49 protein-coding genes (1 of these 49 running past the window's edge) are annotated in these 57,671 nt (G+C 42.7%); 24 read left to right on the top strand and 25 right to left on the bottom strand.

Annotated features, from left to right (window positions below; genetic code table 11):
- The 7 genes from EAH55_RS16345 to EAH55_RS16315 all read left to right on the top strand — a co-directional run.
- On the top strand, positions 1–285 hold the final stretch of the coding sequence (locus tag EAH55_RS16345; protein WP_121810580.1) for a YncE family protein. Its footprint begins 717 nt before the window's first position; 285 of the gene's 1,002 nt are visible here — the last part of the coding sequence; its start codon lies beyond the left edge, outside the window; the stop codon is at positions 283–285.
- A gap of 7 nt (positions 286–292) precedes the next feature.
- Positions 293–1,324, top strand: coding sequence for a metallophosphoesterase (locus EAH55_RS16340; protein WP_121810579.1), 1,032 nt, complete (start codon positions 293–295; stop codon positions 1,322–1,324).
- A 271-nt stretch (positions 1,325–1,595) separates the two neighbouring features.
- Positions 1,596–4,424: a TonB-dependent receptor gene (locus EAH55_RS16335; RefSeq protein ID WP_121810578.1), complete on the top strand. Its 2,829-nt coding sequence runs from the start codon at positions 1,596–1,598 to the stop codon at positions 4,422–4,424.
- 11 nt (positions 4,425–4,435) lie between these two features.
- Positions 4,436–5,863 carry a hypothetical protein gene (locus EAH55_RS16330; protein ID WP_121810577.1) on the top strand — a complete coding sequence of 476 codons (1,428 nt, stop codon included), beginning with the start codon at positions 4,436–4,438 and terminating at the stop codon, positions 5,861–5,863.
- Between the two features lie 67 nt (positions 5,864–5,930).
- Positions 5,931–6,485, top strand: coding sequence for a histidine phosphatase family protein (locus EAH55_RS16325; RefSeq protein ID WP_162996905.1), 555 nt, complete (start codon positions 5,931–5,933; stop codon positions 6,483–6,485).
- A gap of 108 nt (positions 6,486–6,593) precedes the next feature.
- Positions 6,594–7,406 (top strand): sterol desaturase family protein, encoded by an 813-nt coding sequence (locus EAH55_RS16320; protein ID WP_121810575.1) that lies wholly within the window; start codon positions 6,594–6,596, stop codon positions 7,404–7,406.
- Positions 7,348–8,028: an outer membrane beta-barrel protein gene (locus tag EAH55_RS16315; protein ID WP_121810574.1), complete on the top strand. Its 681-nt coding sequence runs from the start codon at positions 7,348–7,350 to the stop codon at positions 8,026–8,028. Before EAH55_RS16320 ends, EAH55_RS16315 begins: the two co-directional genes overlap by 59 nt.
- A gap of 20 nt (positions 8,029–8,048) precedes the next feature.
- On the opposite strand, the gene EAH55_RS16310 is transcribed toward EAH55_RS16315, so the two are convergent.
- Both EAH55_RS16310 and EAH55_RS16305 read right to left on the bottom strand, forming a co-directional pair.
- Complete coding sequence (locus tag EAH55_RS16310) at positions 8,049–10,601, bottom strand: DUF5686 and carboxypeptidase-like regulatory domain-containing protein (protein ID WP_162996903.1); 2,553 nt, start codon at positions 10,599–10,601, stop codon at positions 8,049–8,051.
- Between the two features lie 234 nt (positions 10,602–10,835).
- Positions 10,836–11,264, bottom strand: a complete 429-nt coding sequence (locus EAH55_RS16305) for a PepSY-like domain-containing protein (RefSeq protein WP_121810572.1) — start codon at positions 11,262–11,264, stop codon at positions 10,836–10,838.
- A gap of 181 nt (positions 11,265–11,445) precedes the next feature.
- Here EAH55_RS16305 and EAH55_RS16300 point away from each other — a divergent pair, with 181 nt between their 5' ends.
- Entirely contained in the window at positions 11,446–12,363 is a 918-nt protein-coding gene (locus tag EAH55_RS16300; protein WP_121810571.1) for a PD40 domain-containing protein, read from the top strand.
- Between the two features lie 6 nt (positions 12,364–12,369).
- On the opposite strand, the gene EAH55_RS16295 is transcribed toward EAH55_RS16300, so the two are convergent.
- From EAH55_RS16295 to EAH55_RS31170, 10 genes are all read right to left on the bottom strand, one after another.
- Positions 12,370–12,747 carry a DMT family transporter gene (locus tag EAH55_RS16295; protein ID WP_208644864.1) on the bottom strand — a complete coding sequence of 126 codons (378 nt, stop codon included), beginning with the start codon at positions 12,745–12,747 and terminating at the stop codon, positions 12,370–12,372.
- A gap of 7 nt (positions 12,748–12,754) precedes the next feature.
- A complete protein-coding gene (locus tag EAH55_RS16290) occupies positions 12,755–13,738 on the bottom strand; it encodes a sterol desaturase family protein (RefSeq protein ID WP_121810570.1) in 984 nt (327 codons plus the stop codon).
- Positions 13,739–13,740: 2 nt separating this feature from the next.
- Positions 13,741–15,180, bottom strand: coding sequence for an N-acetylneuraminate synthase family protein (locus EAH55_RS16285; RefSeq protein ID WP_121810569.1), 1,440 nt, complete (start codon positions 15,178–15,180; stop codon positions 13,741–13,743).
- A gap of 15 nt (positions 15,181–15,195) precedes the next feature.
- Positions 15,196–15,999, bottom strand: a complete 804-nt coding sequence (locus EAH55_RS16280; RefSeq protein WP_121810568.1) for an SDR family oxidoreductase — start codon at positions 15,997–15,999, stop codon at positions 15,196–15,198.
- Between the two features lie 3 nt (positions 16,000–16,002).
- Positions 16,003–17,343, bottom strand: a complete 1,341-nt coding sequence (locus EAH55_RS16275) for an aminotransferase class III-fold pyridoxal phosphate-dependent enzyme (RefSeq protein WP_121810567.1) — start codon at positions 17,341–17,343, stop codon at positions 16,003–16,005.
- A gap of 11 nt (positions 17,344–17,354) precedes the next feature.
- Positions 17,355–18,293, bottom strand: a complete 939-nt coding sequence (locus EAH55_RS16270) for a transketolase family protein (protein ID WP_121810566.1) — start codon at positions 18,291–18,293, stop codon at positions 17,355–17,357.
- Position 18,294: 1 nt separating this feature from the next.
- Entirely contained in the window at positions 18,295–19,161 is an 867-nt protein-coding gene (locus EAH55_RS16265; RefSeq protein WP_121810565.1) for a transketolase, read from the bottom strand.
- 8 nt (positions 19,162–19,169) lie between these two features.
- Entirely contained in the window at positions 19,170–19,997 is an 828-nt protein-coding gene (locus EAH55_RS16260) for a glycosyltransferase family protein (RefSeq protein WP_244228224.1), read from the bottom strand.
- A gap of 10 nt (positions 19,998–20,007) precedes the next feature.
- Positions 20,008–21,072: a UDP-N-acetyl glucosamine 2-epimerase gene (locus EAH55_RS16255; RefSeq protein ID WP_121810564.1), complete on the bottom strand. Its 1,065-nt coding sequence runs from the start codon at positions 21,070–21,072 to the stop codon at positions 20,008–20,010.
- 643 nt (positions 21,073–21,715) lie between these two features.
- The gene (locus EAH55_RS31170; RefSeq protein ID WP_208644863.1) at positions 21,716–21,865 is read right to left on the bottom strand and encodes a hypothetical protein; all 150 of its coding nucleotides are present in this window, start codon (positions 21,863–21,865) and stop codon (positions 21,716–21,718) included.
- 516 nt (positions 21,866–22,381) lie between these two features.
- Between EAH55_RS31170 and EAH55_RS16245 the strand changes: the two genes are divergently transcribed.
- The 7 genes from EAH55_RS16245 (at position 22,382) to EAH55_RS16215 (ending at position 38,258) form a co-directional block, all read left to right on the top strand.
- Complete coding sequence (locus tag EAH55_RS16245; protein ID WP_121810563.1) at positions 22,382–24,955, top strand: BamA/TamA family outer membrane protein; 2,574 nt, start codon at positions 22,382–22,384, stop codon at positions 24,953–24,955.
- Between the two features lie 279 nt (positions 24,956–25,234).
- Positions 25,235–28,609 carry a SusC/RagA family TonB-linked outer membrane protein gene (locus EAH55_RS16240; RefSeq protein ID WP_121810562.1) on the top strand — a complete coding sequence of 1,125 codons (3,375 nt, stop codon included), beginning with the start codon at positions 25,235–25,237 and terminating at the stop codon, positions 28,607–28,609.
- Between the two features lie 26 nt (positions 28,610–28,635).
- Complete coding sequence (locus tag EAH55_RS16235) at positions 28,636–30,270, top strand: SusD/RagB family nutrient-binding outer membrane lipoprotein (RefSeq protein ID WP_121810561.1); 1,635 nt, start codon at positions 28,636–28,638, stop codon at positions 30,268–30,270.
- A gap of 69 nt (positions 30,271–30,339) precedes the next feature.
- On the top strand, positions 30,340–31,158 hold the full coding sequence (locus EAH55_RS16230; protein WP_121810560.1) for a tyrosine-protein phosphatase: 819 nt from the start codon (positions 30,340–30,342) through the stop codon (positions 31,156–31,158).
- Between the two features lie 425 nt (positions 31,159–31,583).
- A complete protein-coding gene (locus EAH55_RS16225) occupies positions 31,584–36,896 on the top strand; it encodes an Ig-like domain-containing protein (protein ID WP_121810559.1) in 5,313 nt (1,770 codons plus the stop codon).
- 73 nt (positions 36,897–36,969) lie between these two features.
- Positions 36,970–37,668, top strand: a complete 699-nt coding sequence (locus EAH55_RS16220) for a head GIN domain-containing protein (protein ID WP_121810558.1) — start codon at positions 36,970–36,972, stop codon at positions 37,666–37,668.
- 113 nt (positions 37,669–37,781) lie between these two features.
- Positions 37,782–38,258 (top strand): hypothetical protein, encoded by a 477-nt coding sequence (locus EAH55_RS16215; protein WP_121810557.1) that lies wholly within the window; start codon positions 37,782–37,784, stop codon positions 38,256–38,258.
- 50 nt (positions 38,259–38,308) lie between these two features.
- Here the strand turns inward: EAH55_RS16215 and EAH55_RS16210 are convergent, their stop codons facing one another.
- Together EAH55_RS16210 and EAH55_RS16205 are read right to left on the bottom strand one after the other, a co-directional pair.
- Positions 38,309–39,805: a flavin monoamine oxidase family protein gene (locus EAH55_RS16210; RefSeq protein ID WP_121810556.1), complete on the bottom strand. Its 1,497-nt coding sequence runs from the start codon at positions 39,803–39,805 to the stop codon at positions 38,309–38,311.
- 192 nt (positions 39,806–39,997) lie between these two features.
- Positions 39,998–40,504, bottom strand: a complete 507-nt coding sequence (locus EAH55_RS16205) for a hypothetical protein (protein WP_121810555.1) — start codon at positions 40,502–40,504, stop codon at positions 39,998–40,000.
- A gap of 258 nt (positions 40,505–40,762) precedes the next feature.
- On the opposite strand from EAH55_RS16205, the gene EAH55_RS16200 reads away from it, so the two are divergent.
- A complete protein-coding gene (locus EAH55_RS16200; RefSeq protein WP_121810554.1) occupies positions 40,763–41,164 on the top strand; it encodes a hypothetical protein in 402 nt (133 codons plus the stop codon).
- Positions 41,165–41,180: 16 nt separating this feature from the next.
- On the opposite strand, the gene EAH55_RS16195 is transcribed toward EAH55_RS16200, so the two are convergent.
- Positions 41,181–41,846, bottom strand: coding sequence for a response regulator transcription factor (locus EAH55_RS16195; RefSeq protein WP_121810553.1), 666 nt, complete (start codon positions 41,844–41,846; stop codon positions 41,181–41,183).
- Between the two features lie 357 nt (positions 41,847–42,203).
- A complete protein-coding gene (locus tag EAH55_RS16190; RefSeq protein ID WP_114938348.1) occupies positions 42,204–42,614 on the bottom strand; it encodes a nuclear transport factor 2 family protein in 411 nt (136 codons plus the stop codon).
- Between the two features lie 141 nt (positions 42,615–42,755).
- Between EAH55_RS16190 and EAH55_RS16185 the strand changes: the two genes are divergently transcribed.
- Positions 42,756–43,184 carry a DUF1801 domain-containing protein gene (locus EAH55_RS16185; RefSeq protein ID WP_121810552.1) on the top strand — a complete coding sequence of 143 codons (429 nt, stop codon included), beginning with the start codon at positions 42,756–42,758 and terminating at the stop codon, positions 43,182–43,184.
- Between the two features lie 10 nt (positions 43,185–43,194).
- The gene (locus EAH55_RS16180; RefSeq protein ID WP_121810551.1) at positions 43,195–43,899 is read left to right on the top strand and encodes an ankyrin repeat domain-containing protein; all 705 of its coding nucleotides are present in this window, start codon (positions 43,195–43,197) and stop codon (positions 43,897–43,899) included.
- An 18-nt stretch (positions 43,900–43,917) separates the two neighbouring features.
- Here the strand turns inward: EAH55_RS16180 and EAH55_RS16175 are convergent, their stop codons facing one another.
- On the bottom strand, positions 43,918–44,883 hold the full coding sequence (locus tag EAH55_RS16175) for an AraC family transcriptional regulator (protein ID WP_121810550.1): 966 nt from the start codon (positions 44,881–44,883) through the stop codon (positions 43,918–43,920).
- 97 nt (positions 44,884–44,980) lie between these two features.
- Here EAH55_RS16175 and EAH55_RS16170 point away from each other — a divergent pair, with 97 nt between their 5' ends.
- The 4 genes from EAH55_RS16170 to argS all read left to right on the top strand — a co-directional run bounded on the left by EAH55_RS16170 (position 44,981) and on the right by argS (position 50,523).
- Positions 44,981–47,068 (top strand): TonB-dependent receptor plug domain-containing protein, encoded by a 2,088-nt coding sequence (locus EAH55_RS16170; RefSeq protein WP_121810549.1) that lies wholly within the window; start codon positions 44,981–44,983, stop codon positions 47,066–47,068.
- 28 nt (positions 47,069–47,096) lie between these two features.
- On the top strand, positions 47,097–47,711 hold the full coding sequence (locus tag EAH55_RS16165) for an HmuY family protein (protein ID WP_121810548.1): 615 nt from the start codon (positions 47,097–47,099) through the stop codon (positions 47,709–47,711).
- Positions 47,712–47,784: 73 nt separating this feature from the next.
- Entirely contained in the window at positions 47,785–48,276 is a 492-nt protein-coding gene (locus tag EAH55_RS16160; protein WP_121810920.1) for a cupin domain-containing protein, read from the top strand.
- Positions 48,277–48,594: 318 nt separating this feature from the next.
- The gene (gene argS, locus EAH55_RS16155) at positions 48,595–50,523 is read left to right on the top strand and encodes an arginine--tRNA ligase (protein ID WP_121810547.1); all 1,929 of its coding nucleotides are present in this window, start codon (positions 48,595–48,597) and stop codon (positions 50,521–50,523) included.
- A 117-nt stretch (positions 50,524–50,640) separates the two neighbouring features.
- Here the strand turns inward: argS and EAH55_RS16150 are convergent, their stop codons facing one another.
- From EAH55_RS16150 to EAH55_RS16125, 6 genes are all read right to left on the bottom strand, one after another.
- Positions 50,641–50,931, bottom strand: a complete 291-nt coding sequence (locus EAH55_RS16150) for a YXWGXW repeat-containing protein (protein ID WP_112571956.1) — start codon at positions 50,929–50,931, stop codon at positions 50,641–50,643.
- A gap of 69 nt (positions 50,932–51,000) precedes the next feature.
- Positions 51,001–51,891, bottom strand: coding sequence for a 3-hydroxybutyryl-CoA dehydrogenase (locus EAH55_RS16145; protein ID WP_121810546.1), 891 nt, complete (start codon positions 51,889–51,891; stop codon positions 51,001–51,003).
- 48 nt (positions 51,892–51,939) lie between these two features.
- Positions 51,940–52,557 carry a dethiobiotin synthase gene (bioD, locus tag EAH55_RS16140; protein ID WP_112571952.1) on the bottom strand — a complete coding sequence of 206 codons (618 nt, stop codon included), beginning with the start codon at positions 52,555–52,557 and terminating at the stop codon, positions 51,940–51,942.
- Positions 52,550–53,683 (bottom strand): aminotransferase class I/II-fold pyridoxal phosphate-dependent enzyme, encoded by a 1,134-nt coding sequence (locus tag EAH55_RS16135; RefSeq protein WP_121810545.1) that lies wholly within the window; start codon positions 53,681–53,683, stop codon positions 52,550–52,552. Before EAH55_RS16135 ends, bioD begins: the two co-directional genes overlap by 8 nt.
- 65 nt (positions 53,684–53,748) lie before the next feature.
- A complete protein-coding gene (locus tag EAH55_RS16130; RefSeq protein ID WP_146750042.1) occupies positions 53,749–54,108 on the bottom strand; it encodes a hypothetical protein in 360 nt (119 codons plus the stop codon).
- 74 nt (positions 54,109–54,182) lie between these two features.
- A complete protein-coding gene (locus EAH55_RS16125; protein WP_121810544.1) occupies positions 54,183–54,959 on the bottom strand; it encodes an XRE family transcriptional regulator in 777 nt (258 codons plus the stop codon).
- An 86-nt stretch (positions 54,960–55,045) separates the two neighbouring features.
- Here EAH55_RS16125 and EAH55_RS16120 point away from each other — a divergent pair, with 86 nt between their 5' ends.
- Positions 55,046–55,402, top strand: coding sequence for a GIY-YIG nuclease family protein (locus tag EAH55_RS16120; protein WP_112571944.1), 357 nt, complete (start codon positions 55,046–55,048; stop codon positions 55,400–55,402).
- Here the strand turns inward: EAH55_RS16120 and msrB are convergent.
- Together msrB and EAH55_RS16110 are read right to left on the bottom strand one after the other, a co-directional pair.
- The gene (gene msrB, locus EAH55_RS16115) at positions 55,389–55,868 is read right to left on the bottom strand and encodes a peptide-methionine (R)-S-oxide reductase MsrB (protein WP_121810543.1); all 480 of its coding nucleotides are present in this window, start codon (positions 55,866–55,868) and stop codon (positions 55,389–55,391) included. The genes EAH55_RS16120 and msrB overlap by 14 nt on opposite strands.
- A 117-nt stretch (positions 55,869–55,985) precedes the next feature.
- A complete protein-coding gene (locus tag EAH55_RS16110; RefSeq protein WP_121810542.1) occupies positions 55,986–56,555 on the bottom strand; it encodes a fasciclin domain-containing protein in 570 nt (189 codons plus the stop codon).
- Positions 56,556–56,646: 91 nt separating this feature from the next.
- Here EAH55_RS16110 and EAH55_RS16105 point away from each other — a divergent pair, with 91 nt between their 5' ends.
- On the top strand, positions 56,647–57,648 hold the full coding sequence (locus EAH55_RS16105; protein ID WP_121810541.1) for a phosphotransferase enzyme family protein: 1,002 nt from the start codon (positions 56,647–56,649) through the stop codon (positions 57,646–57,648).
- The last annotated feature ends 23 nt before the right edge of the window (positions 57,649–57,671 follow it).

The following is a 57,671-nucleotide window of genomic DNA, read 5'->3' as shown; positions in this document are numbered from 1 at the left end:
GTGATCCAGACACTGCCGATTGGCGCTGGGGTTGATGCCGTTGTGTATGATCCGGTTCAAAAAATACTGGTAGCCTCAAACGGCGACGGAACCGCCAGTATCTTTAAACAAAATGCCCCTGATACTTACAGCGCTGTGCAAACTTTAACCACACAATATCGCGCTAAAACCATGGCTATTGATCTGGCTACACATAAACTTTATTTCCCGGTTGCCGATTATGAACAGGGAACCAAAACCATGAAGCCCGGTACATTTAAGCTACTTGTTTACCGTCAGCAATAATATTGGGATGAAAAGAAGAGATTTTGTAAAAAATACTGCACTATCGGCAATAGGAGCTTCGCTTATTGCGCCTTTGGGTGCCCTTGCAGCAGACAGGGTAACTCATTTAACAAGTGAGGAACTTACATTACTGCCTGCAATTAAAGATGATTACTCCCTGCATTTTATGGCACTGGGCGATTGGGGCCGTAATGGCGAATACGATCAGCTGGAAGTGGGTAAACAGATGGGCCTTTGGGGAGCGACGCATCCAAATGATTTTGTAGTTTCTGTTGGGGATAATTTTTATCCCAAAGGTGTTATCAGCGAATTTGACCCCTTATGGCATTATTCGTTCGAGAATATTTATACCGCGCATTCACTGCAATGCGATTGGTACCCGGTTTTTGGAAATCACGATTATCATTCGGATGTTGACGCCCAGATCAGGTACAGCAAAATAAGCCGTCGCTGGAATATGCCAGCGCGATATTACTCCAAAGAGATCAGTCTGAACAAAGCTAAAAACAAAGAGGACGAGGCCGTTAAAAAAGAACCGAAAGAGAATAGGCAACAGGCAAAAGCAAAGGCGTTGCTGGTGTTTATTGATACCGATCCTTTTTTACATGAAGCGCAGGCCCAGTATGTTGAAAAACAAATGCAATGGCTTAATGAAACACTGGCGAATGCGTCTGAAGATGTGAAATGGAAAATCGTGATTGGTCATCATCCTTGTTATTCTGTAGGGCCCCGTATCGACAACTACGATACGTTGACCATGAGAAAATCATTAACCAAAACTTTTGAAGAGCATAAAGTTGACGTTTACCTTTCGGGGCATGAGCATTCTTTGCAACACCTGAAACCTGAAGGTTTTACCCATCAGTTTATTTCAGGCGCAGGTTCTGAACTCACAAAAGTTACAGCAGGTATTCCCTATAGCCGTTTCCAGGCATCAGAGCATGGCTTTATGTATTTTGCTATAGATGAGAAACGGTTAAACGTAAGGGCGATAAATTACCAGGGAGAAGTGCTTTACCAAACCGAGCTTACTAAATAGAAACTGAATTTACACAAGGCGCTTCCTTGTGTAATCCGGTTTATTCCAATTTAGGTTTACAGCTTATCAAACGGTAAGCTGTAAACCTGATAACCAATAATAATTGATCGTGATTGCCAATCCTTAATATAAGATGGGTTTTTGAAGCACTTTAATCGCTGCATTATTAAGTGTATGTTAAGTTTCGGTTATGTATTATTCTTAGGCTTCTTTATTCAATTTTTCTCCAGTTTTCAGCGGGTTTCTTTGCGGAAAATTAAACCCGTTGTTCATGAAACACCCTTACTTTCTTAACAGGTTATTGCTATTATTCTCAATATGCCTGCTATTTTCCTTTACAACTATGGCCCAAACCATAAGGGGAAAGGTAACCGATGCTAAAACCGGCGAACCCCTTACCGGAGCAACCGTGCATTTAACCCAGGATGGGGTTAGCAAGTTTGTTGCGGTTAACCTTAATGGTGCCTATAGTTTCAAAAATTTAAAAAACGGCCCATACAAAGTACAGGCAAACTATGTTGGTTATACGTCATCTAAAATTAGTGAAGGTAATATTACATCAGCCAGCGATGTAGTTACGGTAAACATACTGCTGCAAGACGCCAGTATGCAAATGACCGAGATCCAGATTAAAGGCGAGGCCAACAAAGAATCTGATCATGCAGTACGTAACATTGAAAAAAACGCGCCAATGGTTATCAACGTACTTTCGGCAAACACTATTAAGTTATTGCCGGATGTTACCGTAGCCAATGCCTTACAACGTGTCAGCGGTGTAACAATCCAGCGTTCGGCAAGCGGCGAAGGTCGTTACGCCATTATCAGGGGTATGGATCAGCGTTACAACTCAACACTGGTAAATGGTATTAAAATACCAAGTCCGGATGGCCAGTACCGTTTTGTGCCGATGGATATATTCCCTTCAGAAATGCTGGAAAGGCTTGAAGTGATCAAAGCACTTACCCCAAGTATGGAAGGTGACGCTATTGGCGGTGTAATGAACCTGGTAATGAAAAGTGCCCCAAGTCAGTTTACTTTCAGTGCTAACGTATCTGGCGGTTTTTCCACACTGTTTTCATCAAGCAGACCGTTTGTTGGTTTTAGCGCATCTCCTAACAGCAAATCTCCGGCAGCTATTAATGGCAACAGCTATGCTGCTACGTATGCCGATTTTAGCAATAAGGCGCTTACAAGCGACAAAAATATGTCAACCCCATTTAGCTCAACAGCAGGTATTACCATCGGCGACAGGTTTTTGGATAAAAAATTAGGTGTTATCGTATCTGCAAGTTATCAGAACATTTACCGCGGCTCTAATTCAAAGCAGCTTACGCCAAACGCCCAACCATCGGCTATTCCGCTGCCAAACTCGCCTCAGTTTTCTGATGCTTATGATCGCACCTATTCTACCCAGACAGAACGTGTAGGTATCCACAACAAAATAGATTACGCTTTTAACGACAAAAACAAAATCTCGTTATACAACCTTTACATCCATCAAAGCGAATTTGAATCACGCTTTACTTCTGATACGCTGGGTTTGGGCTTAAACTCTACTGGTTTAAGTAAACAGATCACTATCTCAAACAGGAGCATGTTAACCAAGCAAAATATCTATAACTCAACCCTACATGGTGAGCATTGGCTTGGCAACGAGTGGCGCTTAAACTGGGATGGAGTATATTCACAAGCTACCAGGCACCAGCCTGACAGAACCGAATTTTTTTATGATGCTAATAAAACCCTAAATAATTCAGGCGCTGTTACTGCCGAGGTTGATAACAATACCCAGTTAGACCATCATTGGGAAAATAACCGGGATAAAGACCTTTCAGGATATGCTAACCTGATCTATACTCCAAAAATTGCCGGTAAAGATGTTGAATTTTCGGCAGGTGGTTTGTATCGTCATAAAGTAAGAGATGCTGATTATATCACTTATTCATTAACCGGTGGTAAATCAACCTTGTTCAATAATAACTTCGATGCCATTCCTTTTGCATTCAATTCGGCTGCTGATGGTATCGGTGCCAACAACCCCGATTTGCAAAACAACTACCACGTAAGAGAAAATGATAACGCAGAGTATTTACAGGTTAAGTTTGATCTGTTTCCGAAACTCCAGGTATTAGGTGGTGTTCGTATCGAAAATACCGATTTAACTTATGCTACCCAATCGCCTGAAACGGTTACACAAAGGAGTGGTAACATTAAATACACTGATGTTTTGCCAAGCATCCATTTAAAATATCAGTTAACAGATAATCAAAATATCCGCGCGTCATACTTCGCGGCAATCAGCCGTCCGGGCTTTGGCGAGCAGGTGCCATATAAAGTTACCGGTGAGTATTTTGACCAGGTTGGTAACCCTTATTTAAAACACATCACTGCAGATAACTACGACGTACGTTATGAGTTTTTCCCGGGTGGTGCTGATCAGTTATTGTTGGGCTCTTTCTACAAAAAGATCTACAATCCTATTGAGTATTTCGTTGTGCGTGATGGCGGCCCAAGCTCGCAGGTTATTAAACCTCAAAATGATCCGGGTAACGCAACCAACTATGGTTTTGAAGCTTTGGCTACTAAATTCTTTGGCGTGATAGGCTTTTCAATTAACTATACCTATACCCATTCAAGGATCACTACAAACAAACTGCTTTATTCAAATGATCCAACCCTGGGTTTAAAACAAACCAATGTGGATGAAACCCGTCCGCTGCAAGGTCAGGCAGACCACGTGGGCAATGCATCTGTACTGTACAAAAGCGCTAAGTTAGGTTTGGATATACAGCTGGCCTTTGTTTACACAGGCGAGCGTCTTGCACAGGTATCACCGTACTACAACCTTGATTTTTATCAGCATGCCTATAATCAGTTAGATTTTTCTTTTGAGAAAACTATCGCCAAAAGGCTGTCTTTCTATGGTAAGGTTAATAATATCACCAACGCTGCCAGCAAAATCTATTTAAAATACCCGCACGGCAGTCTTGATGCAAAACAACAAGAGTTTTTAGGCAAACAGGATATTGCAGGTCAAACGCTTGTACAAAGCGACTATTACAAAACACTATTCCTTGGTGGTTTCAGGTATAAATTATAATAAACGCAACGATGAAAAAATATATAATCCCAGTTATTTGTATCCTGATGGCAGCGGCCTTTTCCGGTTGCCAGAAATGGAAAGGTGAGCACATGGACATTTACAGCTATACACCGCCGGCTGCAAACCCGGTAAGTGATAAGGCTCCGCTTTCATGCAGCTCAAGTGGTTCAACAGTAATCCCCGTAAAAGGTACCATGCTTAGCGGCAAAACATACACCGTTGAAGACGGTTGCGATCTGGTGATCAACCCAACTGACACTTTGTTAATGCAGCCTGGTGTCAGGCTAAACATGGGTGTAGGAAGCAGCCTTATAGCACTTGGAACTTTAGTAAGTAACGGTTCAAAAGATCAGCCAAACTGGATCACCGTACCGGGCATTGTGAAAAACGACGCACCGGGTGGCCTTACAGCTGCTGCCGACCCTGCATATGCGGGCAAGTGGAAAGGTATTATTGGCGGCCCTACCTGTAATTTGTTGGTATTAAGGTGGACGCATGTGGAGTATGCCGGTTTAACAGAAGGAAAAGCTACATCAACCATTGCAGGATCAGGTACCGGCAACCAATACAGTATCTTGTTTGCCAATTATAACGGCAACTTTATCATGGAAGATTCCTGGTTGTATGGTGGGGTAGATGATCCGATCCGTATCTCGGCTGGTAAAATAGCCATCTTCAGAAATACCTTTGAGAAAAATGGCGTTAGCGGTGGCGACTGTTTAAATGCTAAAGGTGGTACTGTTGGCACCATGGCTTACAATATGTTTATGGGCACTGCTACCAACGGACAAAAAGCATCAAACAAAGGTCAGGCTACCGGTGCTCCTCAAACCAATATCGTAATGTACAATAACACATTCGTTAGTGGTGGTTATCGCCAGGTACAAAGCGGTCGTGGTGGTTGTATCAACTTTGAAGAAGGTGCAGCGGGTATGTATTATAACAACGTAGCTATTAACTGTAAGTTTGGCTATCGCGTAGTAGGCAGCCCTGTTGCTGATGTTGCGCACCTTTCATACGGAAACAACTACCAGTGGGCCGATTCTTTAAGTGTTGCCAACCAGTTTTATCCAACAGGATATATCACACAACCGCAAAGCACAGATATTCCATCAATTACTACATCAGCAAAATACCTGCCTTCAAATTATACTTTAGGTTCTATTTACGATGGTAGTGATGTGGTACAAAAAAATAATCCGATGTTCCTGAACTTTCCGCTTCCAACGGTTGGTCACCCATTGTACCAATACAGTGCTATCGGGAATTTTAACTTCCATTTGCTGGCCAGTTCGCCGCTTATTGGTAAAGGCAATACAACTATTAAACCGTTGATTACAGTGCCGCTTGATAAGATCTATGGCTTATCAGACGCAACCTTACCTGGTACCGATCTTGGTGCATACCAGTTAAATGGCTCAGGAAATCAACACTAATAACAATATTTATTCTTCAGGAATAGCCGGAAATAATCCGGCTATTCTTTTTTTATACGCTCAAAAAATGAAAAAACTTATTTGTGTACTTTGTTTATCTATTATATCGCCCTTAACCATATTGTCGGTTAAAGCTCAGTCGGCCGATTTGAAAATAGTATTTATCCGCCACGCCGAAAAGCCGGTTAAAGGGGATAACCTGAACTGCCAGGGCATAAACAGGTCGTTAAAACTGCCTGCTGTAATAACATCCAAATTTGGTGTGCCTGATAAAATATTTGTGCCTGGTTTAGGGCTGGGAGAGGCTACCAAGCATTCCCGGATGTTTCAGACTATTGTTCCGCTTGCCGCTAAATATAACTTAACGGTAAACAGCTCACGTACCGAGAAGGACTCATTAGGTTTGGCTGCTGATTTGAAAAGCCGTACAGGTGTAATACTGGTTGTGTGGGAGCACGGCGGTATAGCGCCAATTGTGCGTTCACTGGGAATAAAACAAGACAACTTAAAATGGCCGGACGATGATTATGACAGTATCTGGATTGTGACCTTTAAAAATGGGGTGGCGACACTTGCACGCGATAAAGAAAACATAGATCCCGGAAAAGATTGTAATTTTTAGTTTGCACGTCGGCCCCTGCTGTAAAGCTGAGGCCGATTTTTGTTTATGCGGCTTTGCTCATAATTGCTACAGAATGTTCCTGTAATATTGGAGATACAAAGGCTTAGCATGGAGTTTAACAAGTCGTTTTTCCTTACCCATCCATCATCGGTACAGATACTGATTTTTGGAGCGTTAATAACCTCTTTGTGGCTTGCTGAAGGTTTGATACTGGCAATACCTGTAGGCAAAAAATGGCGGCACACTTTTACAAATATGTTGTTTATTGTAACGGCACTGCCGGTTCAGCTTTTTATGACAATGTTTGTATTACTTGAAGCGGCCTGGATAAGCCAGAATCATTTAGGCTTGTTGCAACAACTTCCCCGGCACCAAAGTATATTGGTAAAATACGTTGTCGGGTTTATTATGCTTGATTTTTGTGAATACCTGTACCATGTGATCATGCATAAAGTTGGGGTGCTATGGAAATTTCATCTTGTGCATCATACTGATCAAAAACTTGATGTATCAACAACGGTAAGGGAACACCCCGGTGAAACATTTGTAAGAATGTGCTTTTTAATGTTGTGGATAGCTATAACCGGTGCATCTTTTGAATTGCTGTTGTTAAGGCAAACCATTCAAACGGTTTCAAATATCACCTCGCATACACAGTTCCGGTTATCAGATGGCGTTGATAAATGGGTGGGATTGATCTTTATCACACCTAATATACATCATGTTCACCATCACTATCAATTGCCTTATACCGATTGTAATTATGGTGATGTACTGTCTATATGGGATAGGTTATTTGGAACTTACGGAAAGCTAAAGCCGGATGATACCGTGTTTGGGATAGATACCCATCCCGATACGAATGTTTGTAAGAGTTTTATTAAGGTTTTACAGATTCCATTTGTTTCAAAACGTGCCTGACAGAATGTGTATTTGTAAAACATATTTTTCATTATTGGGCGTGTTGCTCGTAATGACACTACATGTTAATGCCCAAACCGAAAAATTTACATCGAGGCTTTATTTTCCCGGAGGGGTAGGTATAAATATACCTTCCGGAGACGAGCAGGTAAGCATGAAACGGGGGAGTGTTTTAAATACCGCCGTTGAGTACCGTCCTGCTTATATCAATGCTGTTTTTTTTCGGTTTAACTACGATGCCCTAAATAACAAATATAAAAGTAAAGCGGGCGAAGTCCCTACCAATGTAACCGAAGGTAAACTGTCTGCCGGTTTTTTACTTCTGGGTGTCGGTTACCGACGAAAATTAAACAGGTTGGGAATATATACGCTCTTGCAAGCCGGATATAACAGTTCAGGGTACAATAACACCTCTGTTAATTCAAATGGTATAACGGTAGGCAGCATAAGCACTAAACATCCCGCGGTAAAAATAGCAGCCGGATTGGAATATTATATCGTACCACATTTTGCCCTTGTACTGGAACCCGCCTATTATCATTTGTATAAAGCCAGATCGCAATATATTTTAAATCCGGATTATGTAAGTTATAGCATCGGGTTTACTACCACGTTGTTTTAAACAATTATGTACGGCATTACTTAAAAATCCGGGGCGAAACTAAACTTAACACCATATTCCGCGGCACCCGGGTGATCAAGATAGTTAAACCTCTTGATCCCATCTATCCGCAAAAACTTAAAGATATTACCTATACCTACTCCGGCTTCTATATAAGGTTTAGTGCCTAAAGCATAAGTACCATTTGCTCCGTTGCCACCTACCGGGAAACGGAATAAGTTTGGTGAATAAAGCGGGTTGTTTTCGTTACGCAAGCCACCAAATAATACCTTAGCCGACAGGAATTCTCGCCATTTCAGGTGTTTTATCAATGGGATTTTGTTCAGTAAAAAACCGCTGAAACTATGGGTTAAGTTGATGCCGGCGTAATGATCGCTTATAAACTCCAGGTAGGTTTGTTGGTTATAGGCATCCTCGTCATAAGCAAGTGACTGGTTAGCCGGGGCGATGTTCAGTAGCGGGAAAGGTACTTTACCTACTAAATAATTTCCGAGTACAGTAATATCAGTATAACCAAGCTGAGATAAGTAGAAGCGTCTGAAAATGCTTGCTTTAACGCTGGTGAAATCATACGCGCCGTTGAACAGGCCTTTAAAGCCATGATTGATCTGTAAATTCAGGATGGGGTATTTACTGTAGACAGTGCGGCGGTATACCGTTCCCTGTAAGATCTGCTCATGCGGGGCATACCTGAACGCGAGGTTCAGCTCGCTGGTAGTCAGGTCGTGCACTAAAGTGTTAGCCTCATTATTGTATTCGAATAGCAGGGAAGCGGCAGGGCGCTGGTTCCAGTTTCTGAATGCGAGATCGAACGAAAAATGGTTTTCAAAATCCTTTACATATTCAATTTTAGCGATCTTGCTGTAAAGCCAGTATATTGTTTTTCCTGTCGAAAACGATGCAAGCGCGGCCTGTTGGTTGATGGTTGAAAGGTCTCTTCCCGGCACATCAACATCGTTCAAATAGCTTGCTTTAAGGTAATCGTTAGGGTAGCGGTAAAACGGCGTTTTATTGAATGAATAAAATGTAGCAATATTGTATTTAAATGCCTTATCACGTGATCCGTAAGCACCAAAGCCTTCAAAATATATCGATTTGCTTAATTCGGGGTTGGTGCGCCCACCAAGCTGAAACCTGGATCCTTCCTGGCTGTCACGTGAGTAAATTGTTCCAATAGGGCCAATCAACACTGGTCCGGCCTTAGCATAGCCGCCTGTAAAAGTAGCTGCAAACCAGGTAGCCCTTTTAAACTGCGGCATTTTCTCCAATTTGGAGATACGCGGATACATCTTTGACTGATGATCGGACAGTGTATCCGGTCGGTTATGAGCCCAGTATGAGGTGTCGGGTTTGTCTGCGTCAGGCGCTATCTGCAATTCTTTGCCTTCATAAAATGTGGCAGGAAGTGGTTTGTCTGTAACGTAATTGGAAAAAACTACCGTTCGCTCGCCCATAAACCCAAGCCCTTTGTTTTTTAAGATACCGAAGTCGGCCTTGACATCACTTTTGCTTAAAAAATACCGGCCATTAGGGTTTTGCTCAAAATCAAGCGTGATCTTGAGCGTTCGCATGAAATTGATGTTGATTTGTTTGTTTACATCAAGCTCGCAGCCGCGTACCGCATAATTGCCCGTCATACTTACAAGCAGTTTACCTTCAAAAAGCAAGTCGCCTTTGGTACGTGGTGTAAAGCTTAGTTCAATCAGTTTTTCTTTGCCTGTTTGTATGGTATCGGTAATAAAGAACTTATAATAATTGGGCGAATGATCGGCAATCGGGCTCAGGAACTGGTTGGTGATGATAAAAACGTTGTTATCATAAATATCAATGTTATTGCCGTAAAGGCGGTTCATATAAATATCCAGGCCTGCTGTATCAATGAATTTGAGAATGTTGGCTTCCTTTTGCGCTTTGAGCACACTGATGGATTTAGCGGGATCCTTACGATAGTAATTTTGGTATTGCTTTTCGCTGAGATAGGCGGGGAGTAATACTTGGGTTTGCCCGTTATTTTTTACCGTATCAAGCATAAACTGATACATTTTAAAATAACGGCTGTTCATCAATTTGGAAGGAACGTCGATAAATGACAGATTGATGCGCTCGTACTGATCATATTGCAGATAATCGGCACTTTCCATCCGGTTTTGCTTTTTATGGTCAATAACCTGTTGGATAAGTTCAACCGCCGGGTTCCCTTTGTTGCGATAACGCTGTTTTTTTCCCGAAACTACGGTTACTTCTTTTAACTGGGTTTGGCTGCCGTGCAACCTGATATGAAGTACATTAACCTGCCCTGTTTTAATTACTTTGGTAATGGTTTGATAACCGATATAGGAAAAACTAACATGTGTGAAAGCTCCGGGAGCGTTTACCTCAAATTTTCCGTCAGGGTCTGCAATGGTGCCGTATTTGCCACCTACAAGCTTAACGTTAATTCCCGGAAGCGGTTGCCCCGAGGCATCATCTACTACCTGACCTTTAACACTTGTAACTACCTGAGATGATGATTTCTTAAGACTGTCTGCCTGTTGCGCCCTGCCATATAACGGACACAATATAACTACAAGCAATAACCATGAAGTATAAGGGAATAGACATCTTGTTGAACCTGACACTCGGGAAGAAATATCAAAAGAAGATAACAAATTGTGGTAGATTAAAAATACTAAAAGGGTTCAGTTTTAAGCGTATTCCGGGGTGTGAGCCAGGAATACGCTTTCAATTTTCCTAAACGTACAAATTATATTTGAATTGTTGCAGAAGATGATATTATTTTAAGATTAACAGGATTGTGACTTCCTTATTCAATTTACCTTCAAAAACTTACCGTTTTCGTCAAATAACAGGTCTTTTCCTTTTATTTCTGCCTCAAACATCTTTTTGCCTGCCGCATTGGTTACGCGTCCTGCTTCCTTAATTTTTGTGCCTTTATAATTGGTTTTAACGTATTCAAAAACAGTAGGAGGAAGCTGGCTAACCGGTATGGCATCCACCTCTTCTACAAACTCGCCCGATGGTGTAAAGGTCACTGAAGTATCCTCGCCCGATTTGCCGCCCCAGTTGGCTTCAAAATTTCCTTTCTCTTTTTCCCAGGTTACTTTGCTTGCATTTGGGTATTTTTTGGCGAGGCTTTGCTTTACAGCCGAAGGTACTTCTAAACTGCCGGCTGCTTTTACCATAGCACCGGTACCAAGCAGGGCAGCGGTGATGGTCAATAAAATGATCTTTTTCATAAGTGCTTTTATTTTATTTACACTAATGTAAGGCTGCAATCTGGAGGAATATGGGACACGTAAGCCGGTTTGATTTTAATTGAAATAAACTTGAACGGGTTTGAACTGGGGTTTGCATTTACCATCGCTAATTTTGTTTTGCAGATAATAAATCCAATAGAATAAGCTTAACCATTTAACCATGAGAATTTTAATTTTCCTGCTTGTATCGTGCTGCTTTTATAGTAGTGTAACCGCTCAAAGCAATTTTTTTAATAGCAAGGATGCTTACCTGGGCCAACAGCGCCCTAATGATACGCCGCGGATTTTTGCGCAGCAGATGTTAGTGCCCGATAGCGGTATAGCTATGGGCAGGTCGGCTTTCTCGGCCGATGGCAAGGAGTTTTATTATGGAAACTCCATGCACTGGTTTAACTCAAAAGGTAACAAGATCTGTTATTTTAAGTATGACGGAAAAAAATGGCAAGGCTCCATTGTGCTTAATTATGACTACAGTACGCCAACTTTTTCTGTTGATGGTAAAAGTATGTACTTTGCCGGTAAGGGCGATGGCAAACATTCCTTTGTCTGGATATCACATCGAGACAAAAACAATTGGACAAGCTCTGTAGTGTTTCTGAAAAAAGATTACGGTTTATATAATTTTATGCCAACCAACAGCGGAACTTTTTATGTTGGCAGCAACGCTAACGCCGGAAGTGTAAGAGACTATAGTACTTACGATTTTTGCACGCTTACCATCTCCAAAACCGACACCGTTATTAAAAGCCTCGGCCCAGCTATTAATACAACAGCTTTTGATGGCGATTTTTATGTGGCGCCGGATGAATCGTACATGATCATCAGTTATAAGGAGAAGCCGGATTATGAATGTGAGCTCGGGATCACTTTTCGCAAACCTGATCATAGCTGGACGCCGCCGCTAAACCTTGGTCCGCTAATTAATGATGGCGATGCACACCGCTGGGGTGAATATGTTACCCCGGATGGGAAATACCTGATTTATACCAAAGGCACCAGCGAAAAGGATTGTCACCTTTACTGGGTGAGATTTGATATGCTGAAAGCTAAATTAAAAAAAGAGGCTTTGGGTAAGTAGCCTGGCTTACTTTATCTCCGGGCCATAAAATTTCAAGCCCAAAACGCCTGTCATGATCAGCAGCATGAAAAATATTTCCATGTAGGAGAGGCGCTGGTTTAAAAGCGAAACCTCTACTAATTTGATCAGGATGAGGGTTACAGCTGTCCATACAGCGTAGGCTACGGCAGTTGGAACCAGTTTTATAGCCAGCGAAAAGAAATAGATGTTACCGATACCAAAAACGATATAACCTACAAATGGCAACCAAACGGGTAAACCATGTTGCAAACTTAAAACAGAATTAAGACGGAGTGCCTTCAAATCGCTGAATTTCATGAATTTTAGCGAGAATGTCCAGGCCGCTTCAAACGCGGCGGCAATTAAGATATATAGCCAGGCCAATATGTTGTTAGTTTTGTTGTAGTATGTTTTCTTGTTCGGTTACTAAGGTAACGGGTTGCTGCTCAATATCCAATTTAGGCGACTCGTTTATTTTAGCCGGGATAATCGTTTTTAACCTCTCCGGGGCAATTGTTACCAGCCAATTCATAAACCGGGGCCTAAGGTGGTAATACCAGTTGAACCAACGGTATTTGAGCAGGTTTTTTTCGTCAAAGCGTTTTACGCTGAAGGCATGCTGTAAAAAGTAATCTTTGGGGTAATCGTAATAAAGTCCCCAGTTTTCGGGTTTATCGCCAGGCGCGTGACCAGGGTCATATACGGTACCAAACAGGTAATCCCAAAATGAAAACTTGGTAGAGAAGTTGGCATGAAAAACTTCCTGGTAATTGGCGTGATGCCATAAATGCAATTGGGGCGAGTTAATGATATACTTAAGCTTGCCCATGTTTACCTTGATATTGCCGTGTATAAACATACCAAACATGGCATCTAACATAGCTTTTATAGGTATAACTATTGGGTTTGCACCTAACAAAATGATAGGTGCAAACTCAATAGTTTGATTGATGACGATCTCCATAATGTGCGAACGCGAACCGGCCAAAAAGTCAACCTCCTTACCGGAATGGTGCGCCTCATGAATACGCCAGAAAAATTTATTTGAATGCTGAAAGCGGTGAAATAAGTAAATGTAGAGATCATGCGTAAACAGGAAAAACAATACTTGTAATGCTACAGGCCAGTTACTTATTAAATGCAGATGCGACAGATCAAAATGTGCCTCTAAAGGTTTAATGATATAATCGAAAATGAGGATCTTTAAAAAGTAGCTTTGTATCAGTGTGTACCACACTAAATCAATCCAAAACCCTTCCCTGAAAAACTTCAAGCCTTTTCTGTAAGGCGAAATCCGTTCCCAGGCAATGATGAATCCTATCCAGCAAAAAAGGATAATGGATGTAATTATGGTAGTTAGTTTTTCCGGAGACATTATTATTTAACGCTTGGTTTCTCTTTGTATTCGTCGCTGATGTTTACCCTTAAACGCTTCATTGGCGCAAGTTCTGATTCGTAAACACGTTTTTCACCGTCACCTGCTGCTGTTTCTACATCCCTGATATCACGTACCAGGCGTTGTAACCCTTGTGGCTCAACAGAAGCGGCGTGGTCAGATCCCCACATGGCGCGGTCAAGCGTAAAGTGACGCTCAACAAAGGTTGCACCCATAGCCACTGCACCCACCGTAGTTGCTAGGCCTGTTTCGTGACCCGAATAACCGATAGGGATGCCCGGATATTTGTTTTCCAGGGTCTGGATCATTTTAAGGTTAAGCTCTTGCGGAGGGCATGGATAAGCCGAAGTTGAATGAGCGATAAACAAAGGATAATTTTCGTCAAAAGCATTGATATAATCCATAGTTGTTTCGATCTCTTTCATGGTTGACATGCCGGTTGAAAGCATTAGCGGTTTACCGGTTTCCAGAATGCGCTGGATTAAAGCGAAATCGGTTAATGATGCCGATGCCAGTTTGTACAGTATAGTATCAAACTGCTCCATGAAATCAACAGATGGCGCGTCCCAGGCAGATACAAACCAATCGATACCTACTTTTTTGCAGTATTGGTCGATGGTTGCATATTCGGCTATACCAAATTCGGTTTTGCGTTTGTAGTCGATGTAAGTGATACGGCCCCATGGGGTATCGCGCATAATTTCCCACTGATCGCGCGGTACGCAAATTTCCGGTGTACGTTTTTGAAATTTAACGGCGTCGGCTTTAGCCGCTACAGCTTCATCAATTAACTTTTTACAAATTTCAAGTGAGCCGTTGTGGTTAATGCCAATTTCGGCAATGATATAGCTTGGCTGGCCTTTACCAATTACGCGGCCATTTTGCAAAGTGATAGTCCCATTTCTTGTACCTGAAAGATATTTATCACTCTTAGCTTCGATAATCATCTCGGCAAATTCACGGAAACAGCCATCGCCGCCGTTTAATGAGCTTACAAAATCAACCTGCGCTTTAACATGTGGTAAAGCATCGGCAGGAGATGCAGTAAGGCCGGCCAGTTTCATCACCTCCAGGTCGTTATAATCATCGCCTATAAAAGCAACTTCGTTAGGTTGCAGATCTAAGCGGCTGCAAATTTCTTTAAAGGTAGCTGCTTTATCTTTTATACCTAAATGCAGTTCGGTGATGTGTAGTTTTTCGGCTCTTTTAATTAATGAAGGCGAGTTTTCGCCGGTGATAATGCCTGTTTCTACACCAGCAAATTTGCGAAGGCGTTCAACCCCCATACCATCGCGCATGCTGAATTTCTTTAAAAGCTCGCCGTCATGATTGTAGTATACTCCGGCATCTGTTAAAACCCCATCGTTGTCGGTAAGCAATAATTTAATGCCTGCCGCCTTTTGTTTCAAAATCTCGTTCATAATAGTTGGTTTAAATTAAATAGCTGTCCACCCTCCGTCTACAACCAGATTAGCGCCGGTCATATAAGCCGATGCCTCGCTGGCCAGGAATATAAGTGCGCCCTGATAGTCTGACGCTTTGGCCATGCGGCCCAATAAAGTTTTTGCTGAATAGTTCCCTATAAAATCTTCGGTTTGCCCGGCTTCAACGCCGCCAGGAGAGAGGGTATTTACCCTAACGCCGGTATGTCCCCAATAGGCTGCCAAAAAACGTGTGAAATTGATGATAGCACCTTTAGTAACCGGGTAGGCTGCCGACTTGTAAAAAGTCTGCTGCCCGCGCGCATCGCGGTAAATATTTTGATCAGGGCCAACCATACCATAGGTTGATGCTATGTTGATGATACTGCCGCTGTGTTGTAAAGCCATGTGCGTGCCAAATACCTGCGAGCATAAAAACACCCCGGTAATATTTACATTAAGCGATTGTTGAAAAGCCTCCAATGGATAGTTTTCAAACGCTGATAGCTCCTTGGCCATGGCCGGGTTTTCGAACTTATCGTTAATGGCAGCGTTATTCACCAGTACATCAACCGAATCATATTTATCAAGTGCCGCGTTGAGCGCGTCAATCAGCGATTTCTTGCTGGTTACATCAACGCCCAGGCCCAGGTGATTATCGCCCAGTTGTGCGGCAAATGCCCGGGTTTCTTCGGCGTTTATGTCGGCCGCTATTACGTTTGCACCTGCCGACACAAGGGCCTCGCAGTGTTTACGCCCGATAAGCCCCAGCGCACCGGTTACCACGGCAGTTTTGCCTTTTAATGAAAACAGGTCCATGATTTAGGCTATGCTTTTAGGTTTGATGTTGTAATTGCTCACCTTACGGAAAACGGCCTCTAACACTTCACCTTTTAGTTGATCTTTGATATTACCGCTTTCAATGGCCGCTTTAAGCAATGGCAATACATCGCGGTAAGCAGCAAGGATGTAGTCGATATCCTCAGTGGTGTGGCTATAGCACATGTTGTGGAAACCTGCCCAAAGTATACCGCGTTTTATCATTTCCTGTTGCATGAAGGTTTTTACTTCAAGTCCGTTACCGGCATCAGGAGTAAAGGTTACCATGCTACGGCAGTTAAAGCCAATACAGCGGGTGTATTTATCAACGCCTAACTCAATGGCGAGGCTGTTGTAGCCATCTTTCAATAAAGCACCGTGCTCATCAAGGTATTGCGGTACCTTTTTATCGCGAAGCTCATTGATAGTAGCGATACAAGCAGCTAATGATAAAGCTTCGCCGCCAAATGTTGTATAGCTGAATACTTCGGAGTTGAAAAGCTCCATTACATCGGCACGGCCTGTTAATAATGCTATCGGCATACCGTTGGCACATGCTTTTGAAAATACGGCCAGATCCGCTTTAACATTAAAGTACTCCTGTGCGCCGCCAACTGCCACGCGGAAACCTGTCCACATCTCATCAAAAATGAGCAGGGTGCCGTTTGCTTTACATACCTCGGCAAGTTCCTGAAGGTAACCAGGTTTTGGTGCTTCAAAGATGAAAGGCTCCAATATCAGGGCAGCAACAGTTTCGTCCAGGGCTGCCTTTACCGATTCGATATCGTTGTATTCAAAAGTGTAGGTAAGGTCCTGGATAGCTTCAGGAACGCCAGAGTTACGGCTGGTAATACCAATGTACCAATCGTGCCAGCCATGGTAACCACAGCAAAATACCTTATCGCGGCCGGTGAATGCACGGGCTACACGAATAGCGGCAGAACAAACATCAGCGCCTGTTTTAGAAATCTTTACTGCTTCGGCATTGGGCACAACCTGTTGTACCAGTTCCGAAAGCTCAACTTCTAAAGGGTGCATCAATGAAAAGGTAATACCATCATTCAGTTGCTGACGGATAGCCTCGTCAACGGCAGGGTAAGCGTAACCCAATGAAATAGGGCCGATTGCTGAATTTAAGTCGATGAATTCATTGCCATCAACATCCCATACGTGCGATCCCTTACCTTTTACAAGGTATTTTGGCGCTACACCTTTGGTAAATTGCCCCGGGCCTTTAGCCAGGGTTTGGGTAACCGGTTTCTGAACTTTTAAAGCGCGTTCATATAATTTATCCGATTCGGTGATGTTCGGATAATTGTTGTTTAGCTCAATTTTATTAGCCATGATCAATATTTTTATTCTGAAAATTCAGGTGTTAAAATTTGTGGTTGGTTGTGGGCAGTTTGGTAGCCCAGTATTTTTTCGGCAATCTGTTTGCCTGTAAAACCTTCATGCTCTAATACAGAAGGAAGCAGTGCCGGCCTGAACCATTTTTCGTTCAATGCCATAGGCAATACATTGGCCGTTGTGCGGTGTTTTAATAAAACCTCGGCCACAATGGTGTAAAGACCGCCTGTTAAAAAATGGTCCTCAAGTGTAACTACCAGCTTGCTTTGTGCCGATGCCTTCAGTATAGCCTGCTCATCAACAGGTTTCAGGCTGCGCATGTTGATCAAGCCAACAGAAAGGCCTTCGCTTTTCAGCATTTCAACAGCTATCAGCGCCTGCTCAAACAGCAGACCATAGGTTAAGATGGTTACGTCACTGCCTTCTGATATTACCTCGGCTTTACCTGGAGTAAAAGGCTCGTGTACATAGCTGGTTTTGCGCGTGTTGATGCGGGTGTACGCCGGGCTTTTGCTTTCCCAGATCTGGGGCAGCATTTTTACCAGGTCATCTTCATCGGCCGGGGCAAATACGGTTATATTAGGGATACCACGCATGATAGAGATATCCTCAATAGCCTGGTGTGTTGGCCCGTTACCATCAGATAAAAAACCTGGGATGAATGAGCTTAACTTAACCGGCAAATTGGCTATGCCTACATCGGTACGTACAAACTCAAACGCGCGCATAGTTAAAAAGGCAGCAAGCGCGTGCACAATAGGGGTACGGCCACGTAGCGCCAGACCGGCTGCCGCGCCAATCATAGTTTGCTCGGTAATACCTGTATCAATAAAACGTTTGCCTAATATGCCGGGCAGGTTGCGTACCAGCGCACGGTTTTCGGCGGTCATTACAATCACCTGCTCATTGGCAAGGGCTGTTTGGGTTAAAAGTTCTTCGTAACTCATCTTATCGCACCACTAAAGTTTCTGATGTTAATGTTGTATTGTGCTGGCCATGCAGCTCTAATAAAAGCTGTTCAATCTCGTCTGCATTGAAATTGCAGAACCACCTGTCGGCACGTTCCTGGATACTTGGCAAACCTTTGCCGCGCACAGTATCAGCAATAATTACATTGAATTTTCCGGCCTGGAAAGGGAAGGCGCCGAAAGCTTCATCAAGCTCGGCAAAACTGTGCCCGTTTATTCTTTTAACTGCTGCGCCAAAAGCCTCAAATTTATCGGCAAGCGGTTCCAGCGGAATCAGATCTTCCGTGCGCATATTGGCCTGGAAGTGATTACGGTCAACCACAAACAGCAGGTTGTCCAGTTTATAAGCGTTGGCCACCAGCATGGCTTCCCAGCAGGTGCCTTCGTTCAGCTCGCCATCGCCCAAAATACAAATCACTTTGTTTGTACTGCCGCTGATCTTTAAATCCATGGCAACACCAATAGCTACTGAAGGCAAATGGCCTAATGAACCTGAATGAAATTCGATACCCGGAATTTTGGTGTTTGGATGCCAGTAAATATGATCGTTAAGTAAAAGGTGATTTTTTAAACGCTCTTTCTCTAACAAGCCCAACTCAGCAAAGGTGCCGTACAAGGCAGGCACGTCATGACCTTTGGAAAGGAAAAGGTAATCACGCTCCGGATTGTTAAGGTTATCCTTGCTAATATTTAAAAAACGACTGTATAAATAAACGATCAGGTCTACCGCTGATAATGATGCGCCTGTAAAACACCCGCCGTCGGTAGACATGCGGATGATATGCTCCCGCACTTTAAGAGCGGTGTCTGTTAATTCCTGGTAATTGTTGTTCTCCACTGTTATCATTCGCTTTGTTATAATGCCTGTAGGTTTTTTGTGGGCGCCTGTTTGGTTTGGGCAGATGTGATGGTTTTCAACTCATCTACATGGTGCCTGTACCAGTTTACCCCCGCGTATTGCGCGTTTATATTGTAGATCTCCGGCTTCTGATTAAGCAGGTTAAGGATATCATCGCATGAGAATTGATTATTATCGGCATACAACTCCCTGAATACGCGTTCTATAAAATAATAGTCCTCTGCATAATCAATAGTGAACCGGTGCGACATGGAATAATCCAAGCCCGTAGGCCAGCTTACGTTGCCTATCCTGAATAATTGTGGGTTTTCCCATATATAAGGAGTGGTATGCTCCAGTTCCAGTTCACGGTTTGCGTTTTCCCATGCTTTGGTGAGGCAACCTATGGTCATAATCTCTACATCGTTGCCATCCGGATAGGTGGCCGGGTGCAGGTTGCTTACAAAATCAAAATCGTTCTGGTTGGCAAAAAAATAATCCAGCACATGATCAATGATAAGAGGATCAATCAGCGGGCAATCAGAAGGGATCTTTAATACGATATCGGCATTATGCAGTTTTGCGGCCTGGTAATGCCTGTCGAGCAGGTTATTCAGGCTGCCCCTGTAATAAGGAACACCAATGTTGATGGCTTCACTGATGATAATATCATCGTCCGGTGTTTCGGATGTGGCTATGATAATTTCGGCTTCATGACGGATCATTTTAAGCCGTTCAATCATCCTGGCAAGCAGGCTTTTGCCCAATATTGGCAGCATTACTTTACCCGGCAGCCGGCTTGATGCCATTCGGGCCTGTACAACTATAAGTATCTTGTTTTTCACGGTAAAATGATTACCAGTTAGCTATTAGTTCTTCAGTTAACTGAGGCTCCGGCTGGCTAACCTGGTATTTATCCATAGCCAGTTGCGGATCAAAGCTTTCTTTATTGCCGTTGTGTTTTAAATAGCCACGGCAAATAGCAGCGATATTTCTTGCCGATACACCATCGTTCTGTATCGGTGTAAGGCGTTTAAGTTCATTAATATCAAAAAGTGAATGAACCTTTTTGCCTAAAGCAATGCCGGTATAAACCACGGTTGAGTATTGGGTAATAAGCTCGCAGCAGTTAGCTATCATGTGGTTGGTATTGCCTTTACTATATACCAATGTACCGGCCGGGGTGTTGGCGTAGATTTCCTTTTCGGCGCGGGCGACATTCTCATTCGGGTGAAGCTTAAACAGCAAGGGACGGCCATTAGCAATTTTTACCGCTTTTTTTATGAATGCTATCCGGTTTTCAATGCGGAAGGTTTCGCGCATATCTGTAGTGGCTACCATCACATAATTATGATGCGGGAAATCATTATTAATATGCTGAACCAGGTTGTCATAGTTTGGCATACCGGTAACCACAATTTTGCGTTCTTCGGTGCCTTTACCCATAAAGTATTGTTTGTAGCCTGTTGATGCAGCGCAGTAAACATCACATATGTTTGATGATCCGTTTAATGAGGTATTGCCGCAAAGTGTAGGCGGAAGCTTTAGGGCTTTAACAACACTACTCCAGGGGGTATAACGATCAATCATACCTTCCTGCACCCAAATGGTTTTAATGTTACGCATGCGTGGGGGCATAATCAAATCGGTACAAAATACAACAAGGTCGTATTGGTTTTTCTTTGCGCCAAAGTCAATCTGCAGACTGTTTTGTTGAAGATAATCTTCAGAGATAAGCCTGAATTTGTTAGAAAGTACCGTGCCGCTAAGTAGCGTAGTTTTATTTATAATATTATTTAAGGTAGTGTTATCAGTAAACAACTGGCTAAACCAGCAATCAAATTCAGGCAGCTGATTGGCTATCTGGTGCATTTGCGTGGTTTGGTTAATTGAACCGGTAATGAATAATATTTTCTTCATCCTTTTATTTCAATTAGCAATAGATCCCTGAAATTTTGTTTGTGAAAGGCATTAAGGTATAACCCGATTTTGTAAAGATTCTGTAGTTATTAGGCGCGAAAATTGATCGGGCGGCAAGCGCAGTAATATTGTCAGGTTGAATAATTATCATATCAAGTATCAAAATATCGCAGCGGCGCACACTTTACAAATTCCTTATCCGGAATTTAAATAAGTGGTCGCAACCACGCCCATGTCCGGCTAAAACTTACAATTTGATAAATGTAGGAGGGCAATTTTTAAATAATGAGAACCCAAAGTTATCAAATCGTTAAGCCGTGACATGCAGTAAATTATTTATTAACAAACGTTACGCGCTGTTAATTACTTTAAACAGAGCGTTATAGCGCAGGAGGGAAATAATAAAATATCAGAAATGCAGTAAGGTTAACTGAAATACAAGTTACAATCAAGTTTACACTATTGCAAAATTTTTCTTACAAAGTGTTTTTCGACTGTTGGAAAAGCTAATTTTACAGGTTTTGCCAATAAAAAAATCGGTGCGGAAAAATAAAAGGTTTTATGCAGGCATGGTCTCTGTTTAAGGAAATGATAAGCGTGATCTTACCATCTTTTTTAATAACAATTTGATTATAAAGATTGGTTAAACCATTATCTTAAATATGATGAGCATAGCGGTAATAAATAACACAATCATCCCGCCAAGAAAAAGATAATCGGCTACGGCTTCTGTACGCCCTCCCTGTTTAATGTTCCCCCTGATGGAAAGGAATGAAAGGATGCAGCTCAGCATGAAGAAAACAAGTGCTACGGTTACCGTTTCATCAATTTAGGTACGTTCGGATAGTTTCAGGAATTTTAATGAAGTAAGTACTACAAAACATAAGCCCAGCAAATTTGATGCAGCGTTAAGGATATGGGGCGATTTATCGTTGCGGATCATAGTGTATAAGGAGTGCCGGGCATAAAACTAATAAAATCTAAATCAAGCAGAATCTTAATTGTCAGAAAATGTTTGATCTTCAATATCAGTAGTTAAAGGCGTAACTTATTGGCCGGTGTGCAAAATACTCAGGGATTGATTATTTTTATCGAAATATTGAGACATCAATAACAAGTAGCCGAAAGCTGTTATTTAAGAAGGGTTGTTGTTTTATTTACGTTCGTGCCTTTTTAAATAACGATATATCGCCACTTATACTGTTTCGCTGTTTGTTAATATGTTGCTATATAGATAGTTGCGTGTTTGGTGCGTATTTTGTAAACAGCTTATAATATTTAAGTCCCTACATCTTAAACACATTACCTCATGACAAAAAAGATACTTACTTTTTTATTCCTTACAGGCTCGGCGGTGTACGCAAATGCACAGGCTATCGCGCCATCGGCCTGGCAAAAATTTCCTGATAGCACTGTTGTTAGTGTTCATGCTTCATACGATGATGTAAGCGGTATTCATCGCTGGCTTTTTGGTGAAAACTATCGTAAAGATTGGGCAATGAAGGTGAAACTGCCTATCATCAAATTATCGCAGGTGAACGGCGGGTTAAGCCCGATAAAGCAGGGCGGAGGTATGGAATCCAAATCATTAAGGCTGGAAGATAAAACCGGCCGTGAGTGGGTATTGCGTAGCGTTGAAAAAACACCTGATAAGCTGTTGCCCGAAAATTTACAGGGAACATTTGCTGTTGATTGGGTTGGTGATGAGTTTAGCGGCCAGCATCCGTACTCTGCATTAATAGTACCGCCCCTTGCCGAAGCGGCGCGCGTACCCCATGCTAACCCCATTATAGGTGTTGTGGCCGAAGATCCCGCGCTTGGACAATATAGTAAGTTATTTGTTGGAACGGTATGCTTGATAGAGGAGCGGGAGCCCACCGGTTCATCTGACAATACGCTTAAAATGGAAGGGCAGTTACTTAAAAGCTATGATAACAGGCTTGATGGCGAAACGTTTTTGCGTGCCAGGATGCTTGACCTGTTAATGGGCGACTGGGACAGGCACGAAGACCAATGGCGCTGGGCCGATACTAAAAATGGGAAAGGCAAAACATATACTGCCGTACCCCGCGACCGCGACCAGGTATTTCACGTTACGCAAGGTGTGTTTCCGAGTATTGCCGCATTGCCCTGGATAGATCCTTTGCTTGAGGATTTTACGGGAGATATTCCGAGAGTGAAATTTTCTCTTTTCAAAACACGCTTTATGAAACAGTATCCGGATGCGCAAATAAGCTATGAGCGCTGGATGCAGATTGCCAACGAATTTGTTAAAGCCGAAACCGATGCGGTACTTGAAGAGAGTTTGAAACGCCTGCCTGCAGAAAGCTATAAATTCAGGCATGACGAACTTTTGGCCATAATGAAAAAACGCCGCGATAACATCCCAGCGGCAATGAGTGAGTATTATAAGTTTATAAACCGGATTGTGGATATCCGTACTACGGATAAAAGTGAGCTGATAACTGTTGCAGATGCTCCTGATAAAGCAATGCGTATAACTATTAATAAACTGAACAAGGATGGCGAAACCAAAGATCAGTTTATGGATATGGTATATAAGCCGGAAATTACCAAGGAAATCAGGCTATACGTTTCGGCCGGAGACGACCACGTTGTTATCAATAATGCCAGTTCGCCTATTAAGTTGCGGCTTATTGATAGCATAGGAAGCAAAACAGTTGAGGTTAAACAATCTGTAAATACAATTAAATTTTACGGGCGTAAAGACAGTACCAATTTTACAGGCGATGTCAATAAGCTGAGCAGGCATCTATCAAACGATACCTCAAACACACAGTTTTTGCCAACTAACTTATATAATGTATGGATGCCACTTGCAACAGCTGCTTTAAATAAGGATGATGGCTTTTTACTCGGTCTTGGGTTTCAATATACAGGGCATGATGGGTTCCGCAAGCTTCCTTACTCAACGCTGCAGCAGGTCATGATCACGCATTCGTTTGCTACAGATGCCTTCAGGATCAAATATAGGGGCGAGTGGATAGATGCCATTGGTAAAGCCGATTTTACAATGCAGGCCAATATCCAGTCTCCGGATAATACAGTAAACTTTTTTGGTCTGGGTAATGAAAGCGCCTTGAGTAAATTTCCGGGTTACCGCACTTACTACCGCACACGGTATGATATTTACCAGTTTGATCCGGCTTTACGCTGGCATACCGGCAAAAACAGCGATATCAGTGTAGGCCCGTCGTTCCAGTTTTATCATCTTGATCTATCACAAAATACCGGACGCTTTATTAACCAAACGTCGCTCATTAAATCTTATGATAGCTTAACAGTTGGAAAAGATAAAGCGCACCTTGGTGCATTGATAAATTATACTACAAACCAGCGTGATAATAATATCCTGCCTACAAAGGGGTATTATTTTACTGTAACGGCACAAGGTTATGAAGGCCTTAACAGTTACTCAAAATCATTTGTACAGATCAGGCCAGAGTTTACCTACTATCAAAAACTAACTCCGGGTGGGGCCATTGTATTATCTGACCGTGTTGGCGGCGGTGTGAGCTTTGGTAAGCCTGCCTTTTATCAATCTATGTTTTTGGGTGGGCAGGGTAACTTGCTTGGCTACCTGCAAAACCGTTTCGCGGGCAAGCACATGGTGTTTAACAATCTGCAGGGGCGCATTAAGCTTGCCGACATTGCCAGTTATATCATACCTGGCCAGTTAGGTTTGGTAGGTTTTTATGATGCGGGCCGCGTTTGGATAGAGGATGAGCATTCAGATAAATGGCATACAGGTACCGGTGGTGGCCTGTATTTTGCCCCGGCCAGCTTAACGGTACTGCAAATATTGGCAGGCCATTCAAGCGAGGGATGGTATCCTTATATATCGCTTAATTTCAGGCTTTAATTAACCTTTGCGAAAGCTGACATAAAGTATTAAGAAAAGGGCCGGAATCTGATCAGAAGGATTTTGGCCCTTTTTTGTTATTGTTTGGTTTTGAGTTAGTTATGTTAGTTATGTGCCAAAATGTGTGAATGTTAAAAGAATTAAGGAATATTTAACATTAAGTGGCAAAATGCCCATGAAAAATGCATTTCTTCATAAATCCTTATTCCTATGTTGTTAATATGAAAATCCTTTCTTAATACAGCCCGGGTAGTTTTGTTGCAAACTAACTGTATTGCAATGAAACAAAATTTACTTAAAATTTCACGATTGCTACTGGTTATGATAGTTTGCATGTTTACTTTCAGTAGCCTGCAAGCTCAAACCTTAACAATCAGGGGTATCGTTTTAGACGATAACAATCAGCCGCTTCCGGGTGTAAGCGTGACAATTAAAGACACCAAACAAGGTGGCCTTACCAACGAAGGTGGTCGCTTTACCATCTCAGCAAGCAAAGGTCAAACGCTTGTTTTCCATACTATCGGTTTTGCAACCCAGGAGGTAGTAATAGGTGCAGAAGTTTATCTTTCTGTTAACTTAAAATCTGATACCAAAGCTTTATCTGAAGTTGTGGTAACAGCCCTGGGCGTTAAAAAAGAGTTTCAAAAATTAGGTTATTCACAATCACAGGTTAGAGGCGATGCGATGACAACAGCGCGTGACGCAAACCCTTTAAACTCACTGTCTGGTAAAATTGCCGGTTTAAGCATTGGTGCGAATGCTGAATTTGCAGGTGCTCCAACAGTGGTATTACGTGGTAGTAAAGATGTATTATATGTAGTTGACGGCGAGCCGGTAAACTCCGATACATATGATTACAACGCCGATGACGTTGAAACTTACACCGTACTGAAAGGCCCTAACGCGGCAGCTCTTTATGGTTTTCGCGGTATCAACGGTGCCATCATCATCACTACCAAAAGAGGTTCAAAAGATAAAAAAGGCTGGCAGGTTGATTTCAACAGTACCACCGAGCTGGAAAAAGGCTTCCTGGTATTGCCAAAAAGCCAAACCGAGTATGGTCGCGGTAGTAACTTTGCCTATACTTACGGTAACGTATTATATGATAACACGCAGCGTTTGCCTGAGTGGGGCCCTCGTTTTGATGGCGTTTTCCAAACACAACAATATGATAGCCCTTATGATCCGGCAACAGGTATCAGGCAAAAAACACCTTGGTTAGCACGCGGTGCAAAAAACTTTGAAAACTTTGTGCAAACCGGTGTTACCAGTACCAACTCATTATCTATTGCGGCCAGCGGATCAAACTATGATATGCACATTTCTTATGGCCACACTTATCAAAAAGGTGATTTTCCTAACACTAAATTAAATATCGATAACTTTAAGATAGCTGCAGGTTACGATATTACTCCAAAACTTCGTGTTGAAGGCGATTTGAACCTTAACCAGTTGTATTCTCCAAACATTCCAGACGTTGATTATAGCCCTCAAAGTTATGTATACATGTTTAAGGTATATGGCTCTGCAGATTATGATGTAAACGCGCTGAAAAATATCTATCAGGGACCGCAGGGTGTTCCGGGCTTACAACAGTATGCTCAGGAGTATGGTCGTTTGAATAACCCATACTTTATTGCCGATAAATGGCTTAAAGGCAGAACCAAGCAAACTATTTACGGATCATTAAAACTTAGCTACAAAATTACCCAGGATTTGAACGTTAGCTTACGCGAAGCTTTAAATACCTATGATGAGCAAAATACCGAGCAGGTACCTGCCGGTGCCAACCTTAACCAATACCTTTCATGGTATACTTTTGGCTGGTATGGCGATTACAGGCAGGATGACCGTAACCTGTTAGATAACAATACCGACCTTACCTTTACTTACAACCATAAATTCGGTGATTGGAATATCTCTGGTTTATTAGGTGGTAATGCAAGGTCATTCTCTTACAAATCTGACTGGGGTACAACTCAGGTGTTGGCTTTGCCGGGTGTATATAACCTTAACAACTCTGCAGGTAAACCTTATATCTACAATTTTGATTCAAAAATGCAGGTATACAGCGGTTACTACTCGTTTGATTTTGGTTACAAAAACTACTTCAGCATTAATACCACAAACCGTGTAGACCACCTGTCAACCTTACCTTCAGGTAACAACACGTTCTTCTACCCATCAGTGGCTATCAGCAGTGTGGTTACCGATTATATTAAACTGCCTGAGTTTATCTCATTTTTAAAAGTACGCGGTTCATTTGCCGACGTAAAAGGTGGTTTAACTTCACCAACCATCGGTACTTCATATAATGCTTTAAATTCAACCGCATTAGGTACTGGCTGGAACTCAAAACCGGTTACCGGATTATTAGGTTACGGTACCGAGTTATATACTCCATACAACGGTCCAACTTACCTGAATGCTTCTCCTATAGCTACCGGAACTTTCTACAACGGTACGCCTTCGGTTACTTTATCAAATACAATCTCAAACGACAAAATCAAACCTTTCGATGTTAAATCATACGAAGCTGGTTTTGACGCCAAATTCTTAGGAAACCGTTTAGGTTTAAACGGTACTTACTTTACTACCGAGAACGGTCCTAACATTTTTCCATTGGGTGTAGCTACTTCAACAGGCAACACAAACCAGTTGGTGAATGGTGTAACTACCCGTAAAAGAGGTTTTGAGGTTGAGTTGATGGGTTCTGTATTGAAAAATCCTAACGGCCTTAACTGGGATGTTAACGTAAACTACTCAACTTACAAAGAAACTATTAAATCAATTTATCCGGGCGTATCTACCCTACAGCAAAACAACCATAACTATGTTGTTGGCGACAGGCCAGACGCTATCTACGGTACCAAATTCGTAAGAGATGGTAACGGTAATATCGTTAACACTTATTCGGTTGACGCAAGTGGTAAAGTATCAGGTGGTGTACCATTAACTTCACCAGGTGGCATAAGCAACCAGGGCTTATTAGGTTATGCTAATCCTGATTTCTCTTTTGGTATCACCAATACATTCACTTACAAAGGCTTTATCTTAAGCTTCCAGTTTGATGGCCGTATAGGTGGTAAAATTTATGACAGAACTTACTACCAGGCAATGAACGGTGGTACCGACCTGGAAACTGCAACCGGCGCATTTGGTGCTGCCCGTTTAGCTGAATGGAACAGCACTAAAGAAGGTACTGTAGGTGCAACGCCATCATATGTTGGTCCGGGTGTTCACATTGTAAGCGGTACGCCAGTATTTGTTGGTGGCCAGATAGCTAACTTAAAAGACCTGACTTTTGCTCCTAATACCATTCCTGTAACAGTACAGAGCTATGTATCAAGTGGTATCGGTGGTAATTTTGATGAGTATTACATGATCAGCCGCTCATATGCAAAATTACGTGAGGCAAGCATTGGTTATTCATTACCTGCAAGCATCTTAAGAGGTTCATTTATCAAGAAAGTAACTTTCTCGGTAGTAGGAAGGAACCTGCTTTATTTTGCAGCACGTAAAGATATTGACCTTGACCAGTTTGCATCAGGCTACAACGCGTCAGATCGTAGTTTGGTTGGTGGAAATGGCGGAAGCGACCTTGAAAGCCCAACAGCCCGTCGCTTTGGTTTCAACCTCCATTTAACATTCTAATTATCACATTGATTTAAAGAAAATTTATGAAAATAAAATCATTAATCCCATTCGCCCTGTTGTTAACAATGGGCATGGTATCGATAACCGGCTGTCAGAAAGGGGATTTGATCAATAACCCCAACGTGGCAGGCTCCAGCTCAATAGTGCCTTTGTCATTATTGCTGAACCACCTTACCGCAACATTGATCCGCAGCGATGAGCAGCCTTTTGGTTATACTTCAGTTGCTGATCAATACATTGTTGCTAACTATTCATACTACAGGGGTACCAACACCTATAACTTGGGCAATAGTGCCGATAGTTACGATATCTTAAAGTATGCTTTAAAACTTGAGCAACAGGCTACAGCTCAATTAGGTAACCAAACCAATAAATACTATGCTTTAGGCGAATTCTTTAAAGCCTATTCAGGTGTTTGGTTAAGTCAAAGGGTAGGGGACATTCCGTTTTCACAAGCAGGTGATCCGTCTAACCTTACTCCTAAATATGATACACAGCATGATGTTTATAAGGCAGCACTTGCTCAACTGGAAACTGCTAATACATTAATTGGTGCATTGGTAACCGCTAACCCAAGCCTTGCCAATACTGCTATTGATGCTAATAGCGGCGATATTTTTGGCCTTACCTATCAGCAATGGCAAAAGGTGATCAATGCTTACCGTTTGCGTATCCTGATCAGCTTAAGCAAACGTGCTACCGATAATACCGATTTGCAGATTCCTCAACAGTTTGCAGCTATATTGGGTAACTCAACCAAGTATCCGCTTATGACCGGTAATGGTGATAATCTGGTTTATCGTTTCAACGCGGTTAACCGTTATTCAACTTTTTCACTGGGCTTAAACCCTTACAACAACTTTGCTAACCCAGGCAGTACTTATATCAATATCGAAACTTCAACATCAGATCCGCGTTTGTTCGTGACTTCTACACCTGCTCCTCTACAGATCAGCGGTGGTAAAGCTATCAGCGATTTCTCGGCCTACGTTGGCTCTGATATAAACCAGGCGCAGCCAGCCTTGTTGACTAACTCAAACAACGGTGTATATTCATTCAGCAACTACACCCGTTACTATGTTTCGGCAATCGGTGCAAATGCCGAGCCGTTTGTATTTATCGGTTATTCTGAAATGTGCTTTAACATTGCCGAAGGTATCAACAGGGGATGGGCTGCAGGTAGTGCGTCAACCTGGTATACCAATGGTATTAATGCTTCATTAGCATTATACGGTTTAACAAATGGCCAGTCTTTAACCGTTACTTTCCCAATTTCATCAACAGAGCCTTCAATTAACCCTAAAAACCTTAAGCAAGGCGATACGTGGGGTACAGCTACTGTAGATATCCCTTCATTTATGGCTAAAGTTGCTTATGCAGGCGATAACGCGGCTGGTTTAGCACAGATCCTTACCCAGAAATATATCTCTATGTTTAACAACTCGGGCTGGGAAGCATTCTACAACTTCAGGAGAACAGGCATACCTGCATTTACCCAGGGGGGTAGCGGTATTGGTACACCAAACAACCTGATCCCTCGTCGCTGGTTGTATCCGGTTTCTGAAGGCGCGTACAACGCGGCAAACAATAAAGCAGCGCTGTCATCGCAATTTGGTGGCAATGATGATCCAACTCAGGATACCTGGTTAACCAAATAATAAAACCACTAAACTAAAACTTTAACAGGGGCACTAACAAGTGTCCCTGTTTTATAATTTAAAAGGATAATGAAGAATATAATTTTATCAGTGTTGGCCGTCGTGGCCTTCGCGGGCAGTGTTAACGCCCAGGTAGCTGACAGCGCCAAGCGCAAAGTTGAATTACAGGGAGCCGTAAATTTCAGGGACCTGGGTGGTTATACTACAAAAGACGGACATCATGTAAAATGGGGTAAAATATACCGCAGTGCTGATATGAGCAAACTTACCGATCAGGATTTGGCTACATTAGCCGAACGTAAGATTGCTTATGACGTTGATTTGCGCGGTACACAGGAATCAAAACAGGCCCCAGATCGAATGAACCCTAATACCGATTATGTTTTATGCCCTGCCGGAAGCGATAACGTGGGCAACATGATGCAAAGCTTTAAAGGAAAAACCCATGGCGACTCGATCATGGTGGATTACTACAGCAATACAACTTACCTTGCCGACAGGTATAAACCTTTTTTTGGTAAACTGCTGGCTATGCCCGAAGATAAAAGCCTGGTATTTCATTGCACTGCCGGTAAAGACCGTACAGGCATTGGTGCTGCGCTGTTGTTGTATTGTTTAGGTGTGCCTTACGAAACCATTATGAAAGATTACGAAGCCTCAAACTATTATCGCGCAGCCGAAAATGAAAAAATGGCCAAGCAGATGGTGCAGTTCATGAAAGTGAATGAGGGGGTAGCTAAAGATGTGGTGGCTGTAAAAAAAGAATACCTTGATGCTACCTTCACTGCCATCAAAAAGCAATATGGATCAGTTGATAACTACCTTAAAACACAGGTGGGTTTAACTAATAATGATATTAACGCGCTTAAAGCTAAGTTTTTAGAATAGCTGTTAGCTGTTTAGGTTATTGTTTCTTAAAACTACAGCATGTAAGCAAGATGGGCTTACGTTCTGTAGTTTTTTTATTTTATATCCGTCATTCCCTGGGATATGATCTGCCGCGCTGTAAAGGAACCTGCTCTGCTTTCTATAAATGCCACATGGTTTCTTTTGGGTAAATTTATTTCTCAATGGTTAATTTTAGTGCATTTTATTCCCTGCTTGTTTTAAGTTGAAATAAACTTTCTGTGAAGTTAATAATTGCAGCATTTAAACTGAACAATTTGAACAATCACGCCGTATAAAAGAGCACCTGATTATTGTTATGGTGGTAGCCAAACTATTTTTTACCCTGAATATAAAATGGTTTGACAAATAGAAGCCTTAACAACCGCAATCATTATTGGATTGATTTTAAGGCTTTGTGAAAGTTCATGAATAACCGTTTATTAGTATTATTATTACTGTTATTGTCATTTAAAGCAAAAGGGCAAAACTGCCCTTTGAATGTCAACCTCACGGCAACGTCAACCACCATCTGTTCGGGCAGTTCGGTGGTATTAACAGCCGAGGCTACTTCGGGTACCGCGCCGTACACCTATTTGTGGAGTACTGGCGAAACCGCTTCGGCCATCAGCGTAAATAAATCTGGGACTTATACGGTAACCGTTACCGATAAAACACCCGGGTGTAAGGGCGTTACAAAAAGTGTAAGTATTATTGCGGCCAATACACCTGCTGCTCCAACCGCAAAAAATGTGGTGGTCTGTCAAAATAGTATAGCAACGCTTACGGCTACCGGTCCTGGTGGCGATTATCAATGGTTTGATGCTCCGGTTGGTGGTAATTTTTTAGGAAGCTCAAGCACTTTTACCACGCCACCAATAACATCATCAGTTACTTATTATGTGCAAACTACAGTTGCCGGCTGTACCAGTCCTCGGGCCGCGGTTTCTGTATACATAACCGGCCGGCCTGAAGTAGCAAGCGCTGCAACTTGTTCTGGCGGAGTTGTTACGTTATCCGCAAGCGGGGGCCAAAGCTATACCTGGTATGCATCGGCAGATGGAGGAACTGTTTTGCAGACAGGGCCATCATTTGTTACACCGCCATTAACTAAAACTACTGTTTATTATGTTGTAGCTGTCATTAATGGATGCACCAGTTTACCTACGCCGGTTACAGCCTGGGTTAATGCGCCGCCGCCTACTCCGGTGGCTGCAAATGCTAACATTTGTTCGGGCTCGGTTGCAACTTTGCATGCCGATGCGTCTGCAGGCTTTTTTCAATGGTTTGAAGTACCAACAGGCGGCACACCACTTATTTCGAGCCCTGATTATACAACACCGGCGTTAACTGCAAGTAAAACTTACTATGTGCAAACGGTACTTGGTGATTGCGTAAGTAAGCGCGTACCGGTAACAGTATCAGTTAATCCAATACCCGTAGCACCGGAACCGCAAACCATTACTGTTTGTAATGGTTCGGTAGCCACATTAACAGCAGCTGTAAATCCTACCGGCACATATGCATGGTATGATGCACCAACAGGTGGCCGCTTACTAAAATCCGGATTGAAATTTACAACTCCGGCGTTAACCAAAACCACTACTTATTATCTTGAAAATACTTCGGTAGCAGGTTGTACAAGCGACCGTGCGCCGGTAAAAGTGAATGTTAACCCATTCATAGTAGCACCGGTTGCCAATGGTGCTGCAATTTGCTACGGCTCTATAGCTACGTTAACTGCAATCTCGGCAGGGAGTGGTACCTATCAATGGTATGATGCTCCGACTGGGGGCAAACTTCTGTCATCGCAGGCAGGATATACTACACCGGCTTTAACAACAAGCACTACTTATTACGTGCAAACTACTGTTGGTGATTGTGCCAGTGCCAGGACAGCCGTACCAGTAACTGTTATTCCGCAAGTAGCTGCACCCCAGGTGCCTGCTATTACTGTTTGCTATAATGGGTCGGCAGTGCTTACCGCTACAGGCACCGGTGCTGGTTTTACCTGGTATGATAGCGCGGTAGGAGGTAAAATCCTCTCATCTGGCTCAACTTATGTTACTCCAAATTTAACTGCAAACGCAACCTATTATGTTGAAAGTGCCTCAAATGATTGTATAAGTACGCGTACTGCTGTTACTGTTAAGGTAAATCCCCAGCCATCAGCTCCAACAGCTTCTAATGCTTCAGTTTGTTCGGGAACATCGGCCAGGTTAACAGCCTCCGGCGATGGGGACATCCTTTGGTTTGCAAGCCCAACATCAACAAGCCCACTGTTTACCGGTAGTACATTTAACACCCCGATCATCTCCGAACAAACAACTTACTATATTCAAAGCAGGGTGGGCGATTGTTTAAGTACCCGCACACCTGTAACCGTTTCTATTAACTCGGCAGGCGATACACAGTTCCTTTATACTTCAGGCACTTTTAGTCCGCTTAGCCCTAATCCTAAGCCAATAATTACTAATCCATCGGGTGGTACTTTCAGCGCCTCGCCGGCAGGTTTAGTTTTTGCAGATGTTCATACCGGCGAGATTGATGTAAAGGCAAGTGCACCAGGTAAATATATTATTACCCTAACTGGGAATGGCCAATGTTCGTCAACCTATAGTGCCGGGGTTGAAATTGTTTCCATATTTGATGCCAAGTTTAGCTACGGAGGCCCGTTTTGCCAGTATGGGGCCAATCCGAAGCCAATGTTTCCACCAAACTCAAGCGCCGGTACTTTTTCAGCAACGCCATCGGGCCTGACCTTTGCCAGCACAGCAACGGGCGAAATCAATTTAAGTAAAACAACGCCGGGCACTTATGAAGTTACCAATACGATTTATAACCCGGATGGAACTGTAGGTAGTTCAGCTACCGCAAAGGTAACCATAGAGCCAGGCGCATTGGTAAAAGCCGGCCCTGATCAAAATATAAAAGCCGGGGATATCGTTTATTTAACAGGCAGCATAACAGGCGTTAATGGAGGTAAATGGTCTGGTGGCTTAGGTAAATTTGCCAATGCTACAGATCCTGTTACCACTTATACACCAGCCCCAGGCGAGAAACAGGTAACCCTTACTTTAACATCAAATGATCCTCCGGGAAATTGCGGGCCAGGGTTTGACAGGATTGTCATCAACATTGGCTCAACTTTACAGGCTCCAATTGCATCAGGAACTAATACCTGTATGGGGAGCATTGCAACGGTATCGGCCACAGGCCCCGGCGGTACATATCGCTGGTATGATGCGGCGGAAAACGGTACACTGTTGTCGACGGGCCCTAACTTTATTACCCCGGCGCTCACGCAAACAACTACGTACTATGTGAATACTACGGCCAATGGCCTAACCAGCGATATGACGGCGGTAACTGTAACGGTTAACGTGCCCCCAACAGCGCCGGTAGCCAGCAGCATAGGAGCATGTGAAGGCAGTCAAACTACGTTGACCGCCACCGGATCGCCGGGTACATATCAGTGGTATGACGCGCCGGTTGGAGGGTCCTTGTTATCGGTCAACAACACTTACGTAACACCTGCCCTTATTGCCAATACAAGCTATTATGTGCAGGCTATAGTAAACGGTTGTATCAGCGAACGTACCAAGGTTGATGTAACAATTAAACCACTGCCGGTTATTACCAGTGGTTCGGCCGATAATGTTTGCAGTGGTGTGCCGCAGAGCTACACCATTACTGCCGATCAGGCTGGCACTACATTTTTATGGTCGCGAGCTGCGGTTGATGGGATAAGCAATGCCGCGGTATCCGGTCAAACATCGGCACAAATAACCGAAACTTTAATTAACACTAAGAAAGATCCTGTTGATGTTACTTATTTAATAACTCCTGTATCTAATGGTTGCTCTGGTACGCCGTTTAGTTATGTGGTAACAGTTTATCCTACCCCGCAGGTTACAAGTGCACCAACAGGTACTTTGTGTAATATGACTACCGGTAATTACGCCATAACTTTTAGTATTCCCGGGGTAAGTTCAAGCTGGTCGAGGGATGCCGTTCCTGGTATCAGCAACCAGGCAGTATCAGGGCAAATGGCGGGTACTATCCGCGAGATATTATTTAATACAACCAATGCCCCGGTTGATGTTGCCTATGTTTATAATTATCAAACAAGTAACTGTGCCGGCTTGCCTTTTAAATGGGTTGTAAAGGTCAACCCTTCGGTTAATGTTACCAGTAGTGCATCTGGCCAGGCTTGTAGTGGGGAGCCACTTGATTATACTATTACTTCCAATGTTCAGTCGGCAACGTTTACCTGGAGCCGTGCTGCTGTTCCGGGAATCAGCAACGCCGCGGTAACTAATAAAACCGGCAACAAGATTGATGAGGTACTGATTAATAAAGGGGCATCACCTGTAAACGTGCTTTATGTTATCACGCCATCGGCTTTTGAATGTGATGGTGCCCCATTTGCCTATGTGGTAAAAGTTAACCCGGAAGTGCCGGAACCGGACATGAAGACAAACTCGCCAGTGTGTGTAAACAGTACTATTAGACTAAATGTACCAACCACACCAAATGCAACTTATACCTGGACCGGCCCTAACGGTTTTAAATCGGCCCTGCAAAATCCGGTGATTGAGAATGTGACCACTGATATGACCGGTACCTATTCTTTGTATATCACCGTTAATGGCTGTAGCAGTCCAGTAGTTTCACAAGAGGTTGTAGTGAACAAGCCGCCTACTTCATCTGCAGGTTCTAATATTTTAGCTTGTGTTACCGATCAGTACATTCAATTGGCAGGCAATATAGGAGGTGGTACTACTACCGGTGTCTGGTCTAAAAAAGGATCTAACCCTGGTCAGTTTTTACCTTCTGCCAACGAACAGAATGCAAAATATGAGCCCACAGCCGAAGATAAAGCCGCCGGGTCTGTAACATTAGTGCTTACATCTACCAGTAAAGATGATTGTACTATTGCAACATCAGAAATGACCATAAACTTCGGCAAAACACCGGGTACCAATGCTGGCCCCGATTTGGAAGTTTGTGCCCGCCCTGATCCAATTAAGCTGGATGGAAATGTGTTGATATCCGGAGGTGGCAAGTGGACAAGCTCTGGTACGGGCACAATGCAATTTGCTGAAAATGCACAGGGAGCGGTTTATACACCATCAGATGAGGATGTAAAAAGCGGATCGGTGAAACTTACTCTTACCGCGAACGCGCCGGGGCAGTGCTACACAGCCAGCGATGATATGGTAGTTAAATTTATTCCGCCGCCAACCGTAAACGCTGGCGGGATACGGTATGTGCTGAAGAATCATACCATTACTTTAACCCCAACCGTGAGTGATGAAAACGTTCAATACTTATGGTTACCTGATATAGGCTTGAGCAATAATAAAGTAAAAGAACCCGTGTTAACCGGCGATGCCGATATTGTTTATACGCTTTATGTTACTGATGTTAGAGGCTGTATTAACCAAAGCCAAACCATAATTAAAGTTTCGCCTGATATTACCGTGCCAAATACTTTTACTCCCAATGGTGATGGGTTCAATGATTTTTGGGAGGTGAAGGGGTTGGTAGCTTACGAAAGTTCGACAGTTGATGTATTTAACCGGTATGGTGAAAGATTATTCCATTCAATAGGCTATGGCGTGCCATGGGATGGTAACTTTAACGGACGGCAATTACCGGCAGGTACCTATTACTATATTATCGATCTTAAAACAGGGAAACCGCCTTTATCTGGTTCGGTAACTATATTGCGATAGAGGCTTAGTAGAAAAGTCAAAGAGGGTGCAACGTTTTTAATTAAAAAGGCGTCATATAACTAAACACGCGATCATGAAAAAACTAATCTTCTCACTAATGGCTTCGTTACTAACGGTTTCGGTAGCCTTTAATACCTCTGCGCAAACTGTAAGCCGCAATGTATCCGGCTATAATGGTATTGCCTGCGGAGGCCCATTTAACGTATTTATTAAGATTGACGGAACTGAAAGCTTAAAACTTGATGTTGATGCCAATATTGTTGATGATATCAAAACCGAAGTCGAAAACGGCGTATTAAAAGTTGAATTTAAAGATCACTGGAAAAATCACCGCAATATTCAACGTGCGAATATCTACATTACAGCAAAAAGCCTGGGTTACCTTGCTAACAGTGGTTCGGGAAATTCAACCGTCGAGGGGACAATGACCGGCGATAATGCTAAAATTGCATTGAGCGGTTCAGGGAACATCAAAACTGCCGTTAAATCAGGTACATTGGATATGAGAATCAGCGGATCTGGATCAATTGACGTTAAAGGCAGTACTGGTATGGCCGATTGCCATATTTCAGGCTCGGGCGAGATCAACGGTAAATCATTAAGAACCGAAACTGTTGAAGCTTCGATTGCCGGTTCAGGAAATATCAATGTTATTGCCAGCAAAACTGTTTCGGCCCGTATTTCAGGTTCCGGAAGCGTTGTATATTCAGGCACAGCCAAAACAGGCGAAACACACTATGCCGGCTCAGGCAGGGTTAGCAAGGCTGATTAATCAACTGCTCATCTAAAATATTGAAAGACTGTCCCATTCGGGCAGTCTTTTTTTTGTTGTTACTGTCGCAAATTGCAGATAGCCATCGTAATATCAATTAAAACCTTCACTTTATGGTAAAGCCTGTATTGAAAATTAGAAAATTAGCCACTGTCCTGCTGGTCGTGGCTTTGTTCTTTCTGGCTGCCTGTAAAAAAGATAAGGCCCAGCAACATGTCGCTTCGAAAAATACATCCCTTTTTGGCCAGTGGTATATCCCAATAAAGGAGGGAGAGCAAGGTCGTTACTTAATTTTCGCGTCGGATAGTACCTTTTTGCTTGCCGATGTGACTTATAAAAATGGTAATTCAACAACTGTGCAGTATACCGGTAAATTCCATACAAAGGGTGATGGCCTAAACATAGTTATCGCTAAAAAAACGGTAAGCGAGAGTGGTAGTGTCATTAGTACTGAGTCTTCTGACGCTCAATTTTACGTGAACTCGGCATTTCTTGTTGATGACCGTAAATTGACGCTGAACTACGCCGATACTAATGGAGCTCCTTTGAAAAGTGTTTTTGCAATGGTGCTTCAGGATAAAGTTATTTAATTTGATTTGATAGTTTGTTTTTAGCACCCCGGCCGGGGTGCTTTTTTGTTTTATGCTTTATCAATTTCACCGGCAACCCGCTGTGCCGAGCGGATGCATGATTCCATTCCGCGGCTTAAATTATCGGCATAAGTACCGGCAAAATAGATTCGTCCGTTGGGTTTCATGATCTGGGGCCAAAAGCGGTGCATCTGACCTATGGGGAATGGTTCCATCTCGCAGGCGGGGGCGAAAGCGTCGCGTGTCCAGTCTTTGGTTAGGGCTTGTTCAATAGTATCATGCTTACCCGGGTAAACCTGCCTGAAGGCATCCAGTACCTGCTGTGGTGTGAGGCCGCCTGGGCCGTAAGCTTTCAAAATGACTTTCTCGCTGCCAACTTCATTGGTTTCTTCCCATATGGATGATATGTACGGATGCTCAAATTCCATATTGATGCTTTTAAAACCATCATCCAGCCAAAAGCGACTGCTTGCTTCAAATACATAAAACGGGTGTGATGAATAGGTGGTGCGGTTAACCACGTATTGTTTTTCGGGTGAGAGGGGCGGTGAAAGCGGGATAGTTTTAAAAATGGGCAGCGTAATACAATTTACCAGGAAGTCGGCACTCATTTCCTGTTCGGCTTTGCCGTATGGTTTGTATTTTACTGTGACGCCTGTAGCCGAATGGTTGATTGCTGTTATCCGATGGTTTAGTTTCACTCTGTTCCCAAGGCGTTTAGCGAAGGCGATGGGCAGTTGTTCATTGCCGCCTTTTAAATGGTAAGTGTCGCCCTCAGAAAGCGGAATACCCCGCGACTCCATAACATAGGCCCTCCAAAGATGATACAAAGCCGAAGTCCGCTGACCGCCTAAATAGCCAAGCGCAGCCACGGATGCCCCTTCTTTTTTATAGAGTTCGCTAACAGTAATTTTATCGAGATCGTCATACCTTACGCCAAAAGGCTGATACGGGTCTGTAAACTTGCCGCTATAATTTTTCAGGTAGAAGGAACTTAGTGCATAAAAAGGGTTTTCTGCCAGGAATTTAACCTCCCGTTCATTAAAGCCCATTTTTTCCAATAGAGCGGGGCTCTTCATTTCATCATCAGTGTAAAATTTACCGCCAACCATACGCAAACCGTTGCGGTTGGGCGCTGCGGCCGAACCTTCTGCATGAGGATAGGGTAGGGCTGTAAGCTTAAACGCATCAACGTATTCAAAAAACTTTTCGTAACCCGGTTTGGTGATATGGTCGGCACCATAATCGGCATATAAACCATCTGATAAGCCGTCTCTTCCTGTAAAAACATGACCGCCGTACCGGCCATCGGCCTCTAATATAGTTACATCATGACCGGCTTTCATTAATTCATATGCGCAGCAAAGGCCTGTAATGCCAGCTCCGGCAACAATTACTTTTTTGTCAGATGTCGGGCTGGTGCTATCAGGGGCTATGACCTTTGGATTATCAAATTGTTGGGCGCTCAATAATTGCGGGGCGAGGACAGTACCGGCACCGGCCAGTATGGTATGTTTAATGAATGATCGTCTTTTAATATCTTTCATAGGTTAACGATGATTTGACGCGGAATAGCTTTCAATAAATTTAGGATTATTTGGCTATGATTATTTGCGTCAATTCAACTTTAAGGTTCCGTTAACCGGATGTAGAAGTATTGTAGGGAAACAAAAATGCCTGCCCGTAAAAACAGGCAGGCCCCAGACAGTTAATATATTATAGGTTCGGCAGATATCTATTTACAATGCAGGTGTTAACCCTTTGCGCTGGCTCTTCAGTTTAATTGCCTGGAATATCATAATGATTATAAACAGCACTAACAAAGTCATAAGTCCTGTTTTTACTATGGGCGAATCAGGGCCGTCAGCCAGGGGCTGTTCAACCGGGAGCCTTGTTAATGTTTCAACTACGGCTGGCACTAAGGAAAAGAATAAGGTGGCAGTCATGCCTATGGTTTGTACATAATCTGCTTTGCTGCCGAAAATGCGTAATGATGGTGCATAATAAACGATGGGAAACAAAATCAAAACAAGGAACGACAGATTATGAGCACTACTCAGATGACCGGTTTTCATTACCAGGAATGAGGTCAAACAAGCCAATACGGTAAAAATGCCGTAAAGCGTACCGTTTTTGGTTTTAGGGGCGATTTTCCCATCCTGAAATAAAGCGATAAAACCAACAGCAACACCTACAAGGCTTATTGCCGTATGAATAACTCCGAATGTTGATAAATGATTTGGCATAAGAGTGATTTTTAAGGTTAATGATATTTTGAAAATTGATTTGCTTACTAACAATATCAGTTAACCAATCGCTGTGCCTGTTTTGTATGTTATTGATAATGAGTAGCTTGATTTTGTTGGTGACTTTTCGATGACGATATATCGTAACGATTTGCTGCCGATGACGGAATGCAGTAATTATCAGTTACTTAAACATTGCTACAAACTTTATTTGTAAGGGAGGGTTAGTATTTATATAGCGCACTAAATCTGAAACAAATGTTAAGCATTTATTACAAGATCTGGGTTGATGCCATTACACAGGAAAGGGCAAAGAAAGGGGCAGACGGTAATTGGAAAGCGTTTACCATTATCTCCATGTCGTTAATTCAGGGTGTTAACCTGCTTACGCTATTGTTTATTCTTCGCTTTTTTACTGATATCCCTATCCTTTTTACTATAGACCTGACCAGGGATAAAGCCATAAACGCGTTTATTGCAGGCTTATTGGTATTTTTTATCCCATTTGCGATATTGAATTACCTGCTCATATTTTACAATCAGCGTTATGATAAACTGGTAAACTTATATCCCAGCCGTAACAGCAAGCTATATCGTAATTATGTTTTGATAAGTCTGGGTATCATTGTGATACCGTTCATATTCAAAACAATTTTTTAATGAAGAGGGGATAAGCTTAAACGCTTATGATCTGATTTTTGATAGCGAAAAGTACCATGCCCGTTCTTGATTTAAGCCCGAATTTTTGAAACAACGATTCCCGGTAATTGTCGATAGTGTGGGGGCTCAGGTTCATTTCATCAGCAATTTGCCTATAGGTAAGCTCCGAACAGCTTAGCTTCAGAAAAGTGAGCTCGTTTGATGTGAGTTCCTTCGATTTGTCGGCCGGAGTGTTTTTATTTTGCATAGTATGCAGCAGTTTCCCGCTTACAAGTTCATTAAGGTAATAACCATGCTTTTGGATGGTTTGCATTGCGTAAACCACATCTCTTATTTTTGATTCCTTGAGCATATAACCAACAGCACCGCTCCTGAGCATGTTGATAATTGGGCGGTCTTCGTCAGACATGCTTAGTGCCAGTACCTTTACAGCGGGATGATTTGTCTTTAGCCAGGCCGTGGCTTCGTAACCATCCATCACCGGCATAGTGATATCCATGAGTATAATGTCTGGCGAGGGGAACTTTTTGATCTTGCTGATCATATCCTCTCCGTTTTCGGCATCAAAAACAACCGTAACCTCCTCAAAATCGCCAAGTAAACTAATCATCCCTTGCCTGAACAAGGTGTGGTTATCGATAATAGCAATTTGTATAGGCGGGGTCGAAGTCGAGGTTTGCATTAATTATAGGTTATATCTATTAACCGGTGTTAAAAAAATGCAAAATAGGAAAAATAATGTACTTGTATTTCATTTTATTATCCGTTTTGAACTAAAAAAAGGGTGATATCACCCTTTTTGATTTTTAATGCTTCAACGAGATTTGAGATATTAAGAAATGCTCCAAATTTTGAATTGTACCCCTGAAAAATAACAATGTGAAGTATCTAACGCCAATGAAAAAGCATCAGAAATATTAAAAAGATAGCTCAGATGATAAACCTAAATTAAGGGAAGCCCTAAACCTTTTTGCTTAATTATTAAACATTGATGTTACCCATTGTAGAGGCCATTGGCCTCTACAATGGGTTCTTTGTTTTAAAGGCGCCTATCTTCTTCTTTGATGGGCACATCGTTGATGCTGGCATAACGTTTTTGCATCAGACCGTTTTCGTCAAATTCCCAGTTCTCGTTTCCATAAGCACGAAACCATTCACCATCGGCGTTGTGGTACTCATACTCGAAACGTACGGCTATGCGGTTATCTGTAAAGGCCCATAGTTCTTTTTTTAGTTTATAGTCGAATTCTTTTTGCCATTTACGCGTTAAAAACTCAACCACCTGTTCGCGGCCGTTTATAAACTCCGAACGGTTACGCCATTCGGTGTCGATTGTATACGCTAAGGAAACCCTTGCCGGATCCTGGCTGTTCCAGGCATCTTCGGCTAATTGTACTTTTTGAGTGGCTGTTTCAAAATTAAATGGGGGGAGTGGCAGCTTCTGTTCCATGATGGTAATAATCTAATTTGATACATCAAAGTTAAGATGAGGCTGCCTGGTTTTATGGTACTATTTACGGTTCCTTTGGTATTAAGTATGCTTTTTTTAAATTAGATAACGCTTCGCAATCAATTTATTACCTGCTTAATCATGAAAGCCAAAACAACAACAACAGTCGCACTTGCAGATTCGGCAGGTGTAGATGTGTACATGAAAAAACTTGATCACCCGCTTAAGGATGTATTGGAGGCTTTAAGAAAAATTATCCTGAGCGCTGACAGCGGAATAGGTGAGCATATCAAATGGAACGCGCCAAGTTTTTTGTACATCGGCGAAATGGGGCCTTTTGATATTAAGGAATATAAAAGGTATGTGATTGTTTCAAACGTGTTTCAGAAAGATTGTATCCGATTGGTATTTCCTTCGGGAGCCAGGATCAACGATACATCCGGTTTGCTTTCCGGTGATTACGCCGATGGCCGAAGACTGGCCTTTTTTCATGATATGGAAGAAGTCGCCGCGAAAGAAGAGGCTTTGAAAAACGCGGTAAAAACCTGGTTGGCGATATTGGATAAGTAGTAAAAGCGTTATGATTAAATTCATTCAGCATATCAAAGAGCTTAATGTGGAAGCTGTTAAGGCCATGATCGGAAAAGACCTGAGGTGGCTTACCTGGGCGGAAGACAGTGGTAAAAACGCGCTTCATTATTTATGTGGTGTTGAAATTGCCAAACGCCCGGCAAACGCTGAAGATAGTTTGACGATACTTAAACTTTTGCTCGCCGGCGGTATGGATCTTAATGCCGTGCACCAGATAAAAGAAGAATGTGGCTTTTTTCCTGCTACACCACTCTGGTATGCCTATACCAGGGGCCGAAACGAACTATTATACAAGTATCTGTTGGCAATCGGTGCCGACCCGGAACATTGTATGTACGCCATAACCTGGTACAATGATGTTGAAGCTGCTGATTTGTTTAAAAGCTATGGCGCGCAAACTGATAATGGTATTGGAAACGATACCCCGTTTATGGCTGCCTATAACTGGAAACGTTTTGAAATAGCCGAATGGTTTTTAAAGAATGGCGCTGATGTAAACTTTGCAGATAAGGATGGTAATACAACACTTTTTCATGCCGTGAAACGCAAGTACAAGCTTGACCAGATTGGGCTGTTGCTGAAATATGGCGCCGATTTTAATATAGAGAATAAGGATGGCCTCTCTGCTAAGAAATTGGCGCAGCAAAACAACCAGGCAGGGGTTTTGAAGTTGTTTCAGAAGAATAATTCATAAATGCGTCTCTACAAAAAATTACATCCAGGCCAAACACCCCATCAATATCATCAGCTTACTTACTTTGCTCGGCAGCGTGTCAAAATGTTTTTTAAACGCGGCAGTAAAATGATGTGCGTTTTTATAACCCACAGTCTCGGCAACTTCGCTAACACTGCACCCTTCTTTAAGTAATTTATGGGCGAGGCTCATCCGGCGTTCGGCCAGGTAACCGAAAACAGTATGGCCGAATAAGGCTTTGAATCCCTTCTTCAGTTTAAAATCATTAAGACCTGTTTTGCGTGAAAGCTCGGTCAATGAACAGGGGTGTTTTAAATTTTGTTCAACGATATTCCGCGCTTCCAGTAAACGGGTTTTGTCCGCATCGCTAATAATAGGGTGTGTGGTTGTTTCCTCTGGCTGATGCAGGTTAATCAATAAATCTACTATGCCAGCCTCAAGCAACAGCCGTTTTATATAAGGCGTTTGATTATTGTCTAAAATATTTTTGCTGATAGATTGCGCCTTTGTCGTCAGATCTTTTTTTATCAGATGATCAGGATATTTTTTTGCATCTGCAGGCAAAGTTCCCTGGGCAGATAGCTTCTCTATAAATAATTCATCGATACATATTGCCAGCATGGTACTGTTGACGTGAATTAATATATTGACATTCAGACTTGCCCGGCAGGCGGAAGAGCAATTGCCCTTGTTCATTCTTATCAATGTTCTTCCGGTATCTGCCTCCAATTTACCATCCAATGCAAAAAACAGGATTCTGCATGGCTTAGGGTAATCCAGACTAATAGTGAATGATTGAGCAGAATGAAGAACACTGTACACCGCACAGATACCATCAAACCAGCATTCATCTACTTTAATCCCGCCATCGGTAAGTGTTATCTCATGATGCCTCTTTTCTAAACATGATGCTGCATTAAAACCTTCCGGATAGGTCAATTGAAGACGGTTGGTTTGTGAAACAGGAGTAAGGGTTATGTGCATAAAATCCGTTTAGCGTTGTTTTCAATCCGTTTGGCGTTAACCAAACATGATAGCTATGCCACAAATTTGCATCATTATTTTTAATTAGTCTAAATAAATGAAAAATATTCTTCCTTTGGTATTTGTATTGTCTACTTCAACTGCTGCCTTTGCGCAGCGCGACACAACAAGGAAGGATAGCACTAAACAACTGAAAGAAGTAGTAGTAACCGGTACCCGCACCGCGAAAAGCTTGCAGCAGGTACCTATCCCTATAACCCGCATCACATCCGAAGAAATAAAAAACCGTGGACTGGTACGTCTGAACGAGGTTTTATCGGAACAAACCGGCATCAATATTTTAGATGATCCGCATGGGCAGGGCATCCAGATCCAGGGTTTCGATCCGGCTTATACCCTCATCCTGATAGATGGCCTGCCGCTTATCGGTCGCAGCACCGGTATCCTGGAGCTATCAAGGATAACTACCAATAATATCGATAGAATAGAAATAGTTAAAGGCCCTACATCTTCCCTTTACGGCTCGGAGGCAATGGCCGGCGTAGTGAACATCATTACCGCCGAGCCAGCCAAAGGCTTTTCCGGCGGTGTAGCCGGGCGATATGGTACCAATAAAAATGCCGACCTTTCACTGAACTCGTCGTACAAAACAAACAAATTCTACATCAGCGGTTTTGCCAACCGAAACAGCAGTGGCGGCTATAGTTTACAGCCAGCCTCGGGCATACCAACAGTTTCGCCTTTTCACGGATATACGCTAAATGGTAAAACAGCTTATCGTTTTGATGATAACACCAGTCTGAAATTATCTGTAAGGTATTATACCAATGATCAGGACAGCCGTTTTTCGGTTGATAATAACCGTTTTGCTTCGGGCAAAGGCACCGAGAAGGATTTCAACTTAGCGCCGGTGCTTACCCACAGGTTCAGCAAAAAAGATGTTTCGGTATTGCAGCTTTACCGCTCGGTTTATAAAACAAATTCTGATATCAGGTACGAGGATAATCATGATATTTATGATCAAACTTATTTTACTCAAACCTTTAACCGTGCTGAAATCCAGAACGATTATGCCCTGCAGGATAACCTGAAACTAACTGCAGGCGTAGGCGGCCAGTACGAAACTGTTGAGGCTACCCGCTATACTAAGCAACAATCGTTTACATCTGGTTACGGCTATTTCCAGGCAGATTGGATCCCGGTAAAAAAGCTTGACATTATAGCAGGCGGCAGGTTTGACGTGCACAGTGTTTACAAATCGCAGTTTAGCCCTAAGCTGGCAGCAAGTTACGCGCTTAACGATAAGCTGACCATATTGGGTTCGGCAGGCAAAGGTTATAAGGCTCCGGATTTCAGGCAGCTCTACCTCAACTTTACCAATGCCGAGGTTGGCTACAGCGTATTCGGTTATGAAGAAGCGCAAGCGGGGATAGCCCGTTTACAACAGGAGGGACAGATTGAAACTGTACTGATAGATCCCTCGACACTAAAAAGATTGAATGCGGAGAGTTCAACAGCTTTCAACTTCGGGTTCAGGTATAAACCTGTAGCTAAACTTTACTGGACCGCCAACCTGTTCCGCAATAATATCAGCAACCTGATTGAAACTGCTGCCATCGCCTTGAAAACAAACGGACAATCGGTTTTCTCTTACTTCAACCTTAATAAAGTTTATACGCAGGGCTTGGAAACTGATGTTACTTATCAGCTGTTTAAGCCCCTGCAAATAGGCGGTGGTTTCCAATACCTTGAAGCATATGACCAGGATGTGCTCGACCAGATCAAGGCCGGAAAAGTATTCACCAAAGATCCCGAAACCAATCTCACCAAAGCCCTAAAACGCAGCGATTACGGCGGGTTGCTCGGCAGATCGAAATATACCTACAACATCAGGCTCAACTATAACGAAGAAAAAACAGGTATCAACACCTCAGTAAGGGCTATTTACCGCGGCAGATATGGCTATAAAGACAGCGATGGCAATGGTATTGTGAACCGGGCCGATGAATATACAAACGGCTATATGTTGGTTAACGCATCAGTTTCAAAGCTGTTCATGAACAATGCGTTGCGTTTGCAGGTAACTGCGCAAAACCTGTTTAATCATAAAGATCCGCAGGTGATCCTAAACCTCCCCGGCAGACTTATTTACGCCGGTGTGGCCTACAATTTTAACAAGCAATAATTATTAAACTATCATACATACAACACACATGAACAAATTCAAAACTTTATCATTGGCATTAGGCTCGGCTGTAATATTACTGGCATCATCATGCAGCAAAAACAACGACGATCCAACTCCTGCAGAAAGCAAGCTTACTACTAAAACCATTTCTGATCTTGATGGTGCGTCAAAGGCAACGGTTTATTTCAGCCTTGCTACAGGCACGGAGGTTACAGGAGCTGACACTGCTTCGGCAACCAAGTGGGACCTTAAATTTAAATCGACCAGCATATTTACAAATGGTGGTACATCTGGCACCGGGACAACCCAAGCCCAGGTAGTGAGCAGCACGTTTGAAGCTTTAACAACGGCCCCAACTGCCGATTATAAAACTGATGCAACGGGTGCTCCTGCCATTTCGGGCTGGTATACTTACACTGCGGAAACCGCTCCGCAGCACGCCATACTTGCTACTCCAGGTAAAATATTCGTGATTAAGACAGCCGATGGTAAATATGCCAAAGTAGAAATGATAAGCTATTACAAAGGCAATCCAAACACTACAACTGCTGCCTTTGCTGATCTTACTACCAGGCCGGCATCACGTTATTATACTTTCCGTTACGCTTACCAGGGCGACGGAACAACAAGCTTCAAATAGACAGGTTTTCTTTGGTTGGTTAATTATGTCGGAGGCCTCCCGTAAGGGAGGCTTTTTTGTTTATACTTGTTTTATGGAAACTCAAAATGCAGCTTACTATATACAGTCGCTAAATTTATTACCTCATCCCGAAGGTGGTTATTACCGGGAAGTATTCCGTTCGGCAGCAGAGGTTAACCGGATTGGTACTGCTGAAGTAAAACAAGCCTGCACTTCTATATATTATTTGCTGGAGAATGATGATTTCTCCGGTTTTCACCGCATCGCCTCTGATGAGAACTGGTATTTTCATAAAGGGCAGCCGTTAATTATCCGCGTAATTGAAAAAGATGGCAGTTTGGCAAGCCTTGAATTATCTGACGAAGGTACCGGCAATTTTTCGTTGGTTGTACCGGCAGGATTATGGTTTGCTGCCGAGTTAAAGACAGGCGAGGGTTTTACCCTGGTGAGTTGCGCCGTGGCGCCGGGTTTTGATTTCAGTGAATTTGAAATGGCTAAAAAAGTGGAATTAGTTTCGCAATATCCTCAGCATGAGGTTTTGTTAACAAGAATGTGCAGGGAATAGCAGGTTGAGGTAGGAGGCACCTACGGAGCCTTGATTTTGTTTCTGTTTGCCTATAAACATGATACTCCTACGGAGTGTTGATCACTTATTTGTTTAATTACAGATAACCAAGTAAAGCATATACCCGCGTTTTCATTTTACTCTTCTACGGATAAGCCCACCCAATTAATGATGGTATCGCTGCTAAAAACTCCGTAGGAGTACCCTGTTTATAGCTAAGGCTTAAATTTGTAGTGGCTCCATAGGAGCCTCCTAATCTACGTGTAAACATCGCCATTTTAATATTCGCAATCCGCCCATTTTATTTAATTTTGCCGAATGGATTTTATTATTGAAGCAGCCGTAAAAGCAGTTAAACAATTATACCAAACTGACATTGAACCGGCCGCCGTTAGCATACAGGAAACCCGTAAGGAGTTTGAAGGCCAGGTAACCATTGTAACCTTTCCGTTTACCAAATTTTCGCGCAAAGGGCCGGAGCAAACCGGTATCGAAATAGGTGAATACCTTAAAAACGAATTGAAGGAAATTGCATCCTTTAACGTGATCAAAGGTTTCCTTAATCTTTCTATTAGCGATGAATACTGGATTAGCCAGTTATATAATAATATTACTGCCGATGATTTCGCGGTAGCAAAACCAAATGGCGAAAAGGTAATGGTTGAGTATTCATCTCCCAACACCAATAAACCTTTGCACCTCGGCCATATCCGTAACAACTTATTGGGTTATTCGGTTGCTGAGATCTTGGCTGCCGATGGTTATGAGGTGATCAAAACCAATTTGGTTAATGACCGCGGGATCCATATCTGTAAATCCATGCTGGCCTGGCAAAAGTTCGGCAATGGCGAAACTCCTGAATCATCAGGCATGAAAGGTGACCACCTGGTAGGTAAGTATTATGTTGCTTTTGATAAAGAACTGAGAGAACAGCTCAAACCTGTTTTGAGCGAAATTTATGATAAACATGACCTTTCGGCCTTTAAAGAAAACCAAAAGACTAAGATTGAGGAGTCGTTAGCTACCATAGCCAAGGTTAAGGAAAAACGCGCGCAAACCGACGAGGCAAATCAAAAGTTAATAGGTGAGCTGAATGAGAAAATTGCCGCTGAAGAAGATAAGATCAAAGAGATAGCCAAGAACGCTACGCCTATCATGATTGAAACCCAGCAGATGCTGCAAAAATGGGAAGCCGGTGATGAAGAGGTAATGAACTTGTGGCACACCATGAACGGCTGGGTGTATGCAGGCTTTGCCGAAACCTACAAGCAACTGGGCGTTGACTTTGATAAATACTACTACGAATCGAACACTTACCTGTTAGGTAAGGATATTATTGAAGAGGGGCTTGCAAAAGGCGTGTTCTTTAAAAAAGCCGATAACTCGGTATGGATAGACCTTAGCTCAGACGGGCTTGACGAAAAGCTTGTTCTTCGCGGCGATGGTACTTCGGTTTATATTACCCAGGATATGGGTACCGCCCAGTTGAAATACAATGATTACCATATGGATAAGTCCATTTATGTGGTAGGTAACGAGCAGGATTATCACTTTAAAGTGTTGTTCCTGATACTGCAGAAACTGGGTAAAAAGGGGGCCGATGGCTTGTTCCATTTATCGTATGGTATGGTTGACCTTCCTTCAGGGAAAATGAAATCACGTGAGGGTACGGTGGTTGATGCTGATGATTTGATGGCTGAGATGGAAACTACTGCCAAAGAGCAAACCGAGGCCATGGGCAAGGTTGATGCTTTTAGTGAAGACGATAAAGTTGCGTTATATCATACTATTGGTATGGGCGCGCTTAAATATTTCCTGTTAAAAGTTGATCCTAAAAAGCGCTTACTGTTTGATCCTAACGAATCAGTAGATTTTCAGGGACATACCGGACCATTTATTCAATATACCCACGCCCGTATCAAATCGGTATTAAGCAGGGCCAATTATAACGCTGGTATTAAACCAGCGGTTGCCGAATTGGCAGATGTTGAGCGCGATTTGATTGTATTGCTTAATAAATACCCTGAAACAGTTAAAGAAGCCGCTAAGAGTTATAGTCCGGCAGTAATTGCCAACTATGTATATGAGCTTGCCAAAACATATAACAAGTTCTATCACGAAAAATCGATATTACAAGCCGAGGACGAAGATTCAAAACAATTCCGTTTAGCCTTGTCTGCATCATCAGCTAAGGTGATCAGCAAAGGGATGAAGCTATTGGGCATCGAAGTTCCCGAGAGGATGTAGCCCCCTAACCCCCTGAAGGGGGAATAATGAATGTTAATTAAAACGCCCCGGGTAAATAATAATATCTGGGGCGTTTCTTGGTTTATAGCTCCCCCTTTAGGGGGCTGGGGGGCGAGGCTACCTCCAATATCCCTTCACCCAAACGTACCCGCGATTGGTTGGTTGCCAGTGGCCTTGTACGTAAACACGGTTATAACGTGGTCGTGCATAAAAGCCCTGGCGGTAAACGTAGTGGTTGCCGCGCCAAACCCATTCGCCGGGTACCCAAACCGCATTAGGGTAGGGAGCCACCGGGCGAACATAAACCGGTTCAGCCGGGCGCTCGGTTACATAAGCCTGGCTTGAACATGATGCAAATAATGAGCCCGTTAAGGCAAGTACTATTCCTAATTTAGCAATGGTTTTCATTTTTAGATGTTTTTAGTTATTCGCTATAATAACTATTGACAACATCTAACATCGAAAGTTTAACCGGCTTTAAGCCCTGAATTTATCGGCCACAACCAAATCCTTGCTGCCTGCGGTGTATTTATAAAATCCACTGTTGGTTTTAGCCCCTAAGTGGCCCGCTGTTACCATATTTACCAATAGCGGACAAGGGGCATATTTAGGATTGCCAAAGCCATCATGCAATACCTTTAAAATGGCAAGACAAACATCCAGCCCAATAAAATCGGCCAGTTGCAGCGGACCCATCGGGTGGGCCATGCCAAGCTTCATTACGGTATCAATTTCCTGCACACCAGCAACGCCTTCATACAAGGTGTAAATAGCCTCATTTATCATCGGCATTAAAATGCGGTTGGCTACAAAACCCGGGTAGTCGTTTACTTCAACCGGGTCTTTGCCCAACGTGCGTGAAAGTTCCATAATGGTTTCGGTAACGGCATCAGTAGTAGCATAACCCCTAATCACCTCAACAAGCTTCATCACCGGTACCGGGTTCATGAAATGCATGCCTATTACATTGCCCGGTTGTTTGGTAACCGAAGCAATTTTAGTGATGGATATAGATGAGGTATTGGATGCAAGGATAACTTTATCGCTGCAAATTTCGCTGAGTTGTTTAAACAGTTTGAGCTTTATTTCCTGGTTTTCGGTAGCGGCTTCAATTACAAGGTCGGCATTTTGAGCGCCTTCGGCCAAATCTGTAAACACGCGGATGCGGCTTAGGGTGTCGCTTTTCACATCTTCGGTGATAGTTCCTTTTTTTACCTGCCTGTCCAAATTATTGCCGATGGTTTGCAGGGCTTTGCTCAGGGCATCATCGCTGATATCAACCAATGACACTTCAAAGCCATGCTGCGCGAAAGTGTGGGCAATACCGTTGCCCATGGTGCCGGAGCCAATTACTGTAATGTTTTTCATAGTATGAATTTACGAAACCGGCAAATATCGGTTTATAAACAGCCGGCGTTACAAGGTAATAAACTTACCGGCCTCTTTAACAGTTTTTTTGTTGATAGTGTCTAATTCTGGAATCTGCCCAAGATCAGCCACTTCAGAATAATCAAGGATATAACTTTTAGAATAAATATCCTTATCTCCGTTAAAAACCACGCCCATCACCGGGATACCATATTTTTTTAGCGCATGTAATGAAAGCAGGGTATGGTTAATACTACCTAAATAGTGCTTGCTTACCAATATCACCCGTGCATTAAGTTGTTTAATGAGGTCGATGATCAGGAAGTTATCGTTTAACGGCACCATGAGGCCACCTGCTCCCTCTATGATCAACTGGTTATCTGTTTTTGGCAGAACGATGTTTTCCAGCTCTATAGTCACCTTATCAAGAGCTGCAGATTTGTGAGGCGAAAAGGGCTGTGTAAGCGCGTAAGCCTCGGGGAAAAACTGAGTAACTGGATTTGAGATGAGGCTTTTAACCTTCAGGGTGTCGCTTTTATCAAGGTCGCCGGATTGTATGGGCTTCCAGTAATCAGCGTTTAACTTTTCGGTTAAAATAGCCGAAACCAAGGTTTTACCTATCCCGGTATCAATACCGGAAATAAATATCGGTTGCTTATCAGGCATGTAATAGTATAAATTTGTTAAGAGTTACAGTCAGCAAAGTTAAGTCATTTTCTGTATTAAAACTATGCAGGCAAATCCTGATCCGCTCAGTTCCCTGTGCAACTGTAGGGCTTAAAATGGGCCTTACATCAAGGTTATTCATTTGCAATTGTCTGGCCGCTTCTCGGGCCATTTCATTGCTTTTGAGTACAATACATTGAATAGGGCTGTCACTATTTAGCAAAGTAAAATTTTCGCCTGTGTTTACTTCCTGTTTAAATAGCCCGATGTTTCGTTTCAGGTTAGTGATGGCTTCGCCGGAGTTTTCCAATAGCCGATAAGCCATTTTTATAGCAGCAAGTTGATGAAATGATGCTGCCGTAGTATAAATAAAAGAGCGTGCAAAATTTACCAGGTAGTTGCGTAAATAATTACTGCCGAGTACTACAGCTCCGTGTCCCCCCAATGCTTTGCCAAAAGTTACTACTCTGGCAAAAATCCTTTCTTGCAGGCCAAGCTCACAAACCAGGCCTTTAGGATATAAGCCTACCGCGTGGGCTTCATCAACAATCAGTGCTGCATTATATTTTTCAGTCAGGGTGAGAATCTCAAAAAGGGGAGGAGTATCGCCATCCATGGAGTATACGCTTTCAATAACTACGTAACAGTTGCCTTTGGCTATTTTTAGCTTGGATTCCAAACTTTCCAGATCATTGTGCCGGAAGCTGTAGCGATTGGCATAACTTAATCTCGCTCCATCAATGATGGAGGCATGTACCAGTTCATCTAAAATAATTGTATCGCCACGCTGCGCGAGGGATGAAAGCAGACCGAGATTAGCGTCATAACCCGAATTGAAAAGCAATCCGGCTTCGCTTTGGTGATATGCGGCAATCTGTTTTTCGAGATCTTCAGCATATTTTATATTCCCCGATAGTAACCTTGATCCTGCGGCGCCGTTGAGGCTAAGCGGATGGCTGTTCACCTCATGGGCGATATTTTGCTTTAAAACAATAGAATGGGCAAAGCCGAGATAGTCGTTTGAGCAAAAATCAACCAAGCCGTTTTCTGGCTTCAGTTGGCGGTAAGTACCCGATTGCTGCCGCTCCTGCAATTTGCGTTTTAAAAAATCTTCGGCTGGTTCCAATATATTTCGTTTTGTGCAAAAATAAAAAAAGCGACCATTGGTCGCTTTTTTCTATGTGATAATGTTTACTGGCCACCGCCACCCTGGCGCATGCGGTCCATTCTTTCCTTCATTGCTTTGTCGTAAGCCGCAGCTTGGTCGGCTGTTAAAATAGCTTTGATCTTGGTGTTGGTTGCTTCCATCATTGGGCGCATTGCAGAGCGCATAGCGTCCCTGTCGCCATTGGCTGCGGTACGTACGCTGTCCATTTTGGTAGCCTGCTCTTTGTAAACTGCAGTGATCTTTGTTGTTTGATCGTCTGTTAATTTAAGCTGAGTTTGCAAATCTTTAGCTCTTTCTTCAGGGCTTTTCCTCATGCCGCCTTGCGCATGGCTGGCTGCAGAAATTCCTAAAAGGAAGCAGCACATTAACAATAATTTTTTCATAGCTTTTTTATTTTATTTACGTTTTAACAGTATGATAAAGATATATCGTAATGGTTTAAAAAAGCTGATGTAACTTAATTGTTGCCTTGCTGTAAATTAGATATGGAGCGCTGCATCTGGGCCATCATGCTGGTAAGGCTTTCCATAGTAGGCGCAGGTGATGGCTCCGGTAACTGCGTTGAAATATAACCTTTGGCTTTCCATAGTTCCAGCACGTCTTCGCCCGATATTTCATATGGTTCGTAAACCGGGTTGTCAGAAATAAGCTTTAACTTTTTGTTCTCTTTAAATTTATTGCCAATGCGCTTATAAACCACGCCGTCGTTCTTAGATATTACTACGTAGGTTTCGCCGCTTTTTACATCGCCCCAATTTTCTACATATTCACCTATTATAATAGTACCGGATACAAGCGGTAACATAGAGTCTCCTTTGATTTCAAAAGCGCGGTAGGTACCCTGTTTAAACATAGGCAGATAAAACTTGGGGAGCTGGGCTACGTATTCAGGGTCGGCGTAACCATTAAGGTAGCCGGCGCTGGCTTTTACTGGCACCATTTCTATATTTTCATTTTCTTCCTTATCAACAGAAATACTCAGGATCCGCAGGTTGGCAGGGTTACCTTTGGGTTTTGGCTGCCATTTTTCGTTGATGGTTTCGTTAATGAAGTCATCAATAGTAACATCAAAATAGGTTGCTAATGTTTTTAGTAAGTCATATTTAGGGTCAGCCCGATCTTCTTCGTATGCACCTACTAATGAACGTTTTATACCTAATTCATCCGCGAATTGCTGTTGTGTAAGCCCTTTCTTTTTGCGGAGAAACTTAATATTTTGTGAAATTATTGACATAAAATTTGGATTTGCTAAATTTATTAGTAATTTTATGCTCATAAAGTTAGTAATAATTATCCGTTCACCAAATTTTTTATCATAAAATGAAACGTTTTGTTTATATCATCACCGACAGGAACCGTAAAAATTTACATGTTGGTTTATGTTCAGACCTGATGAAAACCATCCAGTTTTACAGCGAAATGCCAACTTTGTTTTTTGACAACGCGCAGCAGCTTAACCGTTTGGTTTACTTTGAGGAGATCAATACCGAAGAGCAGGCTATGGAACGTTTTAAAGTGGTGAGTACTTATACACGCCCACAAAAAGAAAAAATGATCAGATCTGTTAATGCTGATTGGATAGATCTGACCATTGGGTTAAAATATGAGCAAGGTTTACGCGTAAGGCCTCAATTGCGCCCATCGCTGAATGCTAACCGCAGGGTTATGGCTTTTTAATAAATTTTAAAGCCCCTGAGTTCATGCAATACCTTTTGCCGCCGCGGTCGGCAGGGCCATCGTCAAACACGTGGCCAAGGTGTAAGCCTGTACTTTTTTCGATAACCTCGTCGCGGCTCATGCCGTAGCTGTTATCAGTAACTATTGCTACTTTTTTCGGGTCGACAGGTTTAACAAAACTTGGCCAGCCCGTGCCGCTGTCAAATTTATCATCCGAGGTAAATAGGGTGTCGCCGGTTGCGGCACTTACATAAATGCCTTTTTTGTGATTCTTCCAATATTCGTTCTGATAAGGCGGTTCGGTACCGCTTTCAACCATAATATGGTATTGATTGGATGTAAGTGTTTTTTTCCATTCGGCAGCAGGTTTGCTCAATTTGCGTTTGGTATCCTGTCCGTTTGTATTTTGACATCCTAAGGCCGTCAGGATGCTTAAAGCCATCACTGCTAAAATGAATGTTTTCATAACTTGTATTTTTGATGGTATTTAAAACCACGCTCCTTTTTTAAGGGAAGGAACTTTTATATACTATAACTCAAATACGTAATTATAGTATCGGGAGATTGTCATCAGAGGGTATGTTTATATAATCTTCTTTTTAGGCACCAATACCTTACTCACCAGGTGTATAATGCCGTTGTTTTGTTTAATGTCAAACTGGCTGATCACGCTTTTACCTCCATTGCCGTCAACCAAAACTATATTGTTATTGCTATCTATTTTAGCGAACAGTTTACCGCCCGAAAGGGTAGTAAACGTAGCCATGCCTTTTCCCTTGCTAATCTTTTTCTGAATGTCTTTTGCTTTGAGCTGCCCTGCAATGGCATGGTAGGTAACCAGGTCGGTAAGCTCCCAGATGTGCGCCGGTTTGGCAAGCGAATCAAATCTGCCGGTAGGCATATCGGTGTATCCCTCATCAACAGGTACAAACATGGTGATTGGTCCGCGGCTGGTATAGGTACGGGTTAGATGGGTTTTTAATATAAAAAGATAAAACGTGTGGATATAGGGCACTAATGATATATTTTTTACAATATCATTATTAGGAAGCATGGTTGCCCCTGTTGGGATGTTATTGCTTTTATCTACGGTTTGGGCCAGCAATATCGCCGGGCAAAACACAGTAAATATAAATAGCAGTAACTTTTTCATAGTGTGTAGGTTATAGGCTAAACATACAAAATATAAATAGGTTTTTGAAATGCGTAGCGGGTTGCAGATTATAAGCTAACTTTGTTTACCTATGGAAATCTTCCCCACGCAATACTCAACCTTATCGTCGAAAGCGCTCAATGTAAAACTTCAGGAACGTTATGGTTTAAGCAATACTACCTGCAGGCTATTGATCCGTAATGTGAGCGATACTTACATTATTGAGAACACGACAGAAAAATTCATTTTCAAAATTTATCGTGATGCGCACCGGAAGCTCGAAGAGATCAGGGGAGAAGTAGAATTATTGAACACCCTGTTTCAACGCGGCGCAAAAGTATCGCGACCAATTCCTGACAAGAATGGTGATGCTATACAAGCTTTCAACGCGGCGGAAGGAACACGCTATGGCGTCTTATTTTCTTGGGCGCAAGGCAGCGTTGTTTATGCCATGAGCGATGCTCAGCTTGGAACTGTAGGCCGGGAGATGGCGGCTGTACATCATATAACTTCATCAATTGAGCTTAGCCATCATCGTCAGCAGTATTCAATAGAAACTGTTTTCGTTAATCCGTTAAAGATCCTTGAGCCTGCATTCGCGGGGCTGGAAGATGATTATGCCTATCTAAAGCAAACTGCGGCGGAAGTAATTGAGCGATATAATCAATTTGACGAGAGTTTTAGTTATGGCTATTGTCACTTTGATTTCATGCCTAAAAATTTTCATTTCAACATTGATAATGAGATAACCTTTTTTGATTTTGATTTCGTGGGAAAAGGACTATTGGCCTACGATATTGCTTCTTTTTTTGTTCACTACTTTTTAGAGTTTACCTACGGTAAAATCACAGAGCAGGAGGCGCGTGATGCCTTCGGGATCTTTGTTGATAGTTATCGTAAAGTACGACCGCTATCAAACGCAGAAATTGCCGCTATTCCATATTTAGGTTTTGGTTTCTGGCTGTTTTACTTTGGCTTTCAGTGCGAAAACTTTGATGACTGGTCCAACTTGTTCTGGGGGCCTAAGTTTATGAAAGATCGTGTTGTGCTGATTAAGAAATGGATGGATACGGCACATATTTTATTGCCATGAAAAAAGATATAAAAGAAAAAAGC

The organism is Mucilaginibacter kameinonensis, from assembly GCF_003675385.1.
Classification (GTDB): domain Bacteria; phylum Bacteroidota; class Bacteroidia; order Sphingobacteriales; family Sphingobacteriaceae; genus Mucilaginibacter; species Mucilaginibacter kameinonensis.
The sequence above is the reverse complement of the archived record's forward strand: the minus strand, read 5'-3'. Positions and strand labels throughout refer to the sequence as shown.

Coding starts and splice junctions, on each gene's coding strand:
- EAH55_RS16340 (WP_121810579.1), top strand. CDS start 293: ATGAAAAGAAGAGATTTTGTAAAAAATACTGCACTATCGGCAATAGGA.
- EAH55_RS16335 (WP_121810578.1), top strand. CDS start 1,596: ATGAAACACCCTTACTTTCTTAACAGGTTATTGCTATTATTCTCAATA.
- EAH55_RS16330 (WP_121810577.1), top strand. CDS start 4,436: ATGAAAAAATATATAATCCCAGTTATTTGTATCCTGATGGCAGCGGCC.
- EAH55_RS16325 (WP_162996905.1), top strand. CDS start 5,931: ATGAAAAAACTTATTTGTGTACTTTGTTTATCTATTATATCGCCCTTA.
- EAH55_RS16320 (WP_121810575.1), top strand. CDS start 6,594: ATGGAGTTTAACAAGTCGTTTTTCCTTACCCATCCATCATCGGTACAG.
- EAH55_RS16315 (WP_121810574.1), top strand. CDS start 7,348: ATGTTTGTAAGAGTTTTATTAAGGTTTTACAGATTCCATTTGTTTCAA.
- EAH55_RS16305 (WP_121810572.1), bottom strand. CDS start 11,264: ATGAAAAAGATCATTTTATTGACCATCACCGCTGCCCTGCTTGGTACC.
- EAH55_RS16300 (WP_121810571.1), top strand. CDS start 11,446: ATGAGAATTTTAATTTTCCTGCTTGTATCGTGCTGCTTTTATAGTAGT.
- EAH55_RS16290 (WP_121810570.1), bottom strand. CDS start 13,738: ATGTCTCCGGAAAAACTAACTACCATAATTACATCCATTATCCTTTTT.
- EAH55_RS16285 (WP_121810569.1), bottom strand. CDS start 15,180: ATGAACGAGATTTTGAAACAAAAGGCGGCAGGCATTAAATTATTGCTT.
- EAH55_RS16280 (WP_121810568.1), bottom strand. CDS start 15,999: ATGGACCTGTTTTCATTAAAAGGCAAAACTGCCGTGGTAACCGGTGCG.
- EAH55_RS16275 (WP_121810567.1), bottom strand. CDS start 17,343: ATGGCTAATAAAATTGAGCTAAACAACAATTATCCGAACATCACCGAA.
- EAH55_RS16270 (WP_121810566.1), bottom strand. CDS start 18,293: ATGAGTTACGAAGAACTTTTAACCCAAACAGCCCTTGCCAATGAGCAG.
- EAH55_RS16265 (WP_121810565.1), bottom strand. CDS start 19,161: ATGATAACAGTGGAGAACAACAATTACCAGGAATTAACAGACACCGCT.
- EAH55_RS16255 (WP_121810564.1), bottom strand. CDS start 21,072: ATGAAGAAAATATTATTCATTACCGGTTCAATTAACCAAACCACGCAA.
- EAH55_RS31170 (WP_208644863.1), bottom strand. CDS start 21,865: ATGCTGAGCTGCATCCTTTCATTCCTTTCCATCAGGGGGAACATTAAA.
- EAH55_RS16245 (WP_121810563.1), top strand. CDS start 22,382: ATGACAAAAAAGATACTTACTTTTTTATTCCTTACAGGCTCGGCGGTG.
- EAH55_RS16240 (WP_121810562.1), top strand. CDS start 25,235: ATGAAACAAAATTTACTTAAAATTTCACGATTGCTACTGGTTATGATA.
- EAH55_RS16235 (WP_121810561.1), top strand. CDS start 28,636: ATGAAAATAAAATCATTAATCCCATTCGCCCTGTTGTTAACAATGGGC.
- EAH55_RS16230 (WP_121810560.1), top strand. CDS start 30,340: ATGAAGAATATAATTTTATCAGTGTTGGCCGTCGTGGCCTTCGCGGGC.
- EAH55_RS16225 (WP_121810559.1), top strand. CDS start 31,584: ATGAATAACCGTTTATTAGTATTATTATTACTGTTATTGTCATTTAAA.
- EAH55_RS16220 (WP_121810558.1), top strand. CDS start 36,970: ATGAAAAAACTAATCTTCTCACTAATGGCTTCGTTACTAACGGTTTCG.
- EAH55_RS16215 (WP_121810557.1), top strand. CDS start 37,782: ATGGTAAAGCCTGTATTGAAAATTAGAAAATTAGCCACTGTCCTGCTG.
- EAH55_RS16210 (WP_121810556.1), bottom strand. CDS start 39,805: ATGAAAGATATTAAAAGACGATCATTCATTAAACATACCATACTGGCC.
- EAH55_RS16205 (WP_121810555.1), bottom strand. CDS start 40,504: ATGCCAAATCATTTATCAACATTCGGAGTTATTCATACGGCAATAAGC.
- EAH55_RS16200 (WP_121810554.1), top strand. CDS start 40,763: ATGTTAAGCATTTATTACAAGATCTGGGTTGATGCCATTACACAGGAA.
- EAH55_RS16195 (WP_121810553.1), bottom strand. CDS start 41,846: ATGCAAACCTCGACTTCGACCCCGCCTATACAAATTGCTATTATCGAT.
- EAH55_RS16190 (WP_114938348.1), bottom strand. CDS start 42,614: ATGGAACAGAAGCTGCCACTCCCCCCATTTAATTTTGAAACAGCCACT.
- EAH55_RS16185 (WP_121810552.1), top strand. CDS start 42,756: ATGAAAGCCAAAACAACAACAACAGTCGCACTTGCAGATTCGGCAGGT.
- EAH55_RS16180 (WP_121810551.1), top strand. CDS start 43,195: ATGATTAAATTCATTCAGCATATCAAAGAGCTTAATGTGGAAGCTGTT.
- EAH55_RS16175 (WP_121810550.1), bottom strand. CDS start 44,883: ATGCACATAACCCTTACTCCTGTTTCACAAACCAACCGTCTTCAATTG.
- EAH55_RS16170 (WP_121810549.1), top strand. CDS start 44,981: ATGAAAAATATTCTTCCTTTGGTATTTGTATTGTCTACTTCAACTGCT.
- EAH55_RS16165 (WP_121810548.1), top strand. CDS start 47,097: ATGAACAAATTCAAAACTTTATCATTGGCATTAGGCTCGGCTGTAATA.
- EAH55_RS16160 (WP_121810920.1), top strand. CDS start 47,785: ATGGAAACTCAAAATGCAGCTTACTATATACAGTCGCTAAATTTATTA.
- argS (WP_121810547.1), top strand. CDS start 48,595: ATGGATTTTATTATTGAAGCAGCCGTAAAAGCAGTTAAACAATTATAC.
- EAH55_RS16150 (WP_112571956.1), bottom strand. CDS start 50,931: ATGAAAACCATTGCTAAATTAGGAATAGTACTTGCCTTAACGGGCTCA.
- EAH55_RS16145 (WP_121810546.1), bottom strand. CDS start 51,891: ATGAAAAACATTACAGTAATTGGCTCCGGCACCATGGGCAACGGTATT.
- bioD (WP_112571952.1), bottom strand. CDS start 52,557: ATGCCTGATAAGCAACCGATATTTATTTCCGGTATTGATACCGGGATA.
- EAH55_RS16130 (WP_146750042.1), bottom strand. CDS start 54,108: ATGAAAAAATTATTGTTAATGTGCTGCTTCCTTTTAGGAATTTCTGCA.
- EAH55_RS16125 (WP_121810544.1), bottom strand. CDS start 54,959: ATGTCAATAATTTCACAAAATATTAAGTTTCTCCGCAAAAAGAAAGGG.
- EAH55_RS16120 (WP_112571944.1), top strand. CDS start 55,046: ATGAAACGTTTTGTTTATATCATCACCGACAGGAACCGTAAAAATTTA.
- msrB (WP_121810543.1), bottom strand. CDS start 55,868: ATGAAAACATTCATTTTAGCAGTGATGGCTTTAAGCATCCTGACGGCC.
- EAH55_RS16110 (WP_121810542.1), bottom strand. CDS start 56,555: ATGAAAAAGTTACTGCTATTTATATTTACTGTGTTTTGCCCGGCGATA.
- EAH55_RS16105 (WP_121810541.1), top strand. CDS start 56,647: ATGGAAATCTTCCCCACGCAATACTCAACCTTATCGTCGAAAGCGCTC.